This window comes from Streptomyces sp. NPDC058464 (genome assembly GCF_042721035.1).
Lineage (GTDB): Bacteria > Actinomycetota > Actinomycetes > Streptomycetales > Streptomycetaceae > Streptomyces.
Map to the genome: position 1 here is coordinate 1 of NZ_JBHXMA010000040.1, position 57671 is coordinate 57671.

At 70.5% G+C, this 57671-nt stretch carries 45 protein-coding genes, 8 tRNA genes and 3 pseudogenes (1 of these 56 running past the window's edge); 27 read left to right on the top strand and 29 right to left on the bottom strand.

The window, feature by feature from the left end; translation table 11 throughout:
- The 5 genes and pseudogenes from ACFWPQ_RS39250 to ACFWPQ_RS39270 all read left to right on the top strand — a co-directional run.
- A pseudogene (locus ACFWPQ_RS39250) lies at positions 1-193 on the top strand (DNA polymerase III subunit gamma/tau); the annotation flags it as partial.
- 358 nt (positions 194-551) lie between these two features.
- Positions 552-1814 carry a phosphoribosylamine--glycine ligase gene (purD, locus tag ACFWPQ_RS39255; RefSeq protein ID WP_384046022.1) on the top strand — a complete coding sequence of 421 codons (1263 nt, stop codon included), beginning with the start codon at positions 552-554 and terminating at the stop codon, positions 1812-1814.
- A 284-nt stretch (positions 1815-2098) separates the two neighbouring features.
- Entirely contained in the window at positions 2099-3955 is a 1857-nt protein-coding gene (locus tag ACFWPQ_RS39260; protein WP_384046026.1) for a hypothetical protein, read from the top strand.
- A 328-nt stretch (positions 3956-4283) separates the two neighbouring features.
- On the top strand, positions 4284-5780 hold the full coding sequence (locus ACFWPQ_RS39265; RefSeq protein WP_384046029.1) for a N,N-dimethylformamidase beta subunit family domain-containing protein: 1497 nt from the start codon (positions 4284-4286) through the stop codon (positions 5778-5780).
- 117 nt (positions 5781-5897) lie between these two features.
- Positions 5898-6797 carry a phosphoribosylaminoimidazolesuccinocarboxamide synthase gene (locus tag ACFWPQ_RS39270; protein ID WP_384046032.1) on the top strand — a complete coding sequence of 300 codons (900 nt, stop codon included), beginning with the start codon at positions 5898-5900 and terminating at the stop codon, positions 6795-6797.
- A gap of 106 nt (positions 6798-6903) precedes the next feature.
- Here the strand turns inward: ACFWPQ_RS39270 and ACFWPQ_RS39275 are convergent.
- The 8 genes from ACFWPQ_RS39275 to ACFWPQ_RS39310 all read right to left on the bottom strand — a co-directional run bounded on the left by ACFWPQ_RS39275 (position 6904) and on the right by ACFWPQ_RS39310 (position 11442).
- Positions 6904-6976, bottom strand: a tRNA-Gly gene (locus tag ACFWPQ_RS39275).
- Positions 6977-6998: 22 nt separating this feature from the next.
- Positions 6999-7613: a response regulator gene (locus tag ACFWPQ_RS39280; RefSeq protein ID WP_384046034.1), complete on the bottom strand. Its 615-nt coding sequence runs from the start codon at positions 7611-7613 to the stop codon at positions 6999-7001.
- Complete coding sequence (locus ACFWPQ_RS39285) at positions 7610-8860, bottom strand: sensor histidine kinase (RefSeq protein WP_384046037.1); 1251 nt, start codon at positions 8858-8860, stop codon at positions 7610-7612. The genes ACFWPQ_RS39280 and ACFWPQ_RS39285 overlap by 4 nt, the downstream gene beginning before the upstream one ends.
- 19 nt (positions 8861-8879) lie before the next feature.
- Positions 8880-9689, bottom strand: coding sequence for an ABC transporter permease (locus ACFWPQ_RS39290; protein WP_384046040.1), 810 nt, complete (start codon positions 9687-9689; stop codon positions 8880-8882).
- Complete coding sequence (locus tag ACFWPQ_RS39295) at positions 9686-10609, bottom strand: ABC transporter ATP-binding protein (RefSeq protein WP_384046044.1); 924 nt, start codon at positions 10607-10609, stop codon at positions 9686-9688. Before ACFWPQ_RS39295 ends, ACFWPQ_RS39290 begins: the two co-directional genes overlap by 4 nt.
- A 152-nt stretch (positions 10610-10761) precedes the next feature.
- Positions 10762-10837 (bottom strand) — tRNA-Gly (locus ACFWPQ_RS39300).
- An 80-nt stretch (positions 10838-10917) separates the two neighbouring features.
- Positions 10918-10989 (bottom strand) — tRNA-Gly (locus ACFWPQ_RS39305).
- A gap of 135 nt (positions 10990-11124) precedes the next feature.
- A complete protein-coding gene (locus ACFWPQ_RS39310) occupies positions 11125-11442 on the bottom strand; it encodes an Lsr2 family protein (RefSeq protein ID WP_355713692.1) in 318 nt (105 codons plus the stop codon).
- Between the two features lie 383 nt (positions 11443-11825).
- Between ACFWPQ_RS39310 and purS the strand changes: the two genes are divergently transcribed.
- From purS to purL, 3 genes are read left to right on the top strand one after another with little or no spacing between them, the layout of a single operon-like run.
- A complete protein-coding gene (gene purS, locus ACFWPQ_RS39315) occupies positions 11826-12089 on the top strand; it encodes a phosphoribosylformylglycinamidine synthase subunit PurS (protein ID WP_015659417.1) in 264 nt (87 codons plus the stop codon).
- A complete protein-coding gene (purQ, locus tag ACFWPQ_RS39320) occupies positions 12086-12766 on the top strand; it encodes a phosphoribosylformylglycinamidine synthase subunit PurQ (RefSeq protein ID WP_384046048.1) in 681 nt (226 codons plus the stop codon). Before purS ends, purQ begins: the two co-directional genes overlap by 4 nt.
- A complete protein-coding gene (gene purL, locus ACFWPQ_RS39325; protein ID WP_384046051.1) occupies positions 12763-15021 on the top strand; it encodes a phosphoribosylformylglycinamidine synthase subunit PurL in 2259 nt (752 codons plus the stop codon). Before purQ ends, purL begins: the two co-directional genes overlap by 4 nt.
- A 61-nt stretch (positions 15022-15082) precedes the next feature.
- On the opposite strand, the gene ACFWPQ_RS39330 is transcribed toward purL, so the two are convergent.
- The 3 genes from ACFWPQ_RS39330 to ACFWPQ_RS39340 all read right to left on the bottom strand — a co-directional run bounded on the left by ACFWPQ_RS39330 (position 15083) and on the right by ACFWPQ_RS39340 (position 16443).
- Positions 15083-15667 (bottom strand): Uma2 family endonuclease, encoded by a 585-nt coding sequence (locus ACFWPQ_RS39330; protein WP_384046054.1) that lies wholly within the window; start codon positions 15665-15667, stop codon positions 15083-15085.
- A 100-nt stretch (positions 15668-15767) separates the two neighbouring features.
- Positions 15768-16232 carry a Clp protease N-terminal domain-containing protein gene (locus ACFWPQ_RS39335; protein ID WP_384046057.1) on the bottom strand — a complete coding sequence of 155 codons (465 nt, stop codon included), beginning with the start codon at positions 16230-16232 and terminating at the stop codon, positions 15768-15770.
- A 7-nt stretch (positions 16233-16239) separates the two neighbouring features.
- The gene (locus tag ACFWPQ_RS39340; protein WP_361284781.1) at positions 16240-16443 is read right to left on the bottom strand and encodes a helix-turn-helix domain-containing protein; all 204 of its coding nucleotides are present in this window, start codon (positions 16441-16443) and stop codon (positions 16240-16242) included.
- A gap of 75 nt (positions 16444-16518) precedes the next feature.
- Here ACFWPQ_RS39340 and ACFWPQ_RS39345 point away from each other — a divergent pair, with 75 nt between their 5' ends.
- The 4 genes from ACFWPQ_RS39345 (at position 16519) to purM (ending at position 20666) form a co-directional block, all read left to right on the top strand.
- Positions 16519-17316, top strand: a complete 798-nt coding sequence (locus ACFWPQ_RS39345) for a sterol carrier family protein (protein ID WP_384046060.1) — start codon at positions 16519-16521, stop codon at positions 17314-17316.
- Between the two features lie 138 nt (positions 17317-17454).
- On the top strand, positions 17455-17802 hold the full coding sequence (locus ACFWPQ_RS39350; protein ID WP_384046063.1) for an META domain-containing protein: 348 nt from the start codon (positions 17455-17457) through the stop codon (positions 17800-17802).
- A 232-nt stretch (positions 17803-18034) separates the two neighbouring features.
- The gene (gene purF, locus ACFWPQ_RS39355) at positions 18035-19564 is read left to right on the top strand and encodes an amidophosphoribosyltransferase (protein WP_384046066.1); all 1530 of its coding nucleotides are present in this window, start codon (positions 18035-18037) and stop codon (positions 19562-19564) included.
- Positions 19565-19595: 31 nt separating this feature from the next.
- Positions 19596-20666, top strand: coding sequence for a phosphoribosylformylglycinamidine cyclo-ligase (gene purM, locus ACFWPQ_RS39360; RefSeq protein ID WP_384046068.1), 1071 nt, complete (start codon positions 19596-19598; stop codon positions 20664-20666).
- Positions 20667-20804: 138 nt separating this feature from the next.
- Here the strand turns inward: purM and ACFWPQ_RS39365 are convergent, their stop codons facing one another.
- Positions 20805-21071 carry a DUF3073 domain-containing protein gene (locus ACFWPQ_RS39365; RefSeq protein WP_383713378.1) on the bottom strand — a complete coding sequence of 89 codons (267 nt, stop codon included), beginning with the start codon at positions 21069-21071 and terminating at the stop codon, positions 20805-20807.
- Between the two features lie 300 nt (positions 21072-21371).
- Complete coding sequence (locus ACFWPQ_RS39370) at positions 21372-22463, bottom strand: Leu/Phe/Val dehydrogenase (RefSeq protein ID WP_384046070.1); 1092 nt, start codon at positions 22461-22463, stop codon at positions 21372-21374.
- Positions 22464-22728: 265 nt separating this feature from the next.
- On the opposite strand from ACFWPQ_RS39370, the gene ACFWPQ_RS39375 reads away from it, so the two are divergent.
- Together ACFWPQ_RS39375 and bldC are read left to right on the top strand one after the other, a co-directional pair.
- Complete coding sequence (locus tag ACFWPQ_RS39375; RefSeq protein ID WP_384046073.1) at positions 22729-23571, top strand: hypothetical protein; 843 nt, start codon at positions 22729-22731, stop codon at positions 23569-23571.
- A gap of 619 nt (positions 23572-24190) precedes the next feature.
- Positions 24191-24397, top strand: coding sequence for a developmental transcriptional regulator BldC (bldC, locus tag ACFWPQ_RS39380; protein ID WP_003949541.1), 207 nt, complete (start codon positions 24191-24193; stop codon positions 24395-24397).
- 499 nt (positions 24398-24896) lie between these two features.
- Here the strand turns inward: bldC and ACFWPQ_RS39385 are convergent, their stop codons facing one another.
- From ACFWPQ_RS39385 to ACFWPQ_RS39430, 10 genes and pseudogenes are all read right to left on the bottom strand, one after another.
- Positions 24897-25088, bottom strand: coding sequence for a DUF6274 family protein (locus ACFWPQ_RS39385; RefSeq protein ID WP_361284758.1), 192 nt, complete (start codon positions 25086-25088; stop codon positions 24897-24899).
- 151 nt (positions 25089-25239) lie between these two features.
- Positions 25240-25314, bottom strand: a tRNA-Asp gene (locus ACFWPQ_RS39390).
- A 94-nt stretch (positions 25315-25408) separates the two neighbouring features.
- On the bottom strand, positions 25409-29377 hold the full coding sequence (hrpA, locus tag ACFWPQ_RS39395) for an ATP-dependent RNA helicase HrpA (protein ID WP_384046076.1): 3969 nt from the start codon (positions 29375-29377) through the stop codon (positions 25409-25411).
- 252 nt (positions 29378-29629) lie between these two features.
- Positions 29630-29923 (bottom strand): hypothetical protein, encoded by a 294-nt coding sequence (locus tag ACFWPQ_RS39400; protein ID WP_384046079.1) that lies wholly within the window; start codon positions 29921-29923, stop codon positions 29630-29632.
- Positions 29924-29991: 68 nt separating this feature from the next.
- Positions 29992-32853 carry a PKD domain-containing protein gene (locus ACFWPQ_RS39405; RefSeq protein WP_384046082.1) on the bottom strand — a complete coding sequence of 954 codons (2862 nt, stop codon included), beginning with the start codon at positions 32851-32853 and terminating at the stop codon, positions 29992-29994.
- 303 nt (positions 32854-33156) lie between these two features.
- Positions 33157-33230, bottom strand: a tRNA-Phe gene (locus tag ACFWPQ_RS39410).
- A 24-nt stretch (positions 33231-33254) separates the two neighbouring features.
- A tRNA-Asp gene (locus ACFWPQ_RS39415) sits at positions 33255-33329 on the bottom strand.
- 37 nt (positions 33330-33366) lie between these two features.
- Positions 33367-33439 (bottom strand) — tRNA-Glu (locus ACFWPQ_RS39420).
- Positions 33440-33520: 81 nt separating this feature from the next.
- Positions 33521-35088 (bottom strand): annotated as a pseudogene (locus ACFWPQ_RS39425) (metallophosphoesterase).
- Positions 35089-35183: 95 nt separating this feature from the next.
- On the bottom strand, positions 35184-35534 hold the full coding sequence (locus tag ACFWPQ_RS39430) for a metallopeptidase family protein (protein ID WP_352361908.1): 351 nt from the start codon (positions 35532-35534) through the stop codon (positions 35184-35186).
- Positions 35535-35700: 166 nt separating this feature from the next.
- Here ACFWPQ_RS39430 and ACFWPQ_RS39435 point away from each other — a divergent pair, with 166 nt between their 5' ends.
- Positions 35701-36636, top strand: a complete 936-nt coding sequence (locus ACFWPQ_RS39435) for a TolB family protein (RefSeq protein ID WP_384046086.1) — start codon at positions 35701-35703, stop codon at positions 36634-36636.
- Here ACFWPQ_RS39435 and ACFWPQ_RS39440 read toward each other — a convergent pair.
- Complete coding sequence (locus tag ACFWPQ_RS39440) at positions 36624-37214, bottom strand: hypothetical protein (protein WP_361284739.1); 591 nt, start codon at positions 37212-37214, stop codon at positions 36624-36626. The genes ACFWPQ_RS39435 and ACFWPQ_RS39440 overlap by 13 nt on opposite strands.
- A gap of 142 nt (positions 37215-37356) precedes the next feature.
- On the opposite strand from ACFWPQ_RS39440, the gene ACFWPQ_RS39445 reads away from it, so the two are divergent.
- The 7 genes from ACFWPQ_RS39445 (at position 37357) to ACFWPQ_RS39475 (ending at position 47784) form a co-directional block, all read left to right on the top strand.
- On the top strand, positions 37357-37881 hold the full coding sequence (locus ACFWPQ_RS39445) for a hypothetical protein (protein WP_384046090.1): 525 nt from the start codon (positions 37357-37359) through the stop codon (positions 37879-37881).
- 392 nt (positions 37882-38273) lie between these two features.
- The gene (locus ACFWPQ_RS39450; protein ID WP_384046093.1) at positions 38274-40433 is read left to right on the top strand and encodes a DEAD/DEAH box helicase; all 2160 of its coding nucleotides are present in this window, start codon (positions 38274-38276) and stop codon (positions 40431-40433) included.
- Positions 40434-40611: 178 nt separating this feature from the next.
- Positions 40612-42735, top strand: coding sequence for an FG-GAP repeat domain-containing protein (locus ACFWPQ_RS39455; protein WP_384046097.1), 2124 nt, complete (start codon positions 40612-40614; stop codon positions 42733-42735).
- 125 nt (positions 42736-42860) lie between these two features.
- A complete protein-coding gene (locus ACFWPQ_RS39460; RefSeq protein ID WP_384046100.1) occupies positions 42861-44390 on the top strand; it encodes an amino acid permease in 1530 nt (509 codons plus the stop codon).
- A gap of 108 nt (positions 44391-44498) precedes the next feature.
- Positions 44499-44571: transfer RNA gene (locus ACFWPQ_RS39465), tRNA-Lys, on the top strand.
- 328 nt (positions 44572-44899) lie between these two features.
- On the top strand, positions 44900-45547 hold the full coding sequence (locus tag ACFWPQ_RS39470) for a hypothetical protein (RefSeq protein WP_384046102.1): 648 nt from the start codon (positions 44900-44902) through the stop codon (positions 45545-45547).
- Positions 45541-47784, top strand: a complete 2244-nt coding sequence (locus tag ACFWPQ_RS39475; protein WP_384046105.1) for an NACHT domain-containing protein — start codon at positions 45541-45543, stop codon at positions 47782-47784. Before ACFWPQ_RS39470 ends, ACFWPQ_RS39475 begins: the two co-directional genes overlap by 7 nt.
- A gap of 46 nt (positions 47785-47830) precedes the next feature.
- On the opposite strand, the gene xerC is transcribed toward ACFWPQ_RS39475, so the two are convergent.
- Together xerC and ACFWPQ_RS39485 are read right to left on the bottom strand one after the other, a co-directional pair.
- The gene (xerC, locus tag ACFWPQ_RS39480; RefSeq protein ID WP_384046107.1) at positions 47831-49468 is read right to left on the bottom strand and encodes a tyrosine recombinase XerC; all 1638 of its coding nucleotides are present in this window, start codon (positions 49466-49468) and stop codon (positions 47831-47833) included.
- Positions 49465-50145: a helix-turn-helix domain-containing protein gene (locus ACFWPQ_RS39485; RefSeq protein WP_384046109.1), complete on the bottom strand. Its 681-nt coding sequence runs from the start codon at positions 50143-50145 to the stop codon at positions 49465-49467. The genes xerC and ACFWPQ_RS39485 overlap by 4 nt, the downstream gene beginning before the upstream one ends.
- A gap of 96 nt (positions 50146-50241) precedes the next feature.
- On the opposite strand from ACFWPQ_RS39485, the gene ACFWPQ_RS39490 reads away from it, so the two are divergent.
- From ACFWPQ_RS39490 to ACFWPQ_RS39510, 5 genes and pseudogenes are all read left to right on the top strand, one after another.
- Positions 50242-50481 (top strand): hypothetical protein, encoded by a 240-nt coding sequence (locus ACFWPQ_RS39490; RefSeq protein ID WP_384046111.1) that lies wholly within the window; start codon positions 50242-50244, stop codon positions 50479-50481.
- A gap of 437 nt (positions 50482-50918) precedes the next feature.
- Positions 50919-51995, top strand: a complete 1077-nt coding sequence (locus ACFWPQ_RS39495) for a DUF3631 domain-containing protein (RefSeq protein WP_384046249.1) — start codon at positions 50919-50921, stop codon at positions 51993-51995.
- 262 nt (positions 51996-52257) lie between these two features.
- Positions 52258-53061 carry a DUF2637 domain-containing protein gene (locus ACFWPQ_RS39500; RefSeq protein ID WP_384046114.1) on the top strand — a complete coding sequence of 268 codons (804 nt, stop codon included), beginning with the start codon at positions 52258-52260 and terminating at the stop codon, positions 53059-53061.
- A 324-nt stretch (positions 53062-53385) separates the two neighbouring features.
- Positions 53386-53956: pseudogene (locus tag ACFWPQ_RS39505) on the top strand (MobC family plasmid mobilization relaxosome protein).
- The gene (locus ACFWPQ_RS39510; protein WP_384046116.1) at positions 53953-55662 is read left to right on the top strand and encodes a relaxase/mobilization nuclease domain-containing protein; all 1710 of its coding nucleotides are present in this window, start codon (positions 53953-53955) and stop codon (positions 55660-55662) included. Before ACFWPQ_RS39505 ends, ACFWPQ_RS39510 begins: the two are co-directional and overlap by 4 nt.
- Positions 55663-55698: 36 nt before the next feature.
- Here the strand turns inward: ACFWPQ_RS39510 and ACFWPQ_RS39515 are convergent, their stop codons facing one another.
- The 3 genes from ACFWPQ_RS39515 to ACFWPQ_RS39525 all read right to left on the bottom strand — a co-directional run.
- Complete coding sequence (locus tag ACFWPQ_RS39515; protein WP_384046252.1) at positions 55699-56190, bottom strand: hypothetical protein; 492 nt, start codon at positions 56188-56190, stop codon at positions 55699-55701.
- Positions 56191-56205: 15 nt separating this feature from the next.
- Positions 56206-57249, bottom strand: coding sequence for a hypothetical protein (locus ACFWPQ_RS39520; RefSeq protein WP_384046119.1), 1044 nt, complete (start codon positions 57247-57249; stop codon positions 56206-56208).
- Between the two features lie 372 nt (positions 57250-57621).
- Positions 57622-57671 carry the final stretch of a hypothetical protein gene (locus ACFWPQ_RS39525; protein WP_384046122.1) on the bottom strand. Its footprint extends 184 nt past the window's final position, so 50 of the gene's 234 nt are visible here — the last part of the coding sequence; its start codon lies beyond the right edge, outside the window — the gene reads right to left on this strand; its stop codon occupies positions 57622-57624.

Here is a 57671-nt window from a genome sequence, read left to right on the forward strand (position 1 = left end):
GCAGCCGCCCACCCCGACGGCGCCCGCCCCCGCCCGCCCCGCACCCACCGCCCCCGAACCGCCACCGGTGGCCCCCGAGGACGACATCCCGGAGGAGGACGACCCCGACCTCGACGAGTCGGCCCTCTCCGGCCATGAACTGATCGTCAAGGAGCTGGGGGCGACGGTGGTGGAGGAGTTCCAGAACGAGTGACGAGGGGCGGGCGCCGACGGCTCGGCGGCTGCGGGCCGTCATGGGCTGGTCAAGCAGTTCCCGCGGCCCTGGGTTTCCCGGCGCATCCGGCGCTGGAGAGCGACGGCACCCAGTCGCACGAGCCGGCCCGTCCGGCGCGTGAGGTAGCAACCACCCGGCAACTACCCCCCAGCCCGTCCGGCGTGTGAGGCGGCAACCCCCCAGCCCGTCCGGCGTTTGAGGACGAGGCCGTTCAGGCCGAAGCGGGGGTTTGGGGGCGGCAGCCCCCAAGGGGGCGGGCACCTCAGCAGGCGGCCACTCCTCGGCCGAGCACCCTTGGAGAATCCTCCAGTCGGCCCACCCGGCTACGCTGGCCCCCGTGAAGGTCCTCGTCATCGGCAGCGGCGCCCGCGAACACGCCCTGTGCCGCTCCCTGTCCCTCGATTCCGACGTCACCGCGCTGCACTGCGCCCCCGGCAACGCCGGCATCGCCGAGGTGGCCGAGCTGCACCAGGTCGATGCCCTGGCAGGCGAGGCCGTGGCCGCGCTCGCCCTGGAACTCGGCGCCGACCTGGTCGTCGTCGGCCCGGAGGCCCCCCTCGTCGCCGGGGTCTCCGACGCCGTGCGCGCGGCGGGCATCCCGGTGTTCGGCCCCTCCGGGGCGGCCGCCCGGATCGAGGGGTCCAAGGCGTTCGCCAAGGACGTGATGGCGGGGGCCGCGGTGCCCACCGCCCGTTCGTACGTCTGCACAAACGCCGAGGAGGTCGCCGAGGCACTGGACGCCTTCGGCGCCCCGTACGTCGTGAAGGACGACGGGCTCGCCGCCGGCAAGGGCGTCGTCGTCACGGACGACCTGGCCGCCGCCAAGGCGCACGCCGCCGCCTGCGACCGCGTCGTCATCGAGGAGTTCCTGGACGGCCCCGAGGTCTCCCTCTTCGCGATCACCGACGGCGAGACGGTCCTCCCGCTCCAGCCCGCCCAGGACTTCAAGCGCGCCCTGGACGGCGACGAGGGGCCGAACACGGGCGGCATGGGGGCCTACTCCCCGCTGCCCTGGGCCGACCCCAAGCTCGTCGACGAGGTCCTGGAGACCGTCCTGCAGCCGACCGTCGACGAGATGCGGCGGCGCGGCACCCCGTTCTCCGGGCTGCTCTACGCTGGCCTCGCGATCACCTCGCGCGGCGTGCGGGTCATCGAGTTCAACGCCCGCTTCGGCGACCCGGAGACCCAGGTGGTCCTCGCCCGCCTGAAGACCCCGCTGGCCGGCGTCCTGCTCGCCGCCGCGAACGGCACCCTCGCCGACCTCCCGCCGCTGCGCTGGCGCGACGCCGCCGCCGTCACCGTCGTCGTCGCCTCGCACAACTACCCGGACACCCCGCGCACCGGCGACCCCATCACCGGCCTCGACGCGATCGCCGCCGAGGACGCGCCGCACGCGTACGTCCTGCATGCGGGGACGAAGCGCGCCGGCGACGACGTCGTCAGCGCCGGCGGCCGGGTCCTCTCCGTCACGGCGACCGGCGAGGACCTGACCCAGGCCCGTGAGCGGGCGTACGCGGCGGTGGCGCGGATCGGCCTCGACGGCTCCCAGCACCGCACGGACATCGCCGCGAAGGCGGCGGCCCAGGCCCAGGAGGCCTGAGCCCTCCGCCGCCCCTCCCCGCAGACCCGTCCCTGATCAGGCCCCGGACCCGAAATCCGGGGCCTGATCATTGCTTTCTGTCGATCACCTCTGACCAAAGCCATTCCATCGAGTGACCGATGCCCCATCCGGCTGACGGAGGCCGAGGCCCCAACTAGGGTGCGGCGCAGGCGTTCCGGCACTTGGCCCACCGGCATTGCGATGTCAGTCGTGGGTGCCACAGTGGGGGAGTGAGCAACAGCCAGGACAGGCCGAGGACAGCAGGGAGGGGGTGAGGTCCGGACGTGACCAGTACCGGTATCGGTGCGGAGGCGGGAGCGCAGGCAGCGCGCACCCGGGCCCTCGCCGTGCTGCGCATCCGCGGCCGGGCCCTGGCCGTGGCCCTGCTCCCCGCCGCGGCCACGGTGATCCTGCTGACCGGCGGTTCCACCGGCCACTTCGTCGGCCGGGGCTGGGACACGGCCCGCTGGATCGTCGGCGTCCTCGCCGTGCTCGTGCTGCTGGCCGCCGCCGGCATCGCCCTGGTCGTGGCCCGCGCCCGCCCGGCCGTGACCCCGACGGTCGCGATCCCGGAGGAGTCCGCCCCGGACCTGTACCGGATGGTGCGCGACCTCGCCGACCGCCTGGACGTGCCGGCGCCCTCCGCCATAGCGCTCACCCCGGACTGCGACAGCTGGCTGGAGGACCGCACCCACCCGGCCCACGGCCCGCCCGCGCCCAAGGGTGGCGACGAGCTCGGCACCCCCGGTCTGCACCGCCGCACCCCGGCCGCCCCCGTCCTCGTCATCGGCTCCCCGTTCCTGTGGTGGATGCGCGTCGGCGAGCTCCGCGCGGTCCTCGCCCCGGTCGTCGCCGGTACGGGACCCTCGGCGCAGCCGGACATAGCTGCCGCCCGCCGTTTCGTACGGGGCCTGGACGCGGCGGTGGCCGTCTCCGCGACGCCCGGCCGATGTCCGGGCACCCGCCTGCTCTGCGCGGGCGTCGGCTGGGTGGCCCGGCTGCTGCTGCGCGGCTGCCGGGAGCACGCGGCGCTGATGGAGCGCGGAGTCGCCGCGGCCGCCGCCGAGCGGGCCCAGGCCGTGGACTACGGACTGCGGATCGTCGCCCAGGAGCAGGTCGGCCTCGCGTACGCCGGCTGGGACCGCCTGCTCACCCGGGTCGCGCTGCCCGCCTGGCGGATGGGCCGCTGGCCCTCCCGGCTGGACGCGGGCGTGGTCGCGGCCCTCACCGAGCTGTCCCGGCGCGACCGGCTGGCCGAGGGGTTCGCCTCCCGGCTGGGCGAGCGGCCCGCCTGCGACCTGCTGGAGGAGCCGGGCCTGGTGGACGAGGCCGCCTCGCTGCTCGCCGCCCGCCTCTTCCACGGCGGCCCCGCCGAGCCCGGCCCGGCCTGGTCGCCGGTGGACTGGCAGGAGTATCCGGACGAGGTCGTCGACCGCACCTGGCGCACCGAGGCGGCCCGCCTGCACCGCGTCCTGGACGCCCTCGGCGTCCGCGCCACCCTGGACCCCGCCGCCCCGGACCCCGGCGGCCCCACCCTGGCCCGGGTCCTGGACCACCTGACGGATCCGTCCGCCCCCGGCAGGCGCCGCCCGTGCCCTCCGGAGTACGACGAGGACCCCCGCACCCCCGGTCACGAGGACCCTCGCACCCCGGGTCACGAGGACCCCCGCATCCCCGGCTACGACGAGGAGGCAGAGGAGCCCACCGGCACCGAACGCAGCGCCGCCCTCGCCGCCGGCCTCACCGCGGCCCTCGCCCGCGAGGAGCGCGCGGAGGCGGCCGACGCCGCGCGCCCCGGCAGCCCCGCCCCCGCCCCTGCCCCCGCCGGCCAGGCCGGCCCCGGCAGCCCCCTCTGGGACGACGGCGCACTGCCCCTGTTCCCGCTCCAGCCCCCGCGCACCGCCCGCGAGCTCCTCGCCGACCACGTCAAGGCGATGGTGTGCTGCGCGGCCGTGGACACCGCCGGAGCCACCCCCGGCCTGGACTGGCTCGACGGCCCGTCCCTGCTGGTCGACGGCGAGCGGGCCGCCGACCTGACGTCCAGAGTCCTCAGCCTCGTCGAGGAGGGAGACCCGGCCCCGCTGCGGGCCTGGCTGGTCGAGTCCGGAATACGTCCCGAGAAACCGGTCCGACTCGTCTGACCTCGGCGTTTCGACGCTTTAGCGGAGCAAAGTGTTCCACTTCAGGCAAATTCGCAACGAACCGTGACCGGACGCGTGCGTTATGTGATGTGCTGGGACCGTTCGCGGATGTGGCAAGCGCATCCGACATAAGACAGACGCCACAGTCACGGCGCGGCCCGGCAGCACGACCGGGATCGGAACCGCACGCAACCAGGCGCGAACAGGCACGACCAGGAACGGCCAGGCGCAACAGGGAAAGAAAGCACAACAGGAAAAGAACCGCGTACACATCGCACATCGGCTCGTATCAGCACACTTCACGGGGGCACGAGGGAGGGGAGCCACCATGGCATCGGACCACATCCGCCGCTGGGAGTCGGGAGCACTCGCGCACGCCGTCACGGACCCCTTCGGCCAGGGGCCCGTCCCCTGGCTGCGTGGCAGCGAGACCTATTTCGACGACACCGGTCATGTCGTCCCCTGGTACGTGGACCCCAGCCGGCCACAGCCCACCGGCGAGAACCCCAGGGTCCCCGCACCGCGCACCGCCGTCGGCGGCCCGCGCTCGGCGGACGACGTGCACCGCCAGATCAAAGGATTCACCTCGACCGGCGCGGTCACCCCGGGCGAGGCCGTCGACTTCCACATCACCGTCGACCCGCCGCAGGAGTTCAGCGTCGACATCTACCGCATCGGCCACTACGGCGGTGACGGCGCATCCAAGATCACCACCAGCCCCCGGCTGTCCGGCATCGTCCAGCCCCCGCCGCTGGCCGCCGACCGCACGGTCTCCTGCCACCACTGGTGGCTGTCCTGGCGGCTGCAGGTCCCGTCGTACTGGAGCATCGGCGCGTACGTCGCCGTGCTCACCACGGCCGACGGCCACCGCTCGCACGTGCCGTTCACGATCCGCGACAACCACCCGGCCGACCTGCTGCTCCTGCTGCCGGACATCACCTGGCAGGCGTACAACCTCTACCCGGAGGACGGCCGCACCGGGGCCAGCCTCTACCACGCCTGGGACGAGCGGGGCCGGCTGCTCGGCGAGGCCGACGCGGCGACCACCGTCTCCTTCGACCGGCCGTACGCGGGCGCCGGCCTGCCGCTGCACGTCGGCCATGCCTACGACTTCATCCGCTGGGCCGAGCGCTACGGCTACGACCTCGCCTACGCCGACGCCCGCGACCTGCACGCCGGCCGCGTCGACCCCGCCCGCTACCGGGGCCTGGTCTTCCCGGGCCACGACGAGTACTGGTCCCCGCAGATGCGCCGCACGGTCGAACTGGCCCGCGACAGCGGCACCAGCCTCGTCTTCCTCTCCGCCAACACCATGTACTGGCAGGTGGAGTTGGGGCCCTCGCCGTCCGGGGTCGCGAACCGCCTGCTGACCTGCCGAAAACGCAAGGGCCCGGGAAAGCCCGTGCTCTGGCGCGAGATCGACCGGCCCGAACAGCAGACGGTCGGCATCCAGTACGCGGGCCGGGTGCCCGAGCCGTCCCCCCTGATCGTGCGCAACGCGGGGCACTGGCTCTGGGAGGCCACCGGCGCGCACGAGGGCGACGAACTCCCGGGCCTGGTGGCCGGCGAGGCCGACCGCTACTTCCCGCGCACCGCGCTGCCCGAGCACGAGGCGCGCATCCTGCTCGCCCACTCCCCCTACACCGACAACGACGGCGCCCTGCGCCACCAGGAGACCTCCCTCTACCGCGCCCCCTCCGGCGCCCTGGTCTTCGCCTCCGGCACCTTCGCCTGGTCCCCGGCCCTGGACCGCCCCGGCCACGTCGACCCCCGGGTCCAGCGCGCCACCGCCAACCTCCTGGACCGCATCTGCAAACACGACTGATGCGCGCGCGACCGACCGCGACCGCTCCGCACAGGTGTCCGCGCGGCCCCGCTGTCCGTGCGCAACCCGGCATACGGGAGAATCGTGGGCACCTGTACAGAACCACGGGGAGGAACCGTGTCCGGATTCGTCGAAAAGCCCGAGCCCGTCGAGGTGCCGGGTCTGGTGCATCTGCACACCGGCAAGGTGCGCGAGCTGTACCAGAGCGCGGCCGGCGACCTCGTGATGGTCGCCAGCGACCGCCTGTCCGCGTACGACTGGGTGCTGCCGACCGAGATCCCCGACAAGGGCCGGGTGCTCACGCAGCTCTCCCTGTGGTGGTTCGACAAGCTCGCCGACCTGGCCCCCAACCACGTCATCGGCACCGAGCTGCCCGAGGGCGCCCCCGCCGACTGGGCGGGCCGCACCCTGATCTGCAAGTCCCTGAAGATGCTCCCGGTCGAGTGCGTGGCCCGCGGCTACCTCACCGGCTCCGGCCTCGCCGAGTACCAGGAGTCCCGCACGGTCTGCGGCCTCGCCCTCCCCGAGGGCCTGGTCGACGGCTCCGAGCTGCCCGCCCCGATCTTCACCCCGGCCACCAAGGCCGAGGTCGGCGAGCACGACGAGAACGTGTCGTACGAGGAGGTCGCCCGCCAGGTCGGCGCCGAGACCGCCGCCCAGCTGCGCCAGGCCACCCTCGCGGTGTACGGCAGGGCGCGGGACATCGCCCGGGACCGGGGGATCATCCTGGCCGACACGAAGTTCGAGTTCGGCTTCGAGAACGATGCCCTCGTCCTCGCCGACGAGGTCCTCACCCCGGACTCGTCCCGCTTCTGGCCGGCCGACGAGTGGCAGCCGGGCCGCGCCCAGCCGTCGTTCGACAAGCAGTACGTGCGCGACTGGCTGACCTCGGCCGAGTCCGGCTGGGACCGCAGGAGCGAGCAGCCCCCGCCGCCGCTGCCGGAGCAGGTGGTCGAGGCGACCCGCGCGAAGTACATCGAGGCGTACGAGCGGCTGACGGGCAACACCTGGTCGTGACGGAGGCGGCTCCCGGGCCCCCAGGGCCCGGGAACGGACGGCCCGGGAACAGGCAGGGCCGCGCACGCAGAAGGCCCCCGGCGGAAACCGGGGGCCTTCTCCTCTGAGCGGACGACGAGGCTCGAACTCGCGACCTCAACCTTGGCAAGGTTGCGCTCTACCAACTGAGCTACGTCCGCATGCGCCGTGGCGCGAGAGCAACTATACCCAACCTCGCTCCCGCGCGAGACGCACTGCCGCATGACGGTTCTCCGCACCGAGCTTGGTGACGGCCGAGGAGAGGTAGTTCCGCACGGTCCCCGGCGACAGCGCGGCCCGCTCGGCGATCTCCGCGACCGGCGCCCCGTCGGCCGCCAGCTCCAGTACCTCGGCCTCCCGCGCGGTCAGCGGCGAGTCCCCGGCGGAGATCGCGTCGGCGGCCAACTCCGGGTCGATGTAGCGGTTTCCGGCGTGCACGGTCCGGATGATCTCGGCGAGCCGCTGCGCACTCACCGTCTTCGGGACGAACCCTCGCACACCGGCGGCCAGCGCCCGTTTCAGATGGCCGGGCCGCCCGTGACCGGTGACGATCAGCACCTGGCAGGCGGGCAGTTCGGCGCGCAGCGATGTGGCGACCCTCACACCGTCCGCGCCGGGCATCTGGAGGTCGAGCACCGCGACATCGGGGCAGTGGGCCCGCGCCATGGCGAGCGCCTCCGGGCCGGTGGCTGCCTCGGCGACGATGACCAGGTCGTCCTCGAGGCCGAGCAGCGCGGCCAGCGCGCCCCGGATCAGATGCTCGTCGTCCGCGAGCAACAGCCGTACCGGAGACGTCATGACGTGACTCCACTCACACGCGCATCAGCCGCATCATCCGTACGACCGGACAGCGGGACCGAGGCTGTCACCCGGAACCCGTCCTCCCCGACCGGACCGGCCTCCAGCGTCCCGTCCACCCGCGCCAGCCGCTCCCGCAGCCCGGCGAGTCCGGACCCACGGCCTTCGCCGCCCCGGCGGACCACCCCGTCGTTCTCCACCGTCAGCACCACACACCCCTCCCGCATCTGCAGTCCCACCGAGCACCGCACCGCGTCCCCGTGCCGCAGCACGTTGGTGGTCGCCTCCCGCACCACCCACCCGAGCGCCGACTGGACCTCGGCGGGCAGCCCGCCGGTGTCGCCGGTCACCTCGCAGGAGATCCCCGCCGCCGTCAACACCCCTTGCGCACCGGAGAGTTCGACTCCCAGGTCGGCGTCCCGGTACCCCCGTACGACATCGCGGACCTCCCGCTGCGACTCCTGTGCGATGCGCTGCACCTCGATCATCTGCTCCACGGCCTCGGGCCGTTCGCGCCGGGCCAGCTGCACGGCCAGCTCGCTCTTGAGGGCGATGACGGCGAGGTTCCGGCCGAGCACGTCGTGCAGATCGCGCCCGAACCGCAGCCGTTCCTCGGCGACGGCGAGCCGGGTCCGGGTCTCGCGGGCCTCGTCGAGTTCGTAGACGGCGTTCAGCAGCCAGACGGAGAAGATCGAGGTGGCGGCGAGGAAGCTGCCGGAGAGGAACACCACGAACGCCGTGACCACGGCCTCAGGCCCGGGAACGCCCAGCGGCAAGGACACCACGGCCGCCCCGAACGCGAAGCCCGTGGTCTGCGCCACCACGCGCCGCCGGTTGCGCACGCCCAGCGCCATGGTCCCGGCCCCGAAGGCCAGGATCATGGCGAAGACGGTCGCCGCCGCGTTCTCCGTGCCGTCACCCCCGCCGCCGTGCTTGCGCAGGATCTGAGCCGCGACGGCGAAGACGCAGGTCGCCGCGGTCAGCACCCACAGCAGCCGCACCGGCCGCTCCCGCCGACCCCGTATCCAGTCCAGCGCCCGGGAGGCGGTCACCGCGCAGAGCAGCGCGTGGACGACGACCATTCCCACCAGCCAGCCGGCCACCCCCGCCCCCGCCTCCGCGAACACCGGCAGCCCGATCGCCGCGACCTCGATCACCGCGAAGAAGTGGAACGACCACCGTGTGTACGTCTCGACCTTGGCGGGCGTGGTCTTCCCCCGCCACCAGCCACCTGCTGCCCCGCTCATCCCGGTCCCGTCCTCGCCCTCAGCGCCGAGGTTCCCAGCGGAACCACCGCCGTACAGCAAACACCGCGACCACGGTCCAGGCCAGCGCGATGAGGACGGTTCCCAGGGCCTGGCCCGTGGTCAGCTCGCCGGTCCAGCCGGCCCGGACCAGCCGGACGGCCGGGGAGAGCGGGAGGAACTCGCCGACCTCGGCCACCCGGTCGGGCAGGGCGTCCGCGGGGACGGCGATGCCCGAGCCCACCATGGAGACGAAGACCAGGGGCAGCGCGGTGACCTGCGCGCTCTCGGTGGTCCGGGTGAAGGCCGAGGTGAGCGCCGCGAGCGCGGCACTGATCAGCAGGCCCGCCAGCAGCCCCAGCACGGTGAGGTACGGCGCCTCGGGCGCGCCCGCGTCGAGCAGCACCGCGCAGCCGACGGTCAGGACCAGGGCCTGTGCCAGGCCGAGGCAGACGGCGGGCAGGGCGGTGCCGGCCAGGATCTCCGGGTCGGTGAGCTCGCCGGTGCGCAGCCGCTTGAGGACGAGTTCCTCACGGCGGGCCACGTAGGCGCTCACCAGGGAGGTGTACACGGCGAAGAGGAAGGAGAAGCCGATCGCGGCGGTCAGCATCAGGATGCCGGTGTTCAGCCCCTTCCCCGTGACGTCGAGCTGGTCGAACGTGGGCCGTACGGTGATCGGCAGGGAGAGCGGCACGAGCAGCGCGACGAGCACCGTGCCGCGGTTGCGGCCGAGGAGCAGCAGTTCGGCACGGGCGAGGGCGGCCAGCCGGCGACGGACCGCGGTGCCCGTCGCCCGGCGCCCGCCGAGAGCCGGCGCGTTCGGGGCGGTCATGCGGCCACCTCCTGCGCGATCCCCAGGAACGTCTCCTCCAGCGAGGCCGAGCGCACCTCCAGCCGTTCCAGCGCGACCCCCGTCCGCTCGGCCCAGGTCAGCACCCCGGTGGCGGTCCGCTGCACCTCGCGCGTCCGCAGCCGTACGGCCCGGCCCTCGGCCTCGTGCCCGCACACGCCCAGTGCGGCGAGCGGCGGCAGGTCGCCGAGGAAGTAGCCGGCGGGCAGTTCGAAGGAGATCCGCGCGGGCCGGTCCGCGGTCACCTCGGCCGGTGTGCCGGTGACGGCGATGCGCCCCTCGTGCAGGATCGCGAGCCGGTCGGCGAGGTCCTCGGCCTCCTCCAGGTAGTGCGTGGTGAGCAGGACGGCGGTGCCGGCGTCGCGCAGCGCGCGCACCAACTCCCAGGTGTCCCGGCGCCCTTCGGCGTCGAGTCCGGTCGTCGGTTCGTCGAGGAACAGCACCTCGGGCCGCCCGAGCAGCGCGAGTGCCAGGTCGAGGCGGCGCCGTTCCCCGCCGGAGAGCTGTTTGACCTTGACCTCCGCCCGGCCCGCGAGCCCGACCAGGCCGAGCGCCTCGGCCACGGGCCGGGCTCCGGTCGTACAGCCGGCCCACATCCGTACCGTCTCGCCGACGGTCAGCTCGGAGGGGAAGCCGCCCTCCTGGAGCATCACGCCGGTGCGCGGGCGTACGGCGGCCCGCTCCCGGTGCGGATCGTGGCCCAGCACCCGGACCCGGCCCCCGTCCGGCGGGGCGAGTCCTTCCAGCAGTTCGACCGTCGAGGTCTTTCCGGCGCCGTTGGTGCCGAGCAGCGCGAAGATCTCCCCGCGGGCCACGGAGAAGGTGATTCCGCGAACCGCCTGGAACCCGCCCCCGTAGACACGCCGGAGATCTGTGACCTCAATCACGTGTTCGTAGTCCATGACTCCAGCGTCTCCGCTGCCGGGGCCCGGGAGCAGTGCGCGGTGTCATCACTCGCCATGACAAATGTCAGAGGGAACTGCCTCGGCGGGTGCGGGTGCGGGTGGGCGCACGAAAAAACCCCAGTCATATGACTGGGGTTTCCTCTATGAGCTGGAGCGGACGACGAGGCTCGAACTCGCGACCTCAACCTTGGCAAGGTTGCGCTCTACCAACTGAGCTACGTCCGCACTGCTCCCGACCGGCTCCCACCGATCGGTGCGAGCACCAGCCTACCTGATCCACAAGCTGCTCAGGACCGGCGGTGCAGAGCGGGTGACAGGAATTGCACACTGCGCCTTCCCCCTGGAAGGGGGATGTTCTACTACTGAACTACACCCGCATGTACTCCGTGGGCTCCGGCTTTTCGACCGTGTCCCTCGGCGTGCTCCAGACATTAGCTGATCAGCAGGGGGGTAGCGCAAGTCGGCTGCCCCCAGGGGCGGCTGACGCACCCTGAGGGCAGCCGGCCGTCCTGTCACTGGGCGGCGCTGAACGCCTCGTACACCTTCTTCGGGATGCGTCCGCGGGCCGGGACGTCCATCTTGTTCGCCTGCGCCCAGGCGCGGACGGCCGCCGGGTCGGGGGCGACCTCCGTCTGCTTGTACGCCTTGCCCGACTTCGACCGCTTGCGGCCGGCCGCGAGGTACGGCTCCAGGGCCTTGCGCAGTTTCTTGGCGTTCGCTTGATTCAGATCGATCTCGTACGACTTGCCGTCGAGTCCGAAGGCGATCGTTTCCGCCGCTTCCGAGCCGTCGATGTCGTCAAAGAGAGTGACCACGACCTTCTGCGCCACGAATATTCGGTCCCTTCGTGTGGCACGTCTATACAGCTCATCGTCGGCACATCGGCGATGACCGCGATGGCGGGAGATGACGTGCCGAGTATCGGCTATTGCCAATTCATTTGTACAGTGCCTGGCAATACAAAGTGAAGCCCGACTAAATCCGTCCGGCGTGTCCCGGCGCAATAGATGTCGCGGGCGAACCCGGGGAACTTTCCCAGAACTTTTCGTGAGGATCCGCCGCTGTCACCCGATCGTGATGCGGCTCACGTAGTTTCCTACAACTCTACCCGCGTAGAAATTTTGTGCGGGTAGTCTGAAGACACCGGTCGGGGACCCCGACGGGTATCACGGGTATCTGCTCAGCAGTCAGCACCACAACACCGGGAGTGCCAGTGGCACGCGTCGTAGTCGACGTCATGCTCAAGCCGGAGATCCTCGACCCCCAGGGCCAGGCGGTCCAGCGTGCGCTGCCGCGCCTGGGTTTCGAGGGCATCTCCGACGTACGTCAGGGAAAGCGATTCGAACTGGAAGTTGACGGACCGGTCGACGAGGCCGCGCTCGCCCGCATCCACGATCTTGCGGAATCCTTCCTCGCCAACACCGTGATCGAGGACTTCACCGTCAAGGTGGAGGAAGTCGCGGAGGCGGCGAAGTGACCGCTCGTATTGGCGTCGTCACTTTCCCGGGAAGCCTCGACGACCGTGACACCCAGCGCGCGATCCGCCTCGCGGGTGCGGAACCGGTCGCCCTCTGGCACAAGGACAAGGACCTCCACCAGGTCGACGCGGTGGTTCTTCCCGGTGGTTTCTCCTACGGCGACTATCTGCGGGCCGGCGCCATCTCCCGCTTCTCGCCGGTGATGGAGACCGTCATCGAGCAGGCGAAGGCCGGCCTCCCGGTCCTAGGTATCTGCAACGGCTTCCAGGTCCTCACCGAGGCGCACCTGCTGCCCGGCGCGATGCTCGGCAACAACCACCTCCACTTCATCTGCCGCGACCAGAAGCTGCGGGTGGAGAACGCGGACACCGCCTGGACGGCCGACTACCGCGCGGGCCAGGAGATCCACATCCCGCTGAAGAACATGGACGGCCGGTACGTCGCCGACGAGTACACGCTCGACAAGCTGGAGGCGGAGGGCCGGGTCGCCTTCCGTTACGTGGACTTCAACCCCAACGGCTCCCTCCGTGACATCGCCGGCATCACCAACGAGGCCGGGAACGTCGTCGGCCTCATGCCGCACCCCGAGCACGCCGTCGAGCCGCTGATCGGCACCGGCCGCACCGACGGCCTCCCCTTCTTCACCTCGATCCTCAAGAAGCTGGTGGGCGCATGAGCCGGACGCCTCTGGACACGGTCGAGCACGCGGCCGCGACCCCCGACGTCGAGCTGCCCTGGGCCGAACTCGGCCTGAAGAAGGACGAGTACGAGCGGGTGGTGGAGATCCTCGGCCGCCGCCCGACCGGCGCCGAGCTCGCCATGTACTCCGTCATGTGGTCCGAGCACTGCTCGTACAAGTCCTCGAAGGTCCACCTCCGCCAGTTCGGCGAGAAGGCGCCCCAGTCGGACGCCCTGCTCGTCGGCATCGGCGAGAACGCGGGCGTGGTCGACGTCGGCCAGGGCTACGCGGTCACCTTCAAGGTCGAGTCGCACAACCACCCCTCCTACGTGGAGCCCTACCAGGGCGCGGCCACGGGTGTCGGCGGCATCGTCCGCGACATCATCGCGATGGGCGCGCGGCCGGTGGCCGTGGTCGACCCGCTGCGCTTCGGTGCCGCAGACCACCCCGACACCAAGCGCGTCCTGCCGGGCGTCGTCGCCGGCATCGGCGGCTACGGCAACTGCCTGGGCCTGCCCAACATCGGCGGCGAGGTCGTCTTCGACGCCTGCTACCAGGGCAACCCGCTGGTCAACGCCGGTGCCATCGGCGTCATGCGGCACGAGGACATCCACCTCGCCAAGGCCTCCGGCGCGGGCAACCAGGTCATCCTGTACGGCGCCCGGACCGGCGGCGACGGCATCGGCGGCGCGTCGATCCTCGCCTCCGAGACCTTCGACGACGCGAAGCCCTCCAAGCGCCCCGCGGTCCAGGTCGGCGACCCCTTCCAGGAGAAGCTGCTCATCGAGTGCACCCTGGAGGCGTTCCGGGAGAAGCTCGTCGTCGGCATCCAGGACCTCGGCGCGGCCGGTCTGTCCTGCGCCACCTCCGAGCTCGCCTCGAACGGCTCCGGCGGCATGACCGTCACCCTCGACGACGTCCCGCTGCGCGACTCGACCCTCTCGCCCGAGGAAATCCTCATGAGCGAGTCGCAGGAACGCATGTGCGCGGTGGTCGAGCCGGCCAAGGTCGCCCGCTTCCTGGAGATCTGCGAGAAGTGGGACGTCATCGCCACCGTCATCGGTGAGGTCACCGACGGCGACCGGCTCGAGATCTTCTGGCACGGCGAGAAGATCGTCGACGTCGACCCGCGCACGGTCGCCCACGACGGCCCGGTCTACGAGCGCCCCTACGCCCGCCCGTCCTGGCAGGACGAGCTCCAGGCGGACGACGCGAACAAGCTCGCGCGCCCGGCCGACAGCGGGGAACTCCGCGCGCAGGTCCTTCAGCTGGTGGGCTCCCCCAACCAGGCCTCCAAGAAGTGGATCACCTCCCAGTACGACCACTTCGTGCAGGGCAACACCGTCCTCGCCCAGCCCGAGGACTCCGGCATGATCCGCGTCGACGAGGAGAGCGGCCTCGGCGTCGCCATCGCCACGGACGGCAACGGCCGTTACGCCAAGCTCGACCCGTACGCGGGCGCCCAGCTGGCCCTGGCCGAGGCCTACCGCAACGTGGCGACGACCGGCGCCAAGCCCCTCGCCGTCTCCGACTGCCTGAACTTCGGCTCGCCCGAGGACCCGGCGGTCATGTGGCAGTTCGCCGAGGCGGTCCGCGGCCTCGCCGACGGCTGTCTGCAGCTGGGCACCCCGGTGACCGGCGGCAACGTCTCGCTCTACAACCAGACCGGCGAGGCGGCCATCCACCCGACCCCGGTGGTCGCGGTCCTCGGCGTGATCGACGACGTGGCCCGCCGCACGCCGGTCGCCTTCCAGGAGGAGGGCCAGCTGCTCTACCTCCTCGGCGACACCCGCGAGGAGTTCGGCGGCTCGGCCTGGTCCCAGGTCGTCCACGACCACCTCGGCGGCCTGCCGCCGAAGGTCGACCTGGAGCGCGAGCGTCTCCTGGCCGAGATCCTGATCTCCGCCTCCCGCGACGGCATGATCGACTCGGCGCATGACCTGTCCGACGGCGGTCTGATCCAGGCCGTGGTCGAGTCCGCGCTGCTCGGCGGCAAGGGCGCGCGGCTGGTCGTCCCCGACGGCCTCGACGCCTTCACCTTCCTCCTCTCCGAGTCGGCCGGACGCGCGATCGTGGCCGTCCCGCGCTCCGAGGAGGTCCGCTTCAACGACATGTGCGGCGCGCGCGGCCTTCCGGTCACCCGCATCGGTGTCGTGGACGGCGACTCGGTGGAGATCCAGGGCGAGTTCGAACTCCCCCTGACCGAACTGCGCGAGGCGCACGAGGGCACGATCGAGGCGCTGCTGGCGTAACCCGCCGTAGGACGACGAAGGCCCCGCCCGGGTTCACGTTCCCGGGCGGGGCCTTCTCGGCTCAACGGACGTGGTTCTTGAGGATCTCCGTGTCGAGTTCGATGCCCATCGGTTCGGGGAGGGCCACCTTCTCGCCGAACTTCGCGGTCTGGACGGTGCGGTAGCCACCGATCTGCCGGTCCGGGCCGCTGTGCACCTTGACCGTGCAGGAGTCCCGGTCGATCAGGAGGTACAGAGGGATTCCCGACTGGCCGTATGCGGTCGGCTTCTCGTGCCGGTCCTGTCGGTCGGTGTCCGAGTCGTACGAGGTGACCTCGACGACCATGAGCGCGCCGTCCGGGTCGGCCCACTCGCCCTGTCCCGCGAAGTGGGCCTCGGGCGCGAGCACGGCGTCCGGTTTCGCTCTGCCTTCTCGACAGGCCTCCACCCGGAGCCCTCGGCCGTAGTACAGGTCCAGGTCGAGCCTGGCTTGCATACAGCGCCGGGCCAGCCAGGACACGATGGTGCCGTGGTCCCCGTCCGTCACCCGCTTGACTCCGATCCGTCCGTCGATGAACTCCAACGTGACGGTCTCGGGAGCGGCGGAGGCGACCGTTTCGAACTCCTCCACCGACATCTGAGACGTGCGCTCGGCCGTAACCGTCATGTTGCACCCCCTTCCAGGCGAAGACCAGTGTTGCCAGGCTCCGGCGGTGCGGGGCGAGTTCCGCCGCGGATCACACCTACGGGTGATCATCCCGGCTTGCTCAGCGGCCCGGCTGCCGGATGCGTGCCCGGACAGCGGTGCGGTCGACGCCGAGTTCGGTCAGGAGTTCCGCCGCGGGATCCGGGCGCTCGCAGTCGAGCAGGGCCAGCAGCAGGTGTTCCGGTGTGATGCGGCGGCCGCGGGCCTTCTTGGTCTCGGCCAGGGCGCGGGGGAGGACTGCGCGGGCGCTCGACGTGAAGGGGGTGCGCTTGCGTGAGGCGGGAATCGGGGCCCGCTCGATCCCCCGGACGTCGATGCCGACGACGGCCAGCGCGGACCGGTCGAGGGCGTCGAGGGCGGCGCGGGCGGTCTCCAGGTCGGTGCCGAGGGCCCGGACCGCGCCCGGGTCGTGCAGCACTCCCAGGAGGAGGTGCTCGGTACCGATGCGGCGGTCGCCGCGCAGCGTGGTCTCTTCGAGCGCCGAGGCGACGGTCGCCCGGGCCTCTGCCGCGAACTGTTCGAACATGGTCGTCTCACTTCCCGTACTTGGCGTGGACGGACTGCCGGGACACGCCCAGGGCGTCCCCGATCTGTTCCCAGGACCATCCCTGTTCCCTGGCGCGCGCGACCGCCGCCGCTTCGACCTGCTCGGCCAGTCGGTGCAGGGCACCCACGGCCCGCAGTCCCACCGCGGGGTCGTGCGACCTGAGGCGTGCTGAGAGATCTCCTGCGTTCATGCGTGTCAGTCTGGATTGACGCCAGCCCGGTTGTCAACCCAGACTGACAGGGAGGGGGTCGATAGGCTCACCGCCATGCCCCAGGCCAAGAAGCGCGCCCGCAGTTACGACCCGGCCAGGACCCGCGCCGCGGTTCTCGCCCAGTTCGGCAATGTGCGAGCGGCGGTCGAGGGCCTCACCGCCGAGCAGCTCGCGCTCCCCACCCGGCTGGCGGGGTGGACCGTGCGGGACCTCGTCGCCCACATCGGCATGGCGGTCACCGCCGTCCACCGGGCCGCGGACCAGCCCGAGCCGGCGAAGGCCGACGCCGTCCTCCTCGACTGGCCGTTCGGGACCTCCGGCAACGCCGCCGCGATCGACGGCTTCACCCGGCGCCTCGCCGCCGACCACCCCGACCTCGGTGCCTACCTCGCCGACGCCGACACCGGCCTGCGCGCCCTGCTCGACGCGCACCCCGGCACCCGGCTGCTCGCCACCAGCGCCGGCGCGCTCTCCCTCGACGACTACCTCGTCACCCGCGCCGTCGAGCTGGTCGTCCACACCGACGACCTCAACACGGCCGTCGCCGGGCTGGAGGTGCCGTACGACCGGCAGGCCCTGGCCGCCTGTACCCGGCTGCTCGCCGACGCGCTCGCCGTCAAGGCGCCCGGTGGCTCCACGGAAGTGCGGGTGCCGCCGTACGCGGTGGTGCAGTGCGTCGAGGGGCCCCGGCACACCCGGGGCACCCCGCCGAACGTCGTCGAGACCGACCCGCTGACCTGGATCCGGCTGGCCGCCGGACGGATCGCGTGGCAGGAGGCCGTGGCGGACGCCAGGGTCAGCGCCAGCGGGGAGCGGGCCGACCTCGGGGCGTACCTGCCCGTCCTGGGGTGAGGGAACCGATCGGCCGGTGCGCGCCGTCGAAACGGCATGTACGGGTTGAAACAGCGCATGCGGCGTATGACCCTGACGGCGACGGCCACCCTGCTCGTTCCGCTCGTGGTGGCCTGTGGCAGTGCGAGAGGAGCCTCCGTGGGGACTCGGCCGCCCGTGACCGGGATCGACTGGACCGTCGACAGCGTGACCGTCGACGGCACCACCCACCGCGCCCCGGCGCACGCCCATGTGAAGATCGAGGACGGCCGGGCGGCCGGCAGCTTCGGGTGCAACCAGTTCAGCGCCACGGCACAGATCACGGACGACCAGATCCGGTTGAGCCACACCCGCACCACCCGGATGGCCTGCGACAACGCCCGGATGACCTTCGAGCGCGCACTCGCCCGCACGCTCACCTCCGGGCCGCTGACCATGAAGGGCGAGGACCGGAAACTCACCCTCACCACGGCCGGCGGCGACCGCGTCCAGCTGTCCAGGACATGACCGCGACCTGGGCCGTGGCCCCCCGATTGATGTGCGACACCTCACTCAGGGATACGGTGTCAGGGGGTTGCGCCGACACCGCTCCGCACGAACCGACGCCGTCTGGAGAAACCTCCCACTGCGCTGACCTGCGAAAATGGAGAAAGCCACAACGGCGTCCGCGGGCGTAGATCCATTACGGCTGTGTATCCCCAATTCGGACCAGTGGTCGATCTCGCCTACACTCGGTGGCGTGCCACGTGGTGACGGTCTCCTCAATCACGATCTGCTCCCCGGCGAGAAGGGCCCCCAGGACGCTTGCGGCGTCTTCGGTGTCTGGGCTCCCGGTGAAGAGGTCGCCAAGCTCACGTACTTCGGGCTCTACGCCCTCCAGCATCGGGGCCAGGAATCCGCGGGTATCGCGGTCAGCAACGGCTCCCAGATCCTCGTCTTCAAGGACATGGGCCTCGTCTCCCAGGTCTTCGACGAGACCTCGCTCGGTTCGCTCCAGGGTCATATCGCGGTCGGTCACGCCCGCTACTCGACCACCGGTGCCTCCGTGTGGGAGAACGCCCAGCCGACGTTCCGCGCCACCGCGCACGGTTCGATCGCGCTCGGCCACAACGGCAACCTCGTCAACACGGCGCAGCTCGCCGAGATGGTCGCCGAACTCCCGAAGGACCCGGGCGGCCGGTCCACCCGGGTCGCCGCCACCAACGACACCGACCTGCTCACCGCGCTCCTCGCGGCCCAGGTCGACGAGGACGGCAAGCCGCTGACCATCGAGGAGGCCGCGCACACGGTCCTGCCGAAGGTCCGGGGCGCCTTCTCGCTCGTCTTCATGGACGAGCACACGCTCTACGCCGCCCGCGACCCGCAGGGCATCCGCCCGCTGGTCCTCGGCCGTCTCGAGCGCGGCTGGGTCATCGCCTCCGAGTCCGCCGCACTCGACATCTGCGGCGCCAGCTTCGTCCGCGAGATCGAGCCGGGCGAGTTCGTCGCCATCGACGAGAACGGCCTGCGCACCTCGCGATTCGCTGACGCGAAGCCCAAGGGCTGTGTCTTCGAGTACGTGTACCTGGCCCGCCCCGACACCGACATCGCCGGGCGGAACGTCTACCTCTCCCGCGTGGAGATGGGCCGGAAGCTCGCCGCGGAAGCCCCGGTCGACGCCGACCTGGTGATAGCGACCCCGGAATCCGGCACTCCCGCCGCCGTCGGCTACGCGGAGGCCTCCGGCATCCCCTTCGGCAACGGTCTGGTCAAGAACGCCTACGTCGGCCGGACCTTCATCCAGCCCTCGCAGACCATCCGCCAGCTCGGCATCCGCCTGAAGCTGAACCCGCTGAAGGAAGTCATCAAGGGCAAGCGGCTGGTCGTCGTCGACGACTCGATCGTGCGCGGCAACACCCAGCGCGCGCTCGTGCGGATGCTCCGGGAGGCCGGCGCCGCCGAGGTCCACATCCGGATCTCGTCCCCGCCCGTGAAGTGGCCGTGCTTCTTCGGCATCGACTTCGCCACCCGCGCCGAGCTCATCGCCAACGGCATGACCATCGAGGAGATCGGCACCTCGCTCGGCGCCGACTCGCTGGCGTACATCTCCATCGACGGCATGATCGAGGCGACCACCATCGCCAAGCCGAACCTCTGCCGTGCCTGCTTCGACGGCGAGTACCCGATGGAGCTCCCGGACCCCGAGCTGCTCGGCAAGCAGCTCCTGGAGACCGAGCTGGCCGCCGGTCCGGCAGCCACGGCCGCGGCCGACGCGATCCGTCGCCCGTAAGCCCCGTCATCAACCCGAAAGATCCCAGGCAATGTCTGAGAGCCCTGTTTCCGGTGCTTCCTACGCGGCTGCCGGTGTCGACATCGAGGCGGGCGACCGCGCCGTAGAGCTCATGAAGGAGTGGGTGAAGAAGACGCAGCGCCCCGAGGTCCTCGGCGGCCTCGGCGGCTTCGCCGGCCTCTTCGACGCCTCCGCCCTCAAGAACTACGAGCGGCCGCTGCTGGCCTCCGCCACGGACGGCGTGGGCACCAAGGTGGACATCGCCCGGCAGCTGGGCGTGTACGACACGATCGGCCACGACCTGGTCGCCATGGTCATGGACGACATCGTGGTGTGCGGCGCGGAGCCGCTGTTCATGACCGACTACATCTGCGTCGGCAAGGTCCACCCCGAGCGGGTCGCCGCCATCGTCAAGGGCATCGCCGAGGGCTGTGTACTGGCCGGCTGCGCCCTGGTGGGCGGCGAGACGGCCGAGCACCCGGGCCTGCTCGGCGCGGACGACTTCGACGTGGCCGGCGCCGGTACGGGCGTGGTGGAGGCCGACCGGCTGCTCGGCCCGGATCGTATCCGTACGGGTGACGCGGTGATCGCCATGGCGTCCTCCGGGCTTCACTCGAACGGGTACTCCCTGGTCCGGCACGTCCTGCTGAACCAGGCCGGCCTCGCCCTGGACGCCCATGTCGAGGAGCTCGGCCGCACCCTCGGCGAGGAACTCCTGGAGCCGACCAAGATCTACTCGCTGGACTGCCTGGCCCTGATGCGCACGGCGGAGGTCCATGCCTTCAGCCACGTCACCGGCGGCGGACTCGCGGCGAACCTGGCCCGGGTGATCCCGGACCACCTGCACGCGATCGTCGACCGCGCCACCTGGACCCCCGGTCCGATCTTCGACCTGGTCGGCCGCACCGGCAGCGTCGAGCGGCTCGAACTGGAGAAGACGCTCAACATGGGCGTCGGCATGATCGCGATCGTCCCGCAGGAATCGGCGGACGTGGCACTGACCGCACTGGCCGACCGCGGGGTCGAGGCCTGGGTGGCCGGCGAGATCACCGAACGCGGCGAGCACACCACGGGTGCGGAACTAGTAGGCGACTACGCCTGAACCCAGCCTCGGGGGTCCCCTCTCTGGGGGATTTTGAGGAGCGGGGTCCGGGGCGGAGGCCCGTGACGCCAGCACAAAACCCGGTCCGGCGATGAAACCCCGGACCGGGCAAGTGAAGCGGCTAAGCAGCCGCAGGCGTCAAGCACCGCGACGATGCTGGGACGTCGGACCGGACTGGTCGTCCTCGTCCTCGTCGTCATCGTCGTCGTTATACAGATCCGCGTACTGGGCGTACGGGTCGTCCTCGTCCTCGTCGTCGTCCTCGAACGGCTCGCCGTTCGGCGGCTGGCTCGAAGTCGATGCGCCCAGTTCGTTGGCCAGACGTGACAGGTCAGTCCCACCGCTGTTGTACTTCAGCTGGCGGGCGACCTTCGTCTGCTTGGCCTTGGCCCGGCCGCGCCCCATGGCTCGACCCCCTCGGTGACGGGGCTCGACGGCCCCAGAGTCTGACACGCGTTCATGATCCGGAACGGACTCTCCTCGGAGAGACCGGTCCGTAGGGCTTCCACGGTACCTGAGCCCGCGCCCATACGGTACGTCGCCCGCACCACGCGCCTGACTCCATGACCCGCGAGGCGCCCCGTCCCCGCTGGTCAACCACGATTTTAACCACTTCCTGGCGGGCGACCCGCCGACGAACGTGAGAGTTCTCTCCAACTGTCCGCCGGCAGGTACCGGAAATCCGGCCGGAAACCCGGCGTCGGGTCAGCGTCCACCCGCCGTTGCCGCTTCGTGCATCCGCTGTTCGGCGATCCGGTCGGCCGCCGCGGCCGGCGGAATCCCGTCGCCCTTCGCACGTGCGAATATGGCCAGCGTGGTGTCGAAGATCTCCGCCGCCTTGGCCTTGCACCGCTCGAAGTCGAACCCGTGCAGCTCGTCGGCGACCTGGATGACCCCGCCGGCGTTCACCACGTAGTCCGGCGCGTAGAGGATCCCGCGGTCGGCGAGGTCCTTCTCGACACCCGGGTGGGCGAGCTGGTTGTTGGCGGCACCGCACACCACCTGGGCGGTCAGCACCGGCACGGAGTCGTCGCTGAGGGCGCCGCCGAGCGCGCAGGGGGCGTAGATGTCGAGGCCCTCGATCCGGATCAGGGCGTCGGTGTCGGCGGCCACTCCCACGGCGGGGTGCTTGTCGGCGATGCGCCCGAGGGCTTCCTGCCGTACGTCGGTGATCACGACCTCGGCGCCCTCCTCCAGGAGGTGTTCCACCAGGTGGTGGCCGACCTTGCCGACGCCCGCGATGCCGACGGTGCGGCCGCGCAGCGAGGGGTCGCCCCACAGGTGCTGGGCGCTGGCCCGCATGCCCTGGTAGACGCCGTACGCGGTGAGCACGGAGGAGTCGCCGGCGCCGCCGTTCTCGGGGGAGCGTCCGGTGGTCCAGCGGCACTCGCGGGCCACCACGTCCATGTCGGCGACATACGTGCCGACGTCGCAGGCGGTGACGTACCGGCCGCCGAGCGAGGCCACGAACCGCCCGTAGGCGAGCAGCAGCTCCTCGGTCTTGTCCCGGTCCGGGTCCCCGATGATCACGGCCTTGCCGCCGCCGTGGTCGAGCCCGGCCATGGCGTTCTTGTACGACATCCCGCGCGCGAGGTTGAGGGCGTCGGCGACGGCGTCTTCCTCGTTGGCGTACGGGTAGAAGCGGGTGCCGCCGAGGGCGGGGCCCAGCGCGGTGGAGTGGATGGCGATGACGGCCTTGAGGCCGCTCTTGCGGTCCTGACAGAGCACGACCTGCTCGTGACCGCCCTGGTCCGAGTGGAACAGGGTGTGCAGGACGCCGGTGGAAACGTCGGTCACTGTGGTGACTCCCGGTTGTGTCGCGTGTGTCGCGGCGGTGGAAGCGGGGGCTCCCGTAAGGGTGGCGGGGGCCGTGGCATGAGCGTAGAGCCATTGCCCGCACACCATCCGCGCAGTGTTCAGGATCACTCTCCCGTGCCGTGTGTGCACGTATGAGCGTGGGACGATTTGCTGTGGTTTCCGCGGCCGGCCCCGGCCGGCTCCGTCATGGCTCCGCCGTGGGTTCCGCTGGTTTCGAGCCCGGTCCGATGGGGAGGGAGCAGGCGTGCCCAAGGTGTCCTCGGTGGTCGTCCCCTACGCGACGTACCTGCGTGTGTACGAGCCGCTGGCCGCCTTCCCGGACCGGGAGCGCGACCACTGGACGCGCTACGCCCGCCGCCCGGAGCGCCCCTCGTACCAGGACGAACTCCGCCGTTCCCTGGCCGACTTGCTGCCCACCCCGCCGGTCGCGGTGCCGGTGCAGGAGAGCGCCGACGCGTTCGTCCTGGAGGTCGACGGCGTCGTCTGCGTCTGCCCGTGGCGGACCCGGCTGCGCGGCTGGCAGGCCCTGCAGGAGCTCTCCGACGAACTGCCGAAGCCCGTCCTGGACGCGATGCTGCCGCCGGTCGTGCGCCGGCAGGCCACGATGGACTACGAGCGCTGGCTGGTCCGCAACCCCGACTCCCGGCCCTGGATCCGCACCGCGACCTGGCAGGTGCCGCTGAACTGGTTCGTGCTGGTCTCCGACGAGGAGCGCCGGTACGAGAAGGGCACCGCTGAGATCCCGCCGATGCTGCGCTACCGCACGCCGATGGTGCAGGCCCGGCGCCGGGTGGCCCGGGCGCTGCGCACGCTCAAGGACACCGTGGAGGAAGGGCCGCTGATCGACGGCCTGGTGGACGTCGGCCGCTGGCTGGAGGAGTTCCACCCGCGCTCGCTGGTCGAGCTGGACTACGGCGGCCTGGTGCACACCCTGCCGGCCGGGGACCTCGAGGACGACCACTCCGCGGCCGACGTGGCGGCCGGCATCGAGGCGCTGCGCCTGGGCGACGGGGCCGCGGCCGGGGCGGCGTACGGGCGGCTGGTGGAGCGGTGGCGGACGGTACGGGACCGGCGTTCGGCGAACTGAGTGCCGGTCTGAGCGTGGATGCCCACTGATCCGTACTGACTGATGGGGCGTCTGATGGTGTTTACAGCCGGATGACACCTGCGTGACGTGTGTGCGGTGAGTGATGTACGTCACGGCCCAGAAGGCATGAAACAACGTACGTTGACGGCACTTCAGTGAACGCACTGGACGTTGGATCTCGATCCGGGCTTTTGCGTCAAGGGTGACGGATAGCACTTACACGGCTCTTGCGCCTCTTGCCACTCCTCGTGCCAAAATAGGACAAGGAGTCCGGGGAGGGCTCCATCCGTCCAAGTGTGGTGCACTGTGGGCGGATTCTCAGCATTACGTGCTTTGGGGGGTCTGGTGACTCCTGATCGTCCTGTGACTGATCGTCACAGAGGCGTGACTGTCCGCTATGGCATGGTCCATCGGCTTCCGCGGCTGATGCCTACCTGGGAGGGCAATTCCATCGGTTTGGCCGACGCGGCTGGACAGATGGTGTAGTTGTAGTGCCGAGGACAAGCCGTTCGTCCTATAACCGACTCGACTCGCGTCCGCCATTTCGGGCAACGCGGGTCAAGGTGCAGAATTTAGAGGAAAGAACCGAGAAGGTTCGGTTCTCCCGAGGAGGCCGCTCATGACCGCTCGCACCCCTGATGCCGAGCCGCTGCTGACCCCGGCTGAGGTCGCCACGATGTTCCGCGTCGACCCCAAGACGGTCACGCGGTGGGCGAAGGCCGGCAAGCTCACGTCGATCCGCACGCTCGGCGGACACCGCCGCTACCGCGAGGCTGAGGTGCGCGCCCTGCTGGCGGGCATTCCGCAGCAGCGCAGCGAGGCCTGACCCAACTGAATAGCGGGCAAACCGACCGGTCCCCCAACTGGCCGAGGTGCCCGAACCCTAGCTCCAAGCGACGCAGGACCTGCCCCAACAGGACCTACGCCCAGGCCGACAAGAGACTTCTCAGGCAAGCGACACAGGGTGCGTCGTAGATCGCGCTGGACTCCGCCGGGTCCAGCGCGATCTTTTTTGTGCGTCCATGGGGTCCCGTGGGGCCTTGGCCGACCGTAACCAGCGGCTCTGTGAGCGGCCTTGTCGGAGTCTGGGGATCACTGTCGGATCCGCTGTGCGGGCATCCGAAGGGGGTCCGGGGCGGGTCCGCAGGGTGGTGCAATTGCACATATTAAATTGACCAGTTGTAGGAAGGGGGTAAGTGCCACCGTTTCGGAAACTCATGCGGTGACACCCGTCACATACCGCACGGGTTGTTTGTACTGTCCCGGGTGCGATAGAGGGGTCACGCGCTCCATCGGCCCTTGGGGGAACGGCCGTTGGGGTACCGTCACGCGCCGACGGGGCCCTGGTCCTCCACGGCGTCCTCGGGGGCCTCGGCGGTGTGCGGGGCGGAGTCCATGGCCAGCCGCAGCAGCTGATGGCAGACCGCGCAGTGGCGGGTCAGATGCCGGTACGACGAGGCGGCCGCCAGATGGGCCCTCAGCAGCGCCCGCGTCTCATGCCGCACCGAAGCCGCCATACGCCACCTCCAGAGGGGGGCCGAGGGGAAGCGGGCCCTGTCTTCTGGGTACCGAGCGAATGTGACGCCGTCAATGGCACGGGCTCGTTCCCGGCCGCCGGGCACGCAAGAGGCCCGCTTCCCCTGACGGGAAACGGGCCTCGGTATCGTGCGGTCCTGACGGGATTTGAACCCGCGGCCTCCACCTTGACAGGGTGGCGAGCACTCCAAACTGCTCCACAGGACCAGGTTTCGCGGCACTTTGTCTTGCGTTGTGCTGCGAGAAGGACTGTACAGGAGGGTGCGGGCCCTGGTCGAACTCACTTAGCGTGCCCGGTCGGTTACGGGGCGGCCGTGTCGATCGCCTTCACGATCCGCTTGTCGGAGATCGGGTACGCGGTCCCCAGCGCATGCGCGAAGTAGCTGACCCGCAGCTCCTCCAGCATCCAGCGGATGTCCAGGACCTGCTGCGGCACCGGCCGCCCCTTCGGCAGCTGCTCCAGCAGCCAGGCGTACTCGTCCTGCATCTCGTGGACCTTCTCCATGCGGGTGGTGTCCCGCTGGACGTTGGTCGGCATCTGCTGGAGGCGGCGGTCGGCGGCGACCAGGTAGCGCATGAGGTCGGGGAGGCGTCGTATACCGGCCCAGGTCACGAAACCGGGCTTCACCAGGGCGTCCAGCTGCTTGCGGACGTCGGTCAGGTTCGCCAGCAGCGCGGGGCTCCGTACGGCCTTGAGACGGCGCTCACAGGCCTGCCAGGCGGCCAGTACCTGCTGCACCTGCCCGACCGTCCGGACCGTCGTGTCGACGATCTCGGCGCGCACCTTGTCGTACAGCTTCCGGTACGACTCCTCGTCCCACGCAGGCCCCCCGAAGTCGGCGATCAGCTTGTCGGCCGCGGCCATCGCGCAGTCGTCGAAGAGGGCCTGGATCGTGCCGTGGGGGTTCGCCGACAGCGCGAGCTTCTGGGCGTTCGTCAGCTTCTCCGATGCGAACTTCGCCGGGTTCACCGGGATGTTGCGGAGGATGAGCCGCCGCGTGCCCTTCCACATCGCCTCGGCCTGCTCCTCCTCGGTGTCGAAGAGGCGGACGGAGACCGTGTCGCCGTCGTCGACGAGGGCCGGGTAGGCCTTCACCGGCTGGCCCGCCCGACGCGTCTCGAAGACGCGTGTGAGCGTGCCGATCGTCCAGTCCGTGAGGCCCTTGCGCTCCAGGGACTCGCCGCCCTGGCGCTCCGCGGTGGCCGCGGCGGCCTGGGAGAGGGCCTGGCGCGCCTTCGGCTTCAGGCGGACCTTCAGCGACTCCAGGTCCTTGTCCTCGGCCAGCTTCCGGCGCCGTTCGTCGACGATCCGGAACGTGATCTTGAGGTGGTCGGGGACCCGCGCCCAGTCGAAGTCCTCGGCCTCGAAGGGCACGCCGACCATGCGCCTGAGCTCGCGCACCATGGTCGTGGTGAGGGGCTCCTGGAGGGGGACCGCGGTGTCCAGGAAGCGCTTCGCGAAGTTCGGCGCCGGCACGTAGTTGCGGCGGACGGGCTTCGGGAGGGTGCGGATCAGCTCCGTGACCACCTCTTCCCTGAGGCCCGGGATCTGCCAGTCGAAGCCCTCGTCCCTGACCTGGTTGAGGACCTGGAGCGGGATGTGGACGGTCACGCCGTCCGCGTCCGCACCCGGCTCGAACTGGTACGTCACCCGGAACTTCAGCTGCCCCTGCCGCCAGGAGTCCGGGTAGTCGGCCTTGGTGACCGCCTCCGCCGACTCCCGGATCAGCATCTCCCGCTCGAAGTCCAGGAACTCCGGCTGCTCGTGCCGCTTGTGCTTCCACCAGGAGTCGAAGTGGGCGCCGGAGACGACGTGTTCGGGCACCCGCTGGTCGTAGAAGTCGAAGAGCGTGTCGTCGTCGACGACGATGTCCCGGCGCCGCGCCCGGTGCTCCAGCTCCTCGACCTCGCTGAGGAGTCTGCGGTTGTCGGCGAAGAACTTGTGGTGGGTCCGCCAGTCGCCCTCGACCAGTGCGTTGCGAATGAAAAGCTCGCGGCTGGCCTCCGGGTCGATCCGGCCGTAGTTCACCTTCCGGTCGGCGACGATCGGTACGCCGTACAGCGTGACCTTCTCCAGGGCCATCACGGCCGCCTGGTCCTTCTCCCAGTGCGGTTCGCTGTACGTCCGCTTGAGGAGGTGCTCGGCGAGCGGCTCGACCCACTCCGGCTCGATCTTCGCGTTGACCCGGGCCCAGAGCCGCGAGGTCTCCACCAGTTCCGCCGACATAACGAACCGGGGAGTCTTTTTGAACAGCGCGGAGCCCGGGAAGAGCGCGAACTTGGCGCTGCGCGCCCCCAGGTACTCGTTCTTCGCGCCGTCCTTCACGTCCTTCATGCCGATGTGGGACAGCAGGCCGGCGAGCAGCGAGACGTGCACGCGGTCGCCGGGGGCGTCGTCCTCGCTGAGGTGGATGCCCATCTGCTTGGCGACCGTGCGCAGCTGCGTGTAGATGTCCTGCCACTCCCGGATGCGCAGGAAGTTCAGGAACTCCTGCTTGCACATCCGCCGGAAGGAACTGGAGCCGCGCTCCTTCTGCTGCTCCCTGATGTACCTCCACAGGTTGAGGAAGGCGAGGAAGTCGCTGGTCTCGTCGCGGAAGCGGGCGTGCTGCTGGTCGGCCTGGGTCTGCTTCTCGGCCGGGCGTTCGCGCGGGTCCTGGATGGAGAGCGCGGCGGCGATGACCATGACCTCGCGGACACAGCCGTTCTTGTCGGCCTCCAGGACCATCCGGGCGAGCCGCGGGTCGACGGGCAGCTGGGCCAGCTTGCGGCCGGTGTCGGTGAGCCGCTTGCGCGGGTCCTTCTCGGCGGGGTCGATCGCGCCCAGCTCCTGGAGCAGCTGCACGCCGTCCCGGATGTTGCGGTGGTCCGGCGGGTCGATGAAGGGGAACTTCTCGATGTCGCCGAGGCCGGCCGCGGTCATCTGGAGGATGACGGAGGCGAGGTTGGTCCGGAGGATCTCGGGGTCCGTGAACTCCGGGCGGGAGACGAAGTCGTCCTCGTCGTACAGCCGGATGCAGATGCCGTCGGAGGTACGGCCGCAGCGGCCCTTGCGCTGGTTGGCGCTGGCCTGCGAGACCGCCTCGATGGGCAGCCGCTGCACCTTGGTGCGGTGGCTGTAGCGGGAGATACGCGCGAAGCCGGGGTCGATGACGTACTTGATGCCGGGAACGGTCAGCGAGGTCTCGGCGACGTTGGTCGCCAGAACGATCCTGCGGCCGGTGTGCGGCTGGAAGACCCGGTGCTGCTCGGCGTGCGAGAGGCGCGCGTACAGCGGCAGCACCTCCGTACTCTGCCCACCAGCGCCTCCGGCGCGGGGGTAGTTCTTCCTGGTGAGCGCGTCGGCCGTGTCCCGGATCTCCCGCTCGCCGGAGAGGAAGACGAGGATGTCCCCCTGTCCCTCGGCCTGGAGCTCCTCCACGGCGTCGCAGATGGCGGTGATCTGGTCCCGGTCGGAGTCGTCCGAGTCCTCCTCCAGGAGGGGCCGGTAGCGCACCTCCACGGGGTACGTCCGGCCGCTCACCTCCACGATCGGGGCATCGCCGAAGTGCCGGGAGAACCGCTCGGGGTCGATGGTCGCCGAGGTGATGACGACCTTGAGGTCGGGGCGGCGCGGCAGCAGCTGGGCCAGGTATCCCATCAGGAAGTCGATGTTGAGGGACCGCTCGTGGGCCTCGTCGATGATGATCGTGTCGTAGGCGCGCAGCTCGCGGTCGGTCTGGATCTCGGCGAGCAGGATGCCGTCCGTCATCAGCTTGATGAAGGTGGCGTCGGGGTTCACCTGGTCGGTGAAGCGGACCTTCCAGCCGACGGACTCCCCGAGCGGCGTCCGCAGCTCCTCCGCCACCCGCTCGGCGACGGTACGGGCGGCGATCCGGCGGGGCTGGGTGTGCCCGATCATGCCGCGCACGCCGCGCCCGAGTTCCAGACAGATCTTGGGGATCTGGGTGGTCTTCCCGGAGCCGGTCTCGCCGGCCACGATCACGACCTGGTGGTCGCGTATCGCCTCGGCGATCTCGTCCTTCTTCTGGCTGACGGGCAGTTGCTCGGGGTACGACACGGCGGGCACGACGGCGCGGCGGCCGGCCATCCGTTCCTCGGCCCTGGCCACCTCTGCCTCGATCTCGGCGAGGACGGCGGCCCGGGCCTCCGGTTTACGGATCTTGCGCGCACCTTCCAGCCTGCGCCCGAGCCGGTGCGCGTCGCGCAGTGAGAGCTCGGTCAGGCGGGGGGCGAGGGGGCCGAGGGCGGGGGCGGGGTGCGTAGACATACGCGGTCCAGGATCTCACCTCGGGGAAATTCATGGCGAACGCTTTTGCCTCCGGCGGTTCGGCCGGGTTGTGAGGGGTGCGGGTCGTGGTTCGCCTGCGGGTGGGTTGGGGCTGGTCGCGCAGTTCCCCGCGCCCCTTACGGGGCGCTGTCCAGCCGCGCCCCACAGAGCCACTCAGCTGCGGGCAGGCGTGCCGCAGGGCGGCACGGGTGGGCGCGGCGGCACCCTGCAAGCGCCGGTGAGTGAAACCCCCTACGGGGTCCGCTGGGCCGGGGTGGTGGGAGTTGGGGCGGGCGGTGCGGAGGAGGCTGCCGCGATGGACTTCGCCGTGTTGGATACGGCTTTGATCCCCAGGTATGCCGTGGTCATGCTGCTCACCGCCGTGAAGGCGGCGGTGAGGACGCCGATGATCACGGACTCGTTGCCGTTGAGCCGCCAGACGCCGAAGACCGCGACCCCGGCGATCGCGAGGTTGCTGACGACGACGGCGAGAAGGCCGTAGCGCGCACGGTCCTTCTCGAGCTGTATGTCCTGATCCCGGTTCATCTTCCCCACCCTGGTGATGTGTCGACCCGCCAGAAACTAGCGGCGGCGGGTCGCGCCGCCAAGGAGATTCAGGACGTGGCGGGGAAGACGTCGTAGTCGCCCAGCAGGTCTGCGTACACGTCCACCGAGCCGGAACCGGCGTTGTAGAGGTCGATCTCGCCGTCGGTGCCGACCTTGACCAGTGCGCGGTTGGCCGTGGTGTGTCCCTTGGTGAAGTTCAGGGAGTAGACGCCGGGGCGCGGGGTGCCGTCGGGGTAGGCGACGAGGTAGCCGCTGCCGGACGGGGCGGGCACCGTGAGGTTCAGGTCGGCGGCGGTGACTCCGGTCGCCGGGACGCCGTGGGCGCCGGTGACCTTGAGCTTGAGGGTGGCGTGGGCGGCGAGCCTGGCGATCTTGCCGGTGCCGGTTCCGGTGCGGGTGTTGAGGATGCGGGCGGGGGTGACCGGCAGGAACTCCGAGCCGCCCGTGGCGGTGCCGTACCAGCCGGCGAGGTCCGCGACGAGCTGCGCCGACCCCTTGCCGGCGTTGTGCAGCACCACCTTGCCGTCCTTCAGGGGGAGCGTGATCTGGGCGGAGGCGGTCTGTCCGGTGGTCCAGTAGGGGCCGGTCAGGCTGGAGTCGGTGGTGCCGTGGGTGGAGACGACCAGGTTGCCGGAGGACTTGGTGCCGGTCGCGGTGGTGTTCAGGACCACCGCCGTGGCTCCCGCCAGGACACCGTGGGTGCCGCCGACCGACAGCGTGACCGAGTGGCCGCCGGCGACCGGGCCGGTGCTGCCGCCGGTACCGGTGCGGGTGTCGAGCAGGCGGACCGGAGCGACCGGGTGGTAGGTGTCGGCGTACTGGGCGTGCGACTGGAGGCCGACCGTGGCGACATTGACCGTGACCGCGCCGGAGCTGCCGTTGTAGAGGTCGACCGATCCGGTCGGGGTGACCTTGACCGTCGCCTGGTCGAGCGCCGTCCGGCCCGGCTCGAAGCCGATGGTGGAGGTGCCGGGGCGGGTGGTGCCGGCGGTGTAGAGGGTGAGCGAGCCGCTCGCCTTGGCGGCGCTGGTGACGAGCTGCAGCTGGGCGGCGTCGACGCCGCCGGAGTCCGCGTGCAGGGTGGCCGCCGAGATCTTCAGGATGCCGTGGGCGGCGATCGTCTTCTCGGTGTCGTGCTGCGGGATCGTCGCCACGTAGGTGTCCGCGGCGTGGAAGGTGGTCGTGGCGGTGGTGGTGCGGCCCAGGCGGTCCGTCTGCGTCAGCGTGGCGGTGTAGGTGCCGGGGGCCGGGTACTGGTGCAGTGCCTGTCCGACGCCGTCGCCCAGCGCCTCCTGGCTGCCGTCGCCGTAGGCCAGGACCCGGCTGAGGACCTCCCAGGCGTCGGCCGGTTCCGCGGCGGTGAACTGCGCGGCACCCGCGTTGATCGCGCCGTCGTTCGCGGTCCCGGCGGCCGCGGACAGTGTCGCGGCCGGCGGTGTGGCCGTGCCCGCCGTCGTCCAGTTGGTCCCGGACGTGCTCGTTCCGTCGCTGTCGGTGACCGTGATGCGGGTGAGGTACCGGCCCGGCGCGGTGTAGGTGTGGGTGATCGGGGTGCCCTGCGCGCCGGTGGCCGGGTCGCTGCCGTCCCCGAAGTCGACGGAGTACGTGAGCGCCTTGGCCCAGTTGCTGACGGCGTCCGTCCTCACCGAGGTCTCGAACGGCGCGACGCCGCTCGACGGGTAGGCGTCGGCGGGAATCGTGATGACGTCCGCCCGCTCCAGGGCGCCCCGGTCGGGCGCCGGTGTGCCGGTGCCCGTGTTGCCGACGATCGGGTCGTCGGCCCGCGGGTGACCCGCGAAGTCGGTGCCGAGTTCGCCGGGTGCGGCGGCATCGGCGGAGTCGACGAGGGGAGAGCGCTCGGGCGGCTGGCTCCCGAGAACGAACCCGAACCCGTCGATGTCGTGGGTGGCCTGTCCGGTCCCGGCCCGGAACGCCGCGCTGGTGGCGTAGGCGGTGCCGCCCCAGGAGTACTCGGTGCGCGCCGGGGCGGACGGGCCCGCGTCGTTCGCCGCCACGTTGTAGTCGGCGGTGACCTCGGCCGTGGAGTCGGCCGACACCGCGTAGAGCGGAGCGGTCGGCGCCGGGCAGGTGCTGCTCTGCGCCGACCCGGAGGTGATGGCGACGTTGTTCTCCACCACTCCGGAGCTTCCGCCGTCCAGCGAGACTCCCCCGGCACACGCCGCCAGGATCGTGTTGCTCGTCACGTCCGCGTCGGACGTTCCGGTGACCACGATGGCGCCCTCCCGCATCGTGGTGATCTCGTTGGTCGTCACGGTGACCCGCGCCGCTCCGGGTTCCGTCCGCACGCCGTACGCGTACGAGGGGCCCAGCCAGCTCCGTGACACGGTGACGTCCGACGACGTGCCGTCCACGCTGACCGCGCTCCCCGTGGCCGGGGCCGCGAGGGCCGGGCGGTTGATCGCCAGCCGGTCGAGGGTCACGTCCGTGGATCCGGTGACCGCCACACCGTTTCCGCCGTCGTCGGTGAAGGCCAGCGATTCCACGTGCACGTCGTGCACCGCGTCCAGCGTCAGCGCGGGTGCGGAGCCGGGCCACCCGAACACCGCCCGCGAACCGGCCGTACCGGGTTGTGCCCCCGTGAACGTGATCGGCGCGTCACTCGTCCCCGACCGGGTCAGGGTCACCGATCCCGAGTACGGATCGCCGGTCGGCGACAGGATCCGGACCGTGTCCCCCGGCTCCACCACGTCCGCCGCGGCCTGCACGGTGCAGAAGGGCAGGCTCTGTGCCCCCGTCCCGCTGTCGCTGCAGGCCACGTCGTGGTTCACGTACAGGGTCCCGTCGGTCCCCGGGTCCGCCACCGCGGACCCGCCGCCCAGGCCGCTCATCACCCCCGCCACGACGATCAGGGCGAGGGGCAGGCCGACGGTGGGGCGGGATCTGTGCACGGGGTCTCCCGGGAGCGTTCGCGGTGCGGTCACGAGAACGCCGGATGGGGGTGAACGGCCTTAAGGGCAGGTGCGCTTGGGGCCCGGGCCGGTTCAGCTCAGCGTTGGCATGCAGCTGTCATGTTCGCACCCGGATTCCCAAGGAACGCCATGATCCGCTCTCGCCTTGCTCAAAACGGAGCCGGTCGGCAGGCGGGCGTGACGCGTGCTGATGCGCCGGACGTGGAAGCGGAATCGCCGGCGCGGGTGGCATGAGGTTGCATGAGAACAGCCCCTCCGGAATCCCGGAGGGGCTGTCTGTTGTGGCTGGGGCCGGGGTCGAACCGGCGACCTATCGCTTTTCAGGCGATCGCTCGTACCAACTGAGCTACCCAGCCACGAGGTTTCACGTGAAACCTCAGCGGTCCTGACGGGATTTGAACCCGCGGCCTCCACCTTGACAGGGTGGCGAGCACTCCAAACTGCTCCACAGGACCAAGCTGTGTGTGCAACAGTGTTGCACACGATCTTGCGTGCCCCCAACGGGATTCGAACCCGTGCTACCGCCTTGAAAGGGCGGCGTCCTAGGCCGCTAGACGATGAGGGCTATCGGCCCGCCTGGGCGCTTCGTCAGCGCGTCGGGGACGTGAGAAGCATATGGGATCGCGGGGAGTATCGCCAAAACGGTTTACGACCCCGAGGGCGACGGGGTTCCTGGGGTGCCTCCTGAGGGTGACGGGCTCTCCGAGGGGGAGGGGGTCCCCCCGGCCGGCCCGCGGCGGAGCCGCTGATCGACTACGTCTCGGGGAGGTGGCGGCTGACCTCGGCCGTCGTCTCGCCCAGACCGCCCAGTCTGATCTCGTCCCAGGCCTGGAGCCGCCGGCTGTCCCGGTCGAAGTAGAGGATCGAGGCCTCGATCGGGTCCGGGTACCTGCCCTCGACCGCCCGGAGCCCGCTGCCGCCCGTGGAGCCCTCCACGCGCAGCCGGGTGCCGTGCGCGAGGATCTCCGTCTGTTCGTGGTGGAGGTGACCCGCCAGGACCAGGGGCACCTCGCCGTCCGTCATCCGGGCCGCCGTCGGCTCGTGGACGATCGCGACGTCCACCGGGGTGTCGGCCGCCCGCTGCTCCCGCAGGGCCGTGGCCAGGCGGTCCCCGGCCAGCTCCTCGGCCGCGTCACCGCCGGGGGCGGTCGAGCGGTCCGGGGTGAACTGGGGGTCGCCGATCCCGGCGAAGCGCAGCCCGGCGATCGTCTCGGCGCGGCCGTCGTCCAGGACGTGCACGTTCTTCATGCGGGAGAGGTAGCGCTGGGTGGTGCGGGAGTCGTGGTTGCCCCGGACCCAGACGTACGGCACGCCCAGGTCGGCGATGGGGTCCAGGAAGCCGTTCTCGGCCGCCGTGCCGTGGTCCATGGTGTCGCCGGAGTCGACGATCACGTTCACCTTGTACTGCTCCACCAGCGAGGCGATGATCTTCCAGCTCGCCGGGTTCAGGTGGATGTCGGAGACGTGCAGGACGCGGAGGGTGGCCGGGTCCGGGGAGTAGGCGGGGAGCGTGGACGTGACGTCGTACAGCTTCGTCACGTTCGTCACCAGGCGGGCCAGTTCCTTCTGGTAGACGTCGAATTCGGTGACGATGCTGCGCGCGTTGCCGACCAGCGCCGGGGCGGAGGAGAGCAGGCCGGAGAACCTGGGTTCCAGGACCGACTCGGGGTTCCAGGTGGCGTACGCGGTCGCGCCCGAGGAGACGAGCAGGGCGAGGGCGAGGCCCCCGGAGGCCAGGGCGCGGCGCGGGCGGCGGTAGACCGCGAGGCCGAGGGCGGTGGCACCGGCGACGACGGCCACGCAGGAGCGTACGGCCAGGTCGAGGGTGCCGTGCTCGACGTCGTGGGCGACCTCGTCCTGGAGTCCGGAGAGGCGCTCGGGGTGGTCGACCAGGGCCTGGGAGCGGACCGGGTCGAGCTGGTCGACGTTGACGTCGAGGCGGACGGGACCGGCGTGGGTGTCCAGGTACAGGGCGCCCAGCGGCGAGACGTTGATCTTCGTGCCGCCGCTGAGGGACGGGCGCAGTGTCATCGTCGTGTCCATCGGGCCGACCTGGGTGCGGACGTTCCCGACGATCAGCAGGCCGAGCCAGGCGCCGACGAGCACGACGGCGGCCAGCCCGAGGACGCGGCTCCAGGCGGGCGGCTCGTGCGCCTCGGGGGCGAGTTCCAGGACGGGCAGGCGGGCTCGGGTTCGGGTGCGGACGCGGGCCATTGGTGCCGTATGCCCAGGATTGCCGGCTCGTATGCGGCGGTTCGTGTCACGGGCGGGAGGGCTTGGGGCGGGGGAGGGCTTCGGGCGCCGGCGGGTCAGCCCCAGCCCAGTTCGTGGAGGCGGGCGTCCCCGATGCCGAAGTGGTGTGCCACCTCGTGGACGACGGTCACGGCGACCTCGTGGACCACGTCCTCGGGTGTCTCGCAATACCGCAGGGTCGGTCCCATGTAGATCGTGATGCGGTCGGGGAGGACCCCGGCGTACCACTCCCCGCGCTCGGTGAGCGGCGTGCCTTCGTAGAGGCCCAGCAGCTCCGGGTCGTCGGCGGACGGTTCGTCCTCCACGAACACGGCCACGTTGTCCATGACCCGCGTCAGCTCCGGCGGGATCCGGTCCAGGGCCTCGCTCACCAGTTCTTCGAACCCGTCGCGGGTCATCTCCAGCACAGGGCCATTGTCGGGGACGAACGCGTGGAACGGGGGCTCCGGCCCCTATTGCACGTCTGTGACAGCGCACGCACAGCTCCGTCATTCCCCGTGGGAAGACTTCAGGCATCGCGAAGGGGCGGCACGGTCTGCCCTTGATCCTGGTCATTCACCCTGGGGGGACCCGATGTCCGCACGTTACCGTCGTCGCACCGCAGCCGCCGCCACCGGTGTTGCCGCGCTGCTGGCCGTGGCCGGTGTGGCCGGTGTGTCCACCGCCGCGACGGCCGCTCCCGCCGCCAGGGCGGTGACCGTGCCCCGGGGGCTGACCGTCAGCGACGGCACCCGGCACGTTCTCGTCGGCGGCCGGTCGATCGACTTCGGTACCGTCGTCCGCGACCTGGCCTGGAACCCGAGCGGCAGCAAGGCCGCCTTCGTCGACGGCCACGGCAACCTCGTCGTCTCCGACCCCGACGGCAGCCACCGGGTCACCGTCGCCGCCAACCCGGGCAACCAGACCTGGTCCCACCCGACCTGGCAGGTCGCCGCGGCGGACCGGACGAACGGCATCCCCGCGAAGAACAACATCATCTTCGCCGCCAAGATCCACGGCAGCACCGTGCTGGAGCGCGTCAAGGCCACCGGCAACCACGCCAAGCCGGCCAGGATCAGCCTGAACAGCGACGACCCGGAGGCGGGCGCCCTCCCGCAGACGAACAACGCCTGGCCGAACGCCGGCGGTCCCTACGGCACGGCCGTCTACGACAACACCCACACCGGCGAGGTCTACATCCGGGACGACTACCTGCGTCAGCAGGGCGGTGCGCTGGCCAAGGGCTCCGAGCCGGCGCTCTCCCCCGACGCGGAGGAGGTCGTCTTCGTCCGCTCGGTCGGCGGCCACGACCACCTCTTCGTCGACGACCTGACCGCCGGCACCAACGCGGTCAAGGACATCACCCCGCACGCCACCACCGACTACACCGAGCCCACCTGGTCGCCCAACGGCAAGACCATCGCCTTCCGGACCCCGAACGGCATCTACACCGTCACCAGGACCGCCCACGGGTTCGGCAAGCCGGTCAAGGCCTCCGCGCACAAGGGACTGCCCGCCTACCGCGGCTGACCGCTGCCGCCCGAGCGGCCGTCGGAGCGGGCGAGTTCGGCCCGTAGCGCCGCCAGGTGCTCGTCGGCCGTGTCGTGCGGCAGGAACTCGACCACGTCGAGGAAACGGAACAGCACCTGGGACCTGGTGACGGCGAACTCGTAGTCGCCGAACCCCACCACGGCACCCAGCTCCCCCCGCACAGCACCCCGGACGACATGCGCGGTCATGTCGTCCGGGGTTTCCGCGCTCGTGCCCCGCCGGGCGTTGGGGCGGGCCAGGTACGGGCAGACCATCGAGGCGTAGAGCATGCACGCGCGGTGCCCGGGAGCCTCCAGGGTCGGCGCCAGGTTGCGGTACGGCCGCCCGGCGGCCAGTGCGTCGCCGATCGCGGAGCTCTCCGCGGCGCCGACCACCCGCCACACCGGGCCCCTGGGCATCAGCGTGTTGCAGACGGAACACAGCCTGTTGCGGGCGCACTCCGCGCTGCGCTCGTAGTCGGTGAGTGCGAACCGGGGGGCGTCGCCCTCCCACGGCGTGATGGCGGGCACGGGGTAGCCACGGCTGTCACGAGGCCTGGCCTCGACGCTCGCCGGCATGGGAACGGAGTCGAATCGCACACCCCATGGTGAACCACCCGCCCACACCCCCGCGACGGTCGGGGGCGGGGAGGCGTGTCCTCTTGTGGGCGGCGGGAGTTGGGCAGGTTGACTTCTTTCTCCGCCCCCGGAGGTGGCCGCCGTGCGCCCCTTGAACGTACCCGTCCGTCTGGCCGTCACGGTGATGGCGGTCGCGGCCGCGGCCGGCTGTGTGAACGTGGGCGACGACGCGGGGAAGGCCAAGCCGTCGCACTCCGCGGGGCACCGGGACGGTGAGGTGGCCGACGGCGGGTCCGGGGTGTCCGGCGAGGGCGGTGCGGGGTACGGCGGCGCGGCGGCCGACGGGAAGCGCGGGCACGGGGAGAAGGCGAAGCCGGGGGAGTCGGCGTCGGCGTCCGCGAAACCGACGAAGGGGGCGAGCGCGGGGCCGGCCGTGCCGGTGCAGCCGGGGAAGAGCGTGGCGCCGGGGGTGCCGGCCGGGCCGACGGCGGCCCCGACGACGCCCGCGCCGCCGGCGGCCTCCCCCACCCCGCCGCCCGCATCGCCCACCCCACCGCCCCCGGCGACGGACCCCCCGTCGGCCGAGCCGTCCTCGTCGGCACACGAGGACACGGGGACCCAGCTGGTGCAACGGGAACCGGCACCGGAGGCGGGGACGCCGGCGTAGGGGGCGCGTTCCAGTGGGCCGGGGCGGTGTGAGACGTCCTTCTCCGGCGCGGGGAAGAAGGAGGGGAAGAAGATGGGTGGGGTCGGGTGTTGGGGAGTGTGTAGGGCAGCGCGTCCGGTCTGTGTGGTCTGTGTGTCGGCGGATTGGCGTGAGCGTCGTTGGGGTTGGGGCAAACCTGCTGTGAGTTTCGTGACTAGGGCTCGGTTTGCCTTCGGGGGTGTTGGGTGCGTATGGTGGTAGATCGTTTGATCCCATTTGCCCGGCGCCACTGCAGAGCGCGCCGTGTGGCGCGTACTCTCCCTTGCCGTGGCGGACCGCATTGAGGCGGTCGTGAGCGAATCACGGAGTTGACGGGCGCGTGCCGAAGAGACTCCGGAAGGTTTCGCATTCGCATGTCCGTGTCCAGTAATGACCAGATCGTTGTGCCCGAGAACATCCAGGACGACGAACTGGTGACCCAGGTCTCCGAGGAGACCGCTGACACCACCCCCCAGATCACCTTTGCCGACCTCGGTCTCCCCGAGGGCGTCGTGCGCAAGCTCGCGCAGAACGGCGTGACCACCCCCTTCCCGATCCAGGCCGCGACCATCCCGGACGCCCTGGCCGGCAAGGACATCCTCGGCCGGGGCCGCACCGGCTCCGGCAAGACCCTCTCCTTCGGTCTGCCCACCCTGGCCACGCTGGCCGGCGGCCGCACCGAGAAGAAGCGGCCGCGTGCCGTCATCCTCACCCCGACCCGCGAGCTGGCGATGCAGGTCGCCGACGCGCTCCAGCCCTACGGCGACGTCGTCGGCCTGAAGATGAAGGTCGTCTGCGGCGGTACCTCCATGGGCAACCAGATCTACGCCCTGGAGCGCGGTGTCGACATCCTCGTCGCCACCCCGGGCCGCCTGCGCGACATCATCAACCGCGGCGCCTGCTCCCTCGAGGACGTGCAGATCGCCGTCCTCGACGAGGCCGACCAGATGTCCGACCTGGGCTTCCTGCCCGAGGTCACCGAGCTGCTCGACCAGATCCCGGCCGGCGGCCAGCGCATGCTGTTCTCCGCCACCATGGAGAACGAGATCTCCACGCTGGTCAAGCGCTACCTGGTCGACCCGGTCTCGCACGAGGTCGACGCCGCCCAGGGCGCGGTCACGACCATGTCCCACCACATCCTCATCGTGAAGCCCAAGGACAAGGCGCCGGTCACCGCCGCGATCGCCTCCCGCAAGGGCCGCACGATCATCTTCGTCCGCACCCAGCTGGGCGCCGACCGCGTCGCCGAGCAGCTGCGCGACTCCGGCGTGAAGGCCGACGCGCTGCACGGCGGCATGACCCAGGGCGCGCGGACGCGGACCCTCGCCGACTTCAAGGACGGGTACGTCAACGTCCTCGTCGCCACCGACGTCGCCGCCCGCGGCATCCACGTCGACGGCATCGACCTGGTCCTGAACGTCGACCCCGCCGGCGACCACAAGGACTACCTGCACCGCGCCGGCCGTACCGCCCGCGCGGGCCGCACCGGCACGGTCGTCTCGCTCTCCCTGCCGCACCAGCGTCGGCAGATCTTCCGGCTGATGGAGGACGCGGGCGTCGACGCCGGGCGTCACATCATCAACTCCGGTACGGCCTTCGAGCCCGAGGTCGCCGAGATCACCGGTGCCCGTTCGATGACCGAGGTCCAGTCCGAGTCCGCGGCCAACGCGGCGCAGCAGGCCGAGCGCGAGGTCACCCAGCTCACCAAGGAGCTGGAGCGGGCCCAGCGCCGGGCCGCCGAGCTGCGCGAGGAGGCCGACCGCCTGGTCGCCCGGGTCGCCCGCGAGCGCGGCGAGGACCCGGAGGCGGCGGTGGCCGAGGCCGCCGCCGTGGCCGAGGCCGAGGCCGAGACGGCGGAGCAGCCGGCCGCCGAGGCGCCGGCCCGTCAGGAGTCCTCCTCGTACGAGCGTCCGCGTCAGCAGCGTGACGAGCGGGGCAACTACGAGCGCCGTGACCGCCGTGACGACCGTCCGTCGGGCGGCTTCCGCCGGGACGACCGTCGTGACGACCGTCGTGACGGTGGCGACCGTGGCGGCTTCCGCCGTGACGACCGTCCGTCGGGCGGCTTCCGTCGGGACGACCGCCGTGACGACCGTCGTGACGGTGGCGACCGTGGCGGCTTCCGTCGCGACGACCGTCCGTCGGGCGGCTTCCGCCGCGACGACCGCCGCGACGACCGCGGTGCCCGTTCCTTCGAGCGTCGTGACGAGCGCCGTGACGACCGCGGCGGCTTCCGCCGTGACGAGCAGCGTCGGCCGTTCGACCGGGACCGTGACGACCGTGGCGGCCGCTCCTTCGAGCGCCGTGACGACCGTGGCGGCTTCCGCCGTGACGACCGTCCGTCCGGCCACCGGGGCAGCGACCGCCCGTTCAACCGCGACCGCCGCGACGACCGCCCGGGCTTCCGCAGCGGTGGCCACAGCGGCCACGACCGCCCGTTCGGCCGTCGTGACGACCACCGCGGCTCGTCCTCCGGCCCCTCCGGCTCCTTCGGCCGCCGTGACGACAAGCCGCGCTGGAAGCGCAACGGCTGACACCGAGTGAGGTGACGAAGGGCCCGTACGACGACCTGTCGTACGGGCCCTTCCGCGTCGCGGACCGGGGCGGCACGGACCGGCCCCGCCAACTACCCCCTGTTCACGGTCAATTCACTGTTGATGCCTGTGCGTCGGTTGTTAACATCCTTTGACTTTTGACTTCCTGGGGGGTTCCTTGAGCCGGCATGCCCGGATCGCACTCACACTGGTCGGACTGGCCGCCCTCGGCGCCGGTTCGCTGACCACCGCGGGCACGGCCGCCGCGGACACCACCCCGACGCCGATCACGACGAGCGGCGTCTGGGGCATCGACTACGCGGGCGGCTTCCTGGCCACCGTGGAGAACGCGCCGAGCGGCGACCAGTGGGTGATCGGCCGGCAGATCTCGGCCGACGGCTCCACGGTGCTGGACCGGACGACCCGGGGATTCGCCGGCACGTTCGCGGTCGGCAGCCATGTCCAGCGGGTGTCCTGCGACCAGGGCGCGCCGGGCTGCGTGCCGCTGCGCACCTTCGGCAACACCTACGTCGGCGACTTCATGGACGACGGCACCGGCAAGCAGCAGGCCGAGATCTACCTGACCGAGGACACGCTGGACGGCGGGCCCGCCCCGATCGTCACCGGCGGCCGTTTCGTCGACGCCACCGGTCGCTTCTACGTCTACCAGGCGTCCTCCACCGGCAAGCAGTACGTCGACGCGGTGCCCGCGTACCAGACCCAGAACGTCCGGCTGACCCGGTCCATCACCGCCGCCTCCGTGTGGGGTTCGACGCTGTGGACACCGGGCACCGGCAACGGCGTCGTCACCGGATACGACCTGAAGGCGAAGAAGACGGTCGCGACCGTCTCCACCGGCGCGCCCTGCACGGTGAAGGAACTTCAGGTCGTCGGCCGCTGGATCTACTGGAACTGCGGCCCGACGGGCGCCGCGGGCGTGTACGACCGTACGGCGAAGAAGAACATCAAGGTGCCCTCCGGCCCGGTGCTCGTCGGCGACGGCTACCTCGTCCAGCACGACCGGACCGCGGGCAGGCTGATGCTGACGGACTTCCACACCGGGACGGCGGCCGCGCCGCGCGCCGTCGCCGACCTGCCCGCCGGGCAGAGCGCCGACCAGCGGCGGCAGACCTGGTCCGTGGACAAGTTCGGCGGCGACATCGCGTACGTCGGACCGGACAACGTGATCCGGATCGTGCCGAGCGGGGTGCCGACGCAGCCGCTGACGGGGATCGAGTCGGAGGTGGCGGACTGGGACGAGGACGCCCGGGAAGGCGCCACCGGCAACACCATCTGGGGCAGCGTCTGGCAGCTCAGCAAGCCCGCGAAGTGGACCTTCACCGTGAAGGACACCCACGGGCACGCAGACCGCACCATCAAGGGCAGCGGTACGTCGGTCGACATCGGCTGGGACGGGACCAACGACACGGGCGGCTACCCGCTCAACGGCCCGAAGACCTGGACGCTGACCGCCACCGCCGTCGAGGGCTCGGGGACGTACACGACGAGCGGGAAGTTCGGCTACACCGGCGGCACGCAGGGCTTCCACGACCAGAGCGGCTACAGCTACGGCGACCTGGCCACCCTCAGCTCGTCCGGCGGCCTCACGCTGCACTCCACCACCGGCAACGGCAGGTTCAGCGGCAACTGGGCGGCCTTCGGCTGGGCGGCGGGCACGGTCGCCGTGCCCTTCGGGGACATGACCGGCGACCGGTGCTCCGAGATGCTCGTGCGGATGCCGAACGGGGAGCTGCGCCGGTACACCGGCAAGTGCGCGGGCTCGTACAAGCCGTCCGACAAGCACGTCTCCCTCGGCACCGGCTGGAACGCGTACAACGTCCTCACCGCCCCCGGTGACCTCACCGGCGACGGCCGGACCGACCTGCTGGCCCGCAAGGCCGCCACCGGGGACGTCTACCTGTTCGCCGACGACGGCACCGGCAGGCTGAAGGCCGGGGTGAAGATCCGCACGTGGTCGTCGTACACGAGGATCGTCGGCGCCGGTGACCTGAACGGCGACGGCTTCGGGGACGTGCTGGCGGTCGACAAGGCCGGGACGCTGTGGCGCTACGACGGCACCGGGACGGGCCAGGTGAAGGAGCGGGTGAAGGTCGCCGCGCACTGGAACGCCTCGTACAACGCGGTCGTGGGCGTCGGCGACATCACCGGGGACGGGAAGAACGACCTGGTGATGCGGGACACCGCGGGCAACCTGTACCGGCAGACGGGCACCGGCAAGGGCACGTTCGCGGCGCGCGTGAAAATCGCGACGGGCTGGCAGGGCTACAAGGCGCTCTTCTAAGCCCTGTTCAGGCCTCTGCCGAGACTCCTGTTCAGGCTACCGAGGCCTGTTTCCGGGCCGTTCCAGCCTGTTTTCGGCCAGGCTGTGACGCATGTCACGCCCCCGGTGAGGGAATCGCTGGGGGCATGACAGATGACGCGACGGTCAAGTCGCCCTCCGGCGCACTCTCCGACGAGGAGCGGCTCGCCCAGCTCGGCTACACCCAGGTCCTGGCCCGCCGTATGTCGGCCTTCTCGAACTACGCGGTCTCCTTCACGATCATCTCGGTCCTCTCCGGCTGTCTCACCCTCTACCTCTTCGGCATGATCACCGGCGGCCCGGCCGTGATCACCTGGGGCTGGGTGGCCGTGGGCCTGATGACCCTCTTCGTAGGCCTCTCGATGGCCGAGATCTGCTCCGCCTATCCGACCTCCGCCGGCCTCTACTTCTGGGCCCACCGGCTGGCCCCGCCCCGCAGCGCGGCCGCCTGGGCGTGGTTCACGGGCTGGTTCAACGTGCTCGGCCAGGTGGCGGTGACGGCGGGCATCGACTTCGGCGCCGCGTCCTTCCTCGGGGCGTACCTGAACCTCCAGTTCGACTTCACCGTCACCCCGGGCCGCACGATCCTCCTCTTCGCGGGGATCCTCGTCCTGCACGGCCTCCTCAACACCTTCGGCGTCCGCATCGTCGCGCTGCTCAACAGCGTCAGCGTGTGGTGGCACGTGGTCGGCGTCCTGGTCATCGTCGGCGCGCTGACCTTCGTCCCCGACCACCACCAGTCGGCGTCCTTCGTCTTCACCAAGTTCGTGAACGAGACGGGCTGGAGCAGCGGCCCGTACGTCGTCCTCATCGGCCTCCTGATGGCCCAGTACACCTTCACCGGCTACGACGCCTCGGCGCACATGACCGAGGAGACCCACGACGCGGCGACGGCCGGCCCGAAGGGCATCGTCCGCTCGATCTGGACGTCCTGGATAGCCGGCTTCGTCCTCCTCCTCGGCTTCACGTTCGCCATCCAGTCGTACGACAAGGAGGCGGCGTCCCCGACGGGCGCACCGCCGGCCCAGATCCTCCTGGACGCGCTCGGCGCCACGACCGGCAAGCTCCTGCTCCTCGTCGTCATCGGCGCCCAGCTCTTCTGCGGGATGGCCTCGGTGACGGCCAACAGCCGCATGATCTATGCCTTCTCCCGGGACGGCGCGCTGCCCTTCTCCCGCCTCTGGCACACGGTCAGCCCCCGCACCCGCACCCCCGTGGCGGCGGTCTGGCTGGCGGCCCTCTCCGCCCTCGCCCTGGGCCTCCCGTACCTCATCAACTACACGGCCTACGCCGCCGTGACGTCGATCGCGGTGATCGGCCTGTACGTGGCCTACGTCATCCCGACACTGCTGCGGGTACGCAAGGGCGACGCGTTCGAGCGGGGCCCGTGGCACCTGGGCCGCTGGTCGATCGTGATCGGCGTGATCTCGGTGACGTGGGTGGTGGTCATCACCGTCCTCTTCATGCTCCCGCAGGTCTCCCCGGTCACCTGGAAGTCCTTCAACTACGCCCCGGTCGCCGTGCTGGCCGTCCTCGGCTTCGCCGCGATCTGGTGGCAGGCGTCGGCCCGCCACTGGTTCCTCAACCCGGCCGCGGCGCCCCGCCAGGAGGACAGCCCCGAACTGGCCGACCTCTGACCCAGCGGTTCCTGATGTCCCACTTCTGCCACGCGACGCGGCCACGACCCCGATACCCGATCGGCGAGACGCCTCCGTCCGGCTATGCTCGGGGAGGCAACATCGCCTGGGCCGTTAGCTCAATTGGCAGAGCAGTGGACTTTTAATCCATTGGTTGTGGGTTCGAGTCCCACACGGCCTACGGGTTGTAGGCGAGGGTTATCCCCTCTGACCTGCTGCGCAGCGCCTGAGTCGGCTTCGGTCGGGTCGGGCGCTGCTGCGTTTTCTGGTTTCTGCGTGAGCGATGCGTGAGCGGATGTTCTGGGTTGCACGCCAAGCGGTGTCCGCAGGGCACCTGACTGGCGGTGCGCGCGGCTGCTCGCCAATGGCCGCACGTGCGTGCCCTGGGCTGCCTTCGACCTGCTAAAGCCGGGTCCGGGGACCGCTATCCTGCCATCGGGCCGCCGGGCGGGCGGCCGTATCCCCGGTCAGGGCCTGTCCCGGCGGGTGTGCAGGGGGGAGACTGGACTTTGACAAGCAGCGCCGTGGCCGCCGTCCCGGGGGAGGGCGAGGCGTCCGCCGCGGTTGCCGTCGTCGACTTCAGCAATCTGTGCCCCGCGCCACGCTCGGACGCAGACGTATACGACGGACTGCACGCGGTGGATCGCGTGGTGCGCCAAGCCGTGAAGCAGCACTGGCCGCGAGTCTCCGACCTGCAACTGCGCCTATACGGGGGATGGCTGTTCCGCGACGGACGGGCGACCCGGCAGTGGGAGTGGGCGCTGCCGCACCTCGCTGACTTCCACACTCGGCGCGATGGCCTGCGGGTCGAGCCAGAGCTGGCTCATTCCTCGGCCTGGAACCCGGGCACCCGCATCCTGGGTACTTTTCGCACTGCCCGCGAGGCCGATCCCGGCCGTCCCCTCAAGGCCGCGCAGAAGATGGTCGACGGCCTGATCGTCGCCGACTCGTTGCGCTACAGCCTGGAGGGCAAGCCGACCGTCCTCGTCAGCGATGATGACGACGTTTTGCCCGGACTACTGGCCGCCGCTGCGCGTCCCAACCGCAGGATGATTTGGCTGCGCAAACGAGCCCCGGGCCAGTCCTGCAATGACCAGTGGCTAACGAGCCATTCGAACATAGAGATTTGTCACGCACCAGGATGGCCAACATGGTAACTGCCGATGTGACTGCGTTCGCCAATGAATTGCGGTCGGACCTGCTGACCTTTGTGGACCCCGGAACGGAACCAGAGATCACGGCCCAGGGTGGCGGGCTTCTCGTCCGCTGGTCGCACGACTTCGATGAACGCGAGGCATCGGCCACCTGGGACCGTGCCCGCGAGCAGTGGGTCATCGAGCACAATGGCAAGCGCGTCGACTATGCGTCCTTCGTTGCCGGGCCGGATCTGGCCGACCTGCGGGCCTTGGCTAAGAACATCGTTCAGGTCCTCGGCCGCCGCCGTAGTGACCGCTACGTCCCGGGGCGCGCCCGCCTCTCCGGTGGCGCCGACGAGGACGCCGCGACGCTTGTCGAGCGTTCCTCTGTGCCCGAGGACGAAGCGACGAAGATTGTGTTCGTCACCGGCGATGCCGGCGCTGGCAAGTCGCGGATGCTGTCCGAGCTGACCTACGAGGCTGCGATGCGCTATCTGCGGGGCGAGAGTGACTACCTCTACCTCAACGTCAGTGCGCAGGGCCGCGGACTAGCGCGACTCAATGAGGCCCTGGCGACCGAACTCCAGGACCTGCGAGCCAGGATGACGTACCACTCGGTGGCGCGACTGGTGCGGCACGGCCGACTGCGGCTCATTGTCGACGGCTTTGACGAACTGATCGGCGGACAGGGCAGCTACGAGGAGGCGTTCGGCTCCCTCGCTGGCTTCATCGAGGAACTGGACGGCCGCGGATCGGTGATCGCTGCTGCCCGCAGTGTCTACTACGAGCAGGAGTTCCTCGCCAGGACCAACAGCAGCTCGGAACTCGGCTCCCTACTCTGGTCGCTTGTCCCGGTGGAGATGCGGCTGTGGGGCACGGTCGAGGTCGAGGCATACCTCCCGCACTTCTCGCCAAGCGTCCGAGACCGGGTGCGGTCACTGCGCGACAGCCCCGACGCGGAGGGGACGCTGCTGGACAAGCCGCTGTTCCTGGCACGGACCTGCGAGCTAATGGAGGCGGAGAACCAGTCCATCGAGACCGGCCGTCCGCTTCTTGCGCAGCTTGTGGACGCTTACGTCCAGCGTGAGGTCAGCAGCAAACTGGTCGGTCAGCACGGTCAGTATCTCAGCAGTGAGCAGTACGTCGAACTCCTCACGGAGATCGCCATCGAGATGTGGCGACAGAAGACCCGGGAACTCAATCGCTCTACTCTCCACGACCTGGTGTCGATCTTCGCTCAGGTCCACGATCTGCCTACTGAGGCCCAGCAAAACCTCATCGACGCCGCGCCCAGCCGCGCCATGCTCATGCTGGGTACCAAGCCTGGCACCGTCGCCTTTGAACACGACCTCTTCTTCGGCTTCTTCCTGGCCAAGCCGATCGAGGAGGCCCTGGCCCGGGGCAGCCAGGAGGCGGCATCCATCCTGCGACGCGCCAACCTCCCCGTTGAAGCCGCCCGTGCGGCGGTCGGCGACGTTGTCGAGTCCGGCACCAGTGGCCAGGACATCCTCTCCGTGCTCGCTCTGGCTGTTGACCCGAATGACTCCTTCGCGGAAGTGGTGGGCCGCAATGCCGGCACCCTCGCGGCGGAAGTCCTGCGACTGCGCGGAACGGTCGAGCCCGACTTGATGGTGCAGAACGTGACGTTCGCGGATGCCGACACATCGGGCCTCGCGGTGCGCGGCGCGTCCCTGGTAAATATCCGATTCGAGCGTTCCGACCTGCGTAACACGCGGTTTGAGTCGTGCATTGCGCAGGGCGTCAGCTGGCATCTGGTGGTGATCGACCCAGAGACCACCCGGTTCGACTTCACTGGCGTCACTCCCGCGGACTTTGTCGGACTGCGGGTGGCTGGCAGCCAGGGCGTCGAGCAGGACTTCGTCGCGTCGTCGATCCTGCGGCGGCTCCAGGGCTGTGGCCTCGGAGCTGACGTCGACGAGGTGAGGACGCGCGACGTCGCCGACGGTGTAGTGGCGGTGGTCGAGAAACTGGCTCGGCACTACTCGCGCTCTAACATGCTCTGTACCGACGACGGCGCTATCGGTTCGGTCATTGATACCCCCGTCTGGCAACGGGTGATGCATGCGGCGGAGGAGTCCGGCGTGGTGCGTCGCGAGCCGCGGGCGACGTCTGGCCGACCCAAGACCTTCTACCGGCGGATGGTCTTGCCGGAGACGCTGCTGGCCGGCCTGGTCGAGGACGCCCCGGTGCCGCATGCCGTCGCCGACTTCTGGTCCCGCCTGACAGAGGCTGCCTAGGACCGTTTCGAAGGGTCCCTAGGCGAGGCATATGGCATCTGAGCTGCTACGCGGCGTCTGAATCGGCATTGGCTGGCTTGGGTGCTGCTCTGCCTTCAGGCGCACGCGTGAGCGATGTGTGAGCGGATCTATCCGTGATCTGCGGATCGGTTGCGGCCACGGCGGACGGATCGGTGCCTACCGGACGAGATCGGGGTATCAGCTTCGCCGCCTTCTCAGCGATTTCCCGGTCCAGCTCCGGGAGCAGGCTCGTGTACGTGTCCGAGGTGAGGGTGATGGTGGAGTGCCGGAGCGTCTCCTTCACCGTGTGGATGTCGCCACCGCCTCCGTGCGTGAGCGTTGCGGCGACGTGGCGCAGGTCCCGCAGGGTGATGGGCGGCAGGTCGGTCGTGGCGAGGATGCGGCGGAAGGTCTCGGAGGCCGTCCCGGGGTGGAGCCAGGAGCCGTCCTCCTTGGTGAACACCTTCCCGGTGTCCTGCCAGGCGCTGCCCCACTTGGCGCGTTCCTTCTCTTGGCGGGCCTTGTGGTCGCGCAGCACGACGATGTTCATGCTGTCGAGCGCGATTGTGTTCGCGCTGCCGTCCGTCTTCGGCTCCGACTCATAGGGGTCCCAGCCGTCCACCACGATCTCCTTGGCCGGGGTGATGAGGCCGACGACGAGGTCGATCTCGTGCCAGTCCTGGCCGACCGCCTCACCGCGTCGGAGGCCGCGGGTGCCCATGAGGTGGAAGATCGCGTACAGACGATCGCCCTCGGCGGCGTCCAGGAAAGCGCCGAACTGCTGCGGAGTCCACACCATCACCGGACCGGGGAACTCGCCCGTCTCGCGCCAGCGTCGGACTCGCTCTTCGGTCCACAGAAGGGGCTTCGGGCGCCTGCCGGACTCCAATTCCACGTGGGAGGCGGGGTTGAAGGTGATGAGTTGCTGGGCGATGGCGGAGTTCAGGGCCGCGCGGAGGGTACGGCGGATCGCCTGACGGGAGGCCGGGCCGGTGACCTTCCGGAACGGCTTCATCTCGGCGAGCTTGGCCCGTTCGACGGCGAGCAGCTTCCGCTCGGCTCCTACGGGGCGTCCGGGCTTGCTCGGCTTGCAGCGGGCGATCTGCTCGCGGCGGGCCTCGTTCTCGGCCGCGATCACCTCGTTCTCGTCGGCTATCGCGTCGAACATCTCCACGAGGTGGCCGACGTTGAGCCTGTCGAGGCGTACGTGCCCGATGCGCGGCTTCAGGTGGACGCGGATGTGGGAGGCGTAGCCGTTGAGCGTGGTCTTACGGCGCTTCTTCGCCGCGAACCACTGATCGAGCCATTCGCCGACGGTGAGGCTGCCGCGGAGAGCCAAGCCCGCGCGCAGACGGCGACGGGTCTCCTCGATGGCCGGCAGCGGCACCTTCTCGGTTGCGACCTCCTCCAGCATGTCGACGAGACGCTGGAGGAGGTCGGGGTCGTCCTTGTCCGCCAGGGCGAGCAGGGAGCGCACGTGGTCGAGGTCCGCCTGGGCGTCCTTCAGGGACTCGTAGCCGGCGCGACTGAAGGATCGGCGTGTGCCGTTCTCGCGAGGTGGCAGCTCCTGACGTATGGAGTAGTAGCCGTGCTTGCGGCCCTTGCGCTTGGGACACGAAGAGCCGAGTTCCTTGCCGGTCTTCGGGTCGCGACAGGAGCAGCGGCGGTAGGTGGAGCCCTTCAAAGGCGTTCCTCCGGGGTCGATTCGGTATCGGGTTCGGGCGGGTTGACGTCGCCCAGGGCGGGTGGCAGATGGGGTGGGGTGGCCCCGTCCTCGCGAAGGTCGCGGCGGAGGTGGCGGAGCCTGTACTTGGCGGAGATGGCCTGATCGGCGTACTTCGTACGCCTGCGCTCGGCCTCTTCTTTCTCGGCGCGGCTGGCGGCCGTCTTGGCCGAGAACCGGGCCTGTTCTTCCTCTTCGAGCGCAGCCAGAGCGGTGCGGATGAGGCTGGCGTGAAGCTCGAAGTCGGGTACGAAGCCCGCGTCGTAGCCAGGCACGTCCTCCTCGCCGGTGAAACGGCGCAAGGCGTCCCAAGTGGGCACGAGGTGCTGGAACGGCAGTTCCTGGGTCTCCTCGACGTAGCCGACCGGGAAGATCAGGTAGACCGGGTACGTCTCCAGGGCGGCGGCCAGGACCATGACGTCCACGAGGGGGAGGTTGGCCCGTCGGCCGGACTCCATGTTGGCGATCACGTTCCGGGGGATGGGATGCCCGAGCTGCTCGCACCGGTCCGCCAGCTCCTGCGCGCTCCACCCCATCTCCTTTCTTCTGCGCCGGACTTCGCCGGCCACGTTGGCCTTGATGCGGTCGGCCCACTCTGGAACGTCGTCCTCATCAGCATCCACAACAGGTTGTGTCATGAAGACACATTAACTTGCGCATCCTGGTTGGTAGACGCCTGGAGTCGGACGTGATGACCGTGTTCGCCGAGGGCTGTACCGAAAGGGGCGCACTGTATGCGCGAAGACGCGACGGCCGGAGACCTTAAGGGCTCGAAGGGGATGAGCCGGGAGGAGCTCCTTGCCCTCCCGGTCTCCATTGACCTGGAAACAGGCAACCCGGCTCTGGGGCTCGGACGGAGCAAGGGATACGAGCTGGCGAAGCGGGGCGCCTACCCGTGCAAGGTGCTGCGGCTCGGCAGCGCCTACCGGGTCGTGACTGCGGATCTGCTGGATCTGTTGGGGCTGGCGGCGTGAAGGGGCGGCAGCCTAGCAAACGGTTCTGCGCTGAGCTGACACAGAAATGCTGGACTGTTGCCGGGGTTGGACGTACGGTCCGTGTTCCCTCGCGATCACCCGGTGCCCGCGAGAAGGCAACAGGCCCCCAGCGGTGCAACGCCGGGGGCCCTAGCAACCCCGTACGGCCCGTGAAGTACCAACCCGGCGGCAAGGGCGTGCAAGCCCGCTACCGCCAGACGAGGAGCTGCCCTGTGGAACATGCGGGAGCCAAGCCCTATTCCGCCACCGACCAGCCCGCGTGGCCGTCGGTCACCGTCCCCGGCCAGCTGGCCGACGGAAATGAAGTATCTTCACCGGACGCGGCCGCAAGTGCGGTTGAGGCATCGCCCGTGTCGCTCGACTGCGAGGGCGCACAGGTCCTCGCCGACCTGCGGGCGCAGATCAAGCGGTACGTGATGATCCCGAGCGAGGAGGCTCTGACCGCGGTCACGCTGTGGATCGCGGCAACGCATCTCCAGCGGGCGTGGCAGCACGCGCCGCGTCTGGCGATCGTGGCTCCGGAGAAGCGGTGCGGCAAGTCACGGCTGCTGGACGTGGTGACCGAGACCGTGCGCAACCCTCTGATCACGGTCAACGCCAGCGCGGCGGCGATCTTCCGGTCGATCGACGACGAGGACCCGCCCACCTTGCTGGTCGACGAGGCCGACACCCTCTTCAGCACCGTCAAGGCGGCGGAGAAGAACGAGGAGGTGCGCGGCCTGATCAACGCCGGCCACCAGCGCAACCGGCCCACGCTGCGGGTGACCGGGCCCGAGCACAAGCCGACCGCGTTCCCCACGTTCGCCATGGCGGCGCTCGCCGGGATCGGTGACCTGCCGGACACGGTGATGGATCGGTCGGTGGTCATCCGGATGCGGCGCCGTGCGGCGGGCGAGAGGGTCGCGGCTTTCCGTACCACCCGGGACACACCTGCCCTGCACGCGATCCGTGACCGACTCTCCGCCTGGCTCCAGCCGCTGTACCAGCGGGCGCTGGAGATGGAGCCGCCCATGCCGGTCGAGGACCGCGCGGCCGACACCTGGGAACCCCTGGTGGTCATCGCCGACCTCGCCGGAGGCGAATGGCCCGCACTCGCCCGCACCGCCTGCCGCGTCATGACCGACTACGAGGCCGGACAGGACGAGGAAGGCGGCCTGCGCACCCGCCTCCTGGTCGGCATCCGCCGGGCCTTCGCGGCCGAGAACGACCCGGCCGTGCTGGGCACCAGGCGCCTGCTGGAGCACCTCAACGCGGACAAGGAAGCACCGTGGGCGGAGTACGGCGCCAACGGCCTGACCCCGCGTGGCCTGCAACTGCTGCTGCAGCCCTACGGCATCGGCTCGGCCAACCGCCGCTTCCCCGACGGCACCCAGGCCAAGGGCTTCGCCCGCAACCAATTTCTCGACACCTGGGCCCGCTACTGCCCCGAACCGGCACGTGCGGCCGACACCTCCCAGCCGGAAGTCGAACCGCTGCCCGGCACCTCGGCCTGACCCGACTTGTCTCGTCGCACTCGTCCCCGCGCAGGTCAGCGCAGGGACGAGTGAATGACCCGCAACGAGTCGTCTCGACATCACCAGTCCACTCGTACCTGCTCTGACCAGGCATGCGACGAGTGGTACGAGACACCGCACCTCACGGCCGCCACCCCTGCCCGCGCCGGTGGCCAACGCCCAACCCCACCTGGAGTGTCTTCGCTTGACCAACCTCTCCACACCCGCCCACCGGGACCAGCACCTTGACGAAGGACGGCCGATGATGACCAAGGAGGCTGCCGAGCGCTGCACACTTTTCGTAGCGGGCGTCGTCATCGTGGCGCTTACGGCCGGCGGCTTCTGGCTCTCGTACGCGCATCTCGCCGAGGTCGCCGGCCAACATGGGCTCAAGAGTTCCCCGGTGCGCCAGTGGGCCTGGCCTGCGACCCTGGACGCGTTCATCATCGCGGGCGAACTGCTGATGCTCCGCGCTGGCCTGCGCCGGATGACCGGCTGGGGGGCCATCACCCTTACGGCCGCCGGATCTGTCGGTTCCATCGCTCTCAACGTGGCCGGGGTCAACGGCACGGGGCGCGCCGGGACTGTGCCGCTGCTCGACTATGTGGTCGCCGCTGTTCCGCCGACCGCCGCGCTGCTGGCCTTCGGTGTCCTGATGCGGCAGATCCACCAGCTCGTTGACCAGCCCGCGCTCCATCCGGACACCCTTTCCGTCCGGGCTCCGGAACCAGCGGTCACCGCGCTCGCCAAGACCGCCGTGCGACCAGCCGAGCCTGTCCAGCCCACTGAGCCTCAGGCCGTCGTGCCCGTCCGGTTGCCGGAACCACCTTCGGGGGTTGCGGAGAGCAGGCCGCGCGCTGGCCGTCCGCCGAAAGCCACGGTCGAGGAGCTCGTGGCGATCGGCCGGACTGCCCTCGCTGAGCACGGCACGCTCAGCCGGGACATGCTCCGGAAGGCCGTTAAGGACAGGGACTTGACCATCGGCAGTGAGCGGCAGACCGAGGTGATGAAAATCCTCCGGCCCGAGATCGAAGCCGCCGCCGACACCGGTCCAGACAGCGGCTGACCGGAATTCCTATGGGGTGACCGGAACCCCTTCCGGTCACCCCGGTCAGCCGACCACCGCTTCACTCGCCGTCCGCTCGTCCATAGCTGTGGATGGGGTGCCGGTCGCCAGCACTCCGCCAGCCTTTCCCGCGATTCCGGAGAACCGCCCGTGACGCACAACCCGCTCCACCCCGACCACACTTCCGACGAGCCGCTGCCGCTGACGAAATCCCCTACCCGGCTGGGGCGTTTGCGGCTGGCGTTCGGACGGGTCGCCCCTGGCGGAGCCAGTAGTACCCCGAGTCCGACTCAGGGCCGGGCTTCGGGGGTCTCCGCCCCGGGGGTGGCGGAGACAGTCCAGCGCCAGGGGGCGCCGGACCAGGGAGTCGGGGCCGAGGGCGGCTCCGACCTGGACACGTTGCACGCTGTCCAGCACGAGACCCTGAGCCCCGTCCGCGCTCCCGACACCGTTGAGGCTGTCGGCGGTGAGCCTGCAGTGAAGAGCGTGCAGCCCACGATTCGCCGGTTCACTGGCACCAAACGCGACGAGCGCGTCGGCCCTCTGCGCTTCACCGCCGACCAACTCGCTCTGCTCAAGAACGCCGCCGCCCTAGCATGGCTACAACGGTGAGTCAGGGTTCGCCGCCGATGTCGTTCTCGCCTTCGTCACCGGCCGGTTCACCGCCAACCTGCCCCTGTCCGAGGACCGTCGCCGCACATACATCTTCCGCGCCCAGGTCCTGCGCCAGCTCAACCGGATCGGCGTCAACGTCAACCAGATCGCCCGCGCCCTCAACAGCGACTACACCCCACCCGACATCCGCCAGCGCCTGACCGAACTCCACGACCTGCTGGAGCTGATCGCCGAAGCTCTACGCCGGCCCGTCGATCTGGAGACGGAGGCGTCCGCGTGATTGCCGCCATCAAACGGGCCGGGTCCAACACTCGCGGCCTGCTCGCCTACCTCTACGGCCCCGGCCGCTATGACGAACACCTTGATCCGCACATCGTGGCGGGGTTCGCGATGCTCGGCATGCCCGACCCAGGCCGAGACGAGAACGCCACCCTCACCGAACTGGGCCGCTATCTCGACGAGCCCGTGCGGCTGCGCAACAGCGAGTTCGGCAAGAAGGTCACCGACCACGTCTGGCACTGCCCGGTCCGCGCCGCGCCCGAGGACCGCTACCTCTCCGACGTGGAGTGGGGCGAGATCGCCCAGCGCATCGTCCAGGCGGCTGGCATCGCGCCCGCCGGTGACGACCTGGCCTGCCGCTGGATCGCCGTACGGCACGCGGATGACCACATCCACATCCTCGCCACCACCGTCCGCGAAGACGGACGCTGCCCCAAACTCCACGACAGCGGCATCCGCGTCGGCGACGCCTGCCGCGAGATCGAGGGGGACTACGGGCTGCGCCGCCTGAAGAAGGGTGACCGCACCGGCGCCCGCCGCCGCACCCAGGCCGAGATGCACAAGGCTGAACGCCTCGGCTGGGACCAGCCCAGCCCCGAGTGGCTCCAGGACCGCATCCGCGCCGCCATCCCCCACGTGACAGGCGCCGAGGAATTCATCGCCTACCTCGAAGCCGGCGGCGTCGAGGTTCAGGTCCGGCGTGGCCCGTCAGGGGACCTCCTCGGCTACGCCGTCGGCCGCCCCGGCGACGTCAACGAGGCCGGCGAGCAGATCTACCACCCCGGAAGCAAGATCTCCCCCGACCTCTCCCTGCCCAAAATCAAGGCCCGCCTCGAATCCAGCCAGCTGGAAGAACACCCCACAGCCCGCCGCAACCACCCCAGCACCCCCTGGCACCAAGCCACCGACGCCCTCGACACCCTCCACACCGACCTCTCCGACGACACCCACGCCCAAGCCCACATCACCGCCCTCGGTGAACTCCTCGAAGCCACCGCCCAGAAGGCACCCGCCCATCTGCACGCCGAACTCCAAGCCGCCTCCAAGGCGTTCGCCCGAGCCCAGCGCTCCCAGATCCGGGCCGAAGACCGAGCCGCCCACGCCTTGCGCAGCGCGGCACGCGACATCGTCCACACTGCCACCGGCCCCGGTGGCAGCGCACTCGCCGCCCTGGTCGCAGCCCTCGTCTGGGCCACCATCCTCGCCGGGCGCTGGCACGAAGCGAAGCACCACGCCCACCAGGCCGACGCTGCCCGCCAGGCCGTCCAGCACCTCCAGGCGGCCGCCGACCGCGCGCTCGCCCCGATGCTTGCCGAACTCACAGCCCGACCGCCCAGGGATCAAGCCCGCCGCGTCCTGGCCAGCGATGTACGAGCAGCCGTCCCCGACCACTCCGAGCGCATCCTCACCGACCCGGCCTGGCCCGCGCTCGCCACTGTCCTCGCCGATGCGGAAGCCCGCGGCCACCAACCCCACCAGCTCCTCAAGGAAGCCGCTGCCCAGCGCGAGCTGACCACCGCACGACAGCCCGCCCGCGTCCTGATCACCCGCATCCAGCACACCGGCCGAAACCCGGCACCCAACCGCCGAGCCGAAGCCGCCCGCCTGCAGTCGACCATGGCAGGCTCGGTCCCCATGCAGCAGAGCCGCAGCCCCCAGCCCGCAGCGGCGACACTCACTGAACAGCGATACCGACGGCGCCGGTAGACATCGCGTGGACGCCCGCGTCGGATTGCGTGGTGCTCAGCTTCGGCGGGCGGCGCCGTTCGGCCACACCACGTCCACTGGGATACCCGCCGCCTGTGCTTCAAGGACCGTGTCGGCCGTCCCGCCGCCCTTGCCGGTGGGCGGTTCGCCGTTCCATACGGCCACAAGCCGGTCCGCGCGTTCGATGAGGACGGCGTTGGCGGCCTCGTACGCCTGCCGGTTGGCGGTCTCGTGGGGGAGGACGAGGACTTCCTCAGCGGCTTCGACGAGGTGGTCGAAGAGGGGGGCGTGGTCGGGCTTGACCTTGTTCTGGTGGTAGTCCTGGGAGGGGATGACGACGGTGAGACGTCCGCCGGCGGCCAGGACGGCTTCGGCGAACAGGGAGGCGGCGCCCTTGGCGATGCAGGAGACGCCGACGAGGTCGCCGTCGCCCGCGTATCGCTTGAGCAACTCGTCCAGGGCGGTGCGGACCAGAGGGACGGTGTCCTCGGTCAGGTCCATGTGCCCCGTCACCGCGATGGTCGTCACGGTCATGTACCCCTTTCAGGTCGACAGCAGGTCGCGGATCCTATCGCGGGCCTCGCGCACAGGCCGGGCCGCGCTGTTGCCCACGGTGTACGGGTAGAGCTCGCCGAGCTGGGCGCGCACGCGGCTGGAGCGTGTGGCGCGTGCTGCGTCCACCGCGCGATGGGTCTCCTCCACGGCGCCGGTGAGGTCGCCGAGCAGGAAGTGGCACTGGGCCAGGCCGATGCGATCCAGTGCGTGGCTCCGGCCGGCCTCGGGGCCGCGCCGGGCCAGGGCTTGGTGGATCTCCGTGGCTGCGGGTTCGGCGTACTGCTTGGGGTTCTGGCGGGCCAGGTCCAAGAGGCGGCCTCCGGTAGTGCCGGCGAGCTCAGCCTCGTCGAAGTAGGCGATCCAGTACGGCTCCTCGGCCGGTTTGGCATCGGCCAACGCTGCGGCTGCCTCCGCGGTGGCCCGCTGGAAGGCGGCGGTGCGGCCCAAGGCCGCATACGCCCACGCTTCCCGGGTGTGGAGCATGGCCCGCACCGTGGGCCCGGCGACGTGCCGGGCGCCGTCCTGGGCGAGGCGGATGAGTTCGAGGGCGTCCTGGGGCTGGTCGCGGTAGAGCATCTGGCGGGCCATGCCCGCCAGGACGTTGGCGCCGAAGACCATGTCGCCGCCGGCGTGGGAGGCACGTAGCGCGAGCAGGTAGTAGTTCTGGGCGCGGCGCTGGAGGCCGGTGTCCCATGCCATGGTGGCTGCGGTGCCTGCCAGCTGAGCCATCACCTGGTACAGGCGCTGTTCGACCTTGGGTGACTGGTGTTCGTCAAGGTGGGCGGCGACCTCGCTGAGCTGGCCCAGGACGGCCTTGCGGCGCAGGCCGCCACCGTACTTGTGGTCCCAGGCACGGAAGGCACGAGCAGCGGACGCCAGTTCCTCGACCTCCCGTGCTCCGAGCCGACCGCGGTGACGGGGTCGGGCCGTGGAGCCCGCGGGCTGCAGCCACCCCTCCAGAGGGTCGAGCAGGGCGGTGCCGGTGATGGCGGCCCCCGCCAGTGCGCGGGTCGCCGCGCGTCGGTCCATCACGAGATCGCTCCTCGTCAGGTTCGCGGCCAGGTCCACGGTGGCATCGGGCCGCCAGGGGACCTCATCCGTACTGGGCCGCTCGCCCTCCGGCTCCGAGGAGGGATCCTCCTGGACCGGCCGGGTTTCCCAGGCACGTGGGGCGAGTCCGAGAATGTGGCCCGGGATCCGGAGTCCGTCGGAGATACGGCAGATGACCTCGAAGCTGGTGACCTGCTGCTGACCGGGGATGATCGTGGAGACCTTGCCCGGGGTGAGGTGGCAGGCGGAGGCAATACGGTTCTGGGACAGGCCGCCGTACTCGCCGTCTTGATACGGCTGCCGCTGCGGTTGAACGTCACTACAGCACTGCCTTGGGGGGCCTTGTACGTCGCTTCATCTTGCCCCCATCTCTGCCATCCTGCTGACCGCCGCCTGCGGGGCTG

Excerpts from the sequence above, each read along its gene's own strand:
- ACFWPQ_RS39365 (WP_383713378.1), bottom strand. The coding sequence starts at position 21,071 with ATGGGGCGCGGCCGGGCCAAGGCCAAGCAGACGAAGGTCGCCCGCCAG.
- hrpA (WP_384046076.1), bottom strand. The coding sequence starts at position 29,377 with ATGTCTACGCACCCCGCCCCCGCCCTCGGCCCCCTCGCCCCCCGCCTG.
- ACFWPQ_RS39290 (WP_384046040.1), bottom strand. The coding sequence starts at position 9,689 with ATGACCGCCCCGAACGCGCCGGCTCTCGGCGGGCGCCGGGCGACGGGC.
- ACFWPQ_RS39450 (WP_384046093.1), top strand. The coding sequence starts at position 38,274 with ATGTCCGTGTCCAGTAATGACCAGATCGTTGTGCCCGAGAACATCCAG.
- ACFWPQ_RS39500 (WP_384046114.1), top strand. The coding sequence starts at position 52,258 with ATGATGACCAAGGAGGCTGCCGAGCGCTGCACACTTTTCGTAGCGGGC.
- ACFWPQ_RS39435 (WP_384046086.1), top strand. The coding sequence starts at position 35,701 with ATGTCCGCACGTTACCGTCGTCGCACCGCAGCCGCCGCCACCGGTGTT.
- ACFWPQ_RS39295 (WP_384046044.1), bottom strand. The coding sequence starts at position 10,609 with ATGGACTACGAACACGTGATTGAGGTCACAGATCTCCGGCGTGTCTAC.
- ACFWPQ_RS39385 (WP_361284758.1), bottom strand. The coding sequence starts at position 25,088 with ATGGCGGCTTCGGTGCGGCATGAGACGCGGGCGCTGCTGAGGGCCCAT.
- ACFWPQ_RS39285 (WP_384046037.1), bottom strand. The coding sequence starts at position 8,860 with ATGAGCGGGGCAGCAGGTGGCTGGTGGCGGGGGAAGACCACGCCCGCC.
- bldC (WP_003949541.1), top strand. The coding sequence starts at position 24,191 with ATGACCGCTCGCACCCCTGATGCCGAGCCGCTGCTGACCCCGGCTGAG.
- ACFWPQ_RS39475 (WP_384046105.1), top strand. The coding sequence starts at position 45,541 with ATGGTAACTGCCGATGTGACTGCGTTCGCCAATGAATTGCGGTCGGAC.
- ACFWPQ_RS39490 (WP_384046111.1), top strand. The coding sequence starts at position 50,242 with ATGCGCGAAGACGCGACGGCCGGAGACCTTAAGGGCTCGAAGGGGATG.
- ACFWPQ_RS39265 (WP_384046029.1), top strand. The coding sequence starts at position 4,284 with ATGGCATCGGACCACATCCGCCGCTGGGAGTCGGGAGCACTCGCGCAC.
- ACFWPQ_RS39400 (WP_384046079.1), bottom strand. The coding sequence starts at position 29,923 with ATGAACCGGGATCAGGACATACAGCTCGAGAAGGACCGTGCGCGCTAC.
- ACFWPQ_RS39335 (WP_384046057.1), bottom strand. The coding sequence starts at position 16,232 with ATGTTCGAACAGTTCGCGGCAGAGGCCCGGGCGACCGTCGCCTCGGCG.
- ACFWPQ_RS39280 (WP_384046034.1), bottom strand. The coding sequence starts at position 7,613 with ATGACGTCTCCGGTACGGCTGTTGCTCGCGGACGACGAGCATCTGATC.
- ACFWPQ_RS39485 (WP_384046109.1), bottom strand. The coding sequence starts at position 50,145 with ATGACACAACCTGTTGTGGATGCTGATGAGGACGACGTTCCAGAGTGG.
- ACFWPQ_RS39330 (WP_384046054.1), bottom strand. The coding sequence starts at position 15,667 with ATGACGGTTACGGCCGAGCGCACGTCTCAGATGTCGGTGGAGGAGTTC.
- ACFWPQ_RS39460 (WP_384046100.1), top strand. The coding sequence starts at position 42,861 with ATGACAGATGACGCGACGGTCAAGTCGCCCTCCGGCGCACTCTCCGAC.
- ACFWPQ_RS39495 (WP_384046249.1), top strand. The coding sequence starts at position 50,919 with ATGATCCCGAGCGAGGAGGCTCTGACCGCGGTCACGCTGTGGATCGCG.
- purL (WP_384046051.1), top strand. The coding sequence starts at position 12,763 with ATGAGCCGGACGCCTCTGGACACGGTCGAGCACGCGGCCGCGACCCCC.
- ACFWPQ_RS39440 (WP_361284739.1), bottom strand. The coding sequence starts at position 37,214 with ATGCCGGCGAGCGTCGAGGCCAGGCCTCGTGACAGCCGTGGCTACCCC.
- purM (WP_384046068.1), top strand. The coding sequence starts at position 19,596 with ATGTCTGAGAGCCCTGTTTCCGGTGCTTCCTACGCGGCTGCCGGTGTC.
- ACFWPQ_RS39345 (WP_384046060.1), top strand. The coding sequence starts at position 16,519 with ATGCCCCAGGCCAAGAAGCGCGCCCGCAGTTACGACCCGGCCAGGACC.
- ACFWPQ_RS39340 (WP_361284781.1), bottom strand. The coding sequence starts at position 16,443 with ATGAACGCAGGAGATCTCTCAGCACGCCTCAGGTCGCACGACCCCGCG.